Source organism: Clostridium sp. CCUG 7971 (assembly GCF_017590215.1).
Classification (GTDB): Bacteria; Bacillota; Clostridia; order Peptostreptococcales; family Peptostreptococcaceae; genus Faecalimicrobium.
This window is the reverse complement of record NZ_JAFFPK010000051.1, coordinates 1-43,430: the sequence shown is the minus strand read 5'-3', so window position 1 is coordinate 43,430 and position 43,430 is coordinate 1. Positions and strand designations below refer to the sequence as shown.

Sequence of the window (43,430 nt, the reverse complement as noted above, 5' to 3'; positions counted from 1 at the left end):
TTAGCGATAAATATAAAACTAGGAATATAAATATATAAAATAAAAAGCCATAAGCTTATGGCTTTTTTACATTTAAGAAAATTATAAATTTAAACCAGTATTTGATTAAGGATTTAAAATATATGAAATGCTTATATGTATATAGATTAAGTAAAGTTAAATTTTTACTATTACAATAAAATTAATAGATTTTCAATGTTATAGGTAACAAAAATAAGCATAGGAAAACGAAATTATTTGTTATAAATAACATTTATGTCGAAATATGTATTTGATACAATATTATCAAAAGGAGGAGATAAATATGAAAATAGTAATTTCGATAGATTCTTTAAAAGGAAGTTTAACTTCAATAGAAGCAGCAAATGCAATAAAAAAAGGAATATTAAACGTTTATAATAAAGCAGATATAACAATAATGCCTCTGGCAGATGGTGGAGAGGGTACTGTAGATGCTTTAGTAGAAGGTATGAATGGAGAAAAACAAATAATATCCGTAACAGGACCTTTAAATAAAAAAGTAAATGCAGAATATGGAATATTAAAAGATACAAATACAGCAATAATAGAGATGGCTCAAGCTTCTGGACTTACACTAGTTGAACCAGAACTTAGAAATCCTTTAAATACAACAACTTATGGAGTTGGAGAAATAATAAAAGAAGCAATAGATAAAGGTTGTAGAAACTTTATAGTTGGAATAGGTGGAAGTGCTACTAATGACAGTGGAGTTGGAATGCTTCAAGCGTTAGGCTATGAATTCTATGATGAAAATAATAACTTAGTAGGCTTAGGTGGAAAAGTACTAAATGAAATAAAAAGTATAAAAATAGATAATAGATTAAAAGAACTTGATGAATGCACATTTAAAATAGCATGTGATGTTAACAATCCATTATACGGAAAGAACGGAGCAGCTCACATATATGGACCTCAAAAAGGTGCAACAGAAGAAATAGTTGAAGAATTAGATAAAGGTCTTATTAATTTTTCACAAGTTGTTAAAAAAGACTTAGGTAAAGATATAGCACATGTTGAAGGTGTAGGAGCAGCTGGTGGTCTTGGATTTGCATTTTTAGGATTTTTAAATTCAAAATTAGAATCAGGTATAAAGATAATATTAGATGAAATAAAATTAGAAGAAGTAATAAAAGGTGCTGATTTTGTTATAACAGGAGAAGGTAGATTAGATAATCAAACAGCTATGGGAAAGGCTCCTATTGGAGTAGCAAAACTTGCTAAAGCCAATAATGCAAAAGTTATAGCAATAGCAGGATGTACAACAGATGATGCAGTTAAATGTAATGAAGAAGGAATAGACGCATATTTCTCAATAGTAAACTCTTCAATGACAATAGAAGAAGCAATGGAGAAAGAAACTGCAACTAAAAACATGATAGCGACAACAACACAAATATTTAACCTTATAAAATCAGTTAAATAAATACCTCACAAAAATTTGCTTTACTCATATAGCAAACAGTCTAAGGACAGGAGGCATTGCTCAAGTTTAGCGGTTGAAAATAATATTAAAAAAACTTATTAGGTGGTGGGATAAATGGATGTACAAATAACGACACTAGGAGCATTACTAGGACTTGCAGTAGCAATTATATTGATAATTAAAAAAATACACCCTGCATATAGCTTAATATTAGGAGCTGTAGTAGGAGGATTAGTAGGTGGAGCAGGACTTAGCGGCACTGTAGATGTAATGATAAGTGGGGCAAAAGATATAATGCCTGCGATACTTCGTATAGTAACATCAGGAGTTTTAGCTGGAGTACTTATAAAAACAGGAGCAGCAGCTAAGATTGCTGATCAGATAATAAAAACATTAGGTGAAAAAAGAGCTTTATTTGCACTAGCTTTATCAACAATGATATTAACAGCAGTTGGAGTATTCGTAGACGTAGCAGTAATAACTGTTGCACCAATAGCACTTGCAATATCTAAAAAGTTAGGATATGCACCAATGGTTATCCTTTTAGCTATGATAGGCGGAGGAAAAGCAGGTAATATTATATCTCCAAACCCAAATACTATATCAGCAGCAGAAAACTTTGGAGTTGATTTATCATCTCTAATGGCAGCAAATATTATACCAGCAATAGTAGGGCTTATAGTTACTGTAATATTAGCAAGTATGTTAGCTAAGAAATTTAAAGGAACTAAAACAGAAGTAGCAAAAGATGAGCAAGATAATTTAGAATTACCATCTTTCTTCGCAGCAATAATTGGACCATTAGTAGCAATACTTTTACTTGCATTAAGACCAATAGCAGGAATAGCAGTAGATCCACTTATAGCATTACCAGTTGGTGGAGTAATTGGAGCATTAGCTATGGGTAAAGCAAAGAATCTTAATGAATATATAACTTTTGGACTTTCAAAAATGATGCCAGTTGCAATCCTTTTAATAGGAACAGGTACAGTTGCAGGAATAATAAAGGCATCAACATTACAAGTAACAACAATAGGATTACTTGATGCAATGAATATGCCGGCATTTTTATTAGCTCCAATATCAGGTATATTAATGTCAGCAGCAACAGCATCAACTACATCAGGAGCAACTATAGCATCAGCAACATTTGGACCAGCTATAATGGGAGTTGGAGTATCTCCAATAGCAGGAGCAGCTATGGTTCATGCAGGAGCGACAGTACTTGATCACTTACCACATGGTTCATTCTTCCATGCAACAGCAGGAGCAACAAATATGAGTATAGGCGAGCGTTTAAAATTAATACCATATGAATCTTTAGTAGGACTTTCTATGACTATAGTTTCAACTATAATGTGGGGAATAATGATGTAATAAATGTAAATTAGGAAATAAATAATAGAGACTGATGATAAACAATTAGGAGGCAACAATGTTAGATAATATAAAAAGAACTAAAATAGTATGTACATTAGGACCGGCGTCAGATAAAGAAGAAATATTAACAGAGCTTGTAAAGAACGGATTAAATGTATGTAGATTTAATTTTTCTCATGGGTCTCATGAAGAGCATAAAGAAAGAATGGATTTAGTAAAAAAAGTCAGAAATGATTTAAATCAACCAGTAGCTATATTACTAGATACAAAAGGACCAGAAATAAGAACAGGAAACTTTGCAGACCCTGAAGTTTTATTAGAAGAAGGTCAAAAATTTACTATAACTATGAAAGATGTTATGGGAAGTAAAGAAATATGTAGCGTAAGTTACAAAGGTCTTTCAAAAGATGTAGTGTCTGGAGATACTATATTAATAGATGATGGGTTAGTAGGACTTAGAGTACAAGAAGTTAATGGTGACGATATACACTGTATAGTAGAAAACTCTGGAATAGTCAAAAATCATAAAGGAGTTAATGTTCCTGGAGTAAGTATAAAACTACCAGCATTAACAGAAAAAGATGTCAGCGATATAGAATTTGGTATAGAACAAGGAATAGATTATATAGCAGCATCATTTGTTAGAAAAGCATCAGATGTGTTAGAAATAAGAGAAGTATTAGAAAAAAATAATGCTACACATATTCAAATAATATCTAAAATAGAAAACCAAGAGGGAATAAATAATATAGATGAAATATTAAAAGTATCTGATGGAATAATGGTTGCTAGGGGAGATTTAGGAGTTGAAATACCAACAGAAGAAATACCTATAGCTCAAAAGATGATGATAAAAAAATGCAACAAATTAGGTAAGCCAGTAATAACTGCTACTCAAATGTTAGATTCTATGATTAGAAATCCTAGACCAACAAGAGCAGAAGTTACAGATGTTGCAAATGCTATATATGATGGAACAGATGCAATAATGTTATCAGGGGAAACTGCTGCTGGTAAGTATCCGATAGAAGCTGTTAAAACTATGGCTACCATAGCAAAAAGAACGGAAGAAACATTAAATTATAATGAATTATTAAGAAAAAGAAAGATAGAAGAAGTAACAGTAACAAATGCAATAAGTCATGCTACATGTACTACAGCTAGAGATTTAAGTGCAGCTTCAATAGTAACCTTTACTTCAACTGGACATACAGCTAGAATGGTTTCTAAATTTAGACCGCAGTGTCCAATAATAGCTACAACAGAAGATGAAGGAGTTATGAGAAGATTAGCTTTAACTTGGGGCGTATACCCAATCAAAACATCTCATGCAGGAAGCACAGATGAAATAATAAATAACTCAATAACATCAGCTAAAGAAGTTAATTATTTAAAAGATGGTGACTTAGTTGTAATAACAGCAGGTGTACCAGCTGGAGTAAGTGGAACTACAAACTTAATAAAGGTACATGCTATAGAAAAATAATAAAAAATTTAAATGATTAATCTGTTAATTATTTTTGACAGATTAATCTATACATATAGTAAGAATTTGAGAGGAGAATTAAAATGTCAGCTATAGAATTAGTATATGCAAGAGAAGTATTAGACTCAAGAGGAAACCCAACTGTAGAAGTTGAAGTTGCTTTAGAAAGTGGATCAATAGGAAGAGCTATAGTACCATCAGGAGCATCAACAGGAGCTTTCGAAGCTGTTGAATTAAGAGACGGTGACAAAGGAAGATACTTAGGAAAAGGTACTGAGAAAGCTGTTAACAATGTAAATGAAATAATAGCACCAGAATTAGAAGGTATGGACGCATTTGACCAACCTGGTATAGATGGTTTAATGATAGAATTAGATGGAACTTTAAACAAATGTAAATTAGGGGCTAACGCAATATTAGGTGTATCTATGGCTGTAGCTAGAGCTGCTGCTGATGAAATAGGATTACCATTATTCCAATACATAGGTGGAGTAAATGCTAAGCAATTACCAGTTCCAATGATGAACATAATAAACGGTGGAGAGCATGCTGATAATAACGTTGACGTACAAGAGTTCATGATATTACCAGTTGGAGCAAAAACATTCAAAGAAGCTTTAAGAATGGGTGCAGAAGTATTCCATTCATTAAAGAAAGTTTTAGCTGACAACGGATTAGCTTGTGGTGTAGGTGATGAAGGTGGATTCGCTCCAAACTTAAGTTCAAACAGAGCGGCTTTAGAGTTAATAGTAGATGCTATATCTAAAGCTGGATATGAGCCAGGAAAAGACGTTATGTTAGGACTTGACGTTGCTGCTACAGAAATGTACAACAAAGAAACTAAAAAATACGTTTTAGCTGGAGAAGGAAAAGAATTAACTGCAGCTGAAATGGTTGAATTATATGAAGATTGGTCAAATAACTTCCCAATAATAACTATAGAAGACGGATTAGATGAAGAAGATTGGGATGGATGGAAGTTATTAACTGAAAAATTAGGAAACAAATTACAATTAGTTGGAGACGACTTATTCGTTACTAATACTGAAAGATTAGAAAGAGGAATAGAGCAAGGTGTTGCTAACTCTATATTAGTTAAAGTTAACCAAATAGGTACAATAACTGAAACTTTAGATGCTATAGAAATGGCTAAGAGAGCTGGATACACTGCAGTTATATCTCATAGATCAGGAGAAACAGAAGATACTACTATAGCTGACTTAGCTGTAGCTGTAAACGCTGGACAAATAAAGACTGGTGCTCCATCAAGAACTGATAGAGTTGCTAAGTACAACCAATTATTAAGAATAGAAGAAATGGTTGGAGATTCTGCTAGATACTGTGGATTAAAATCTTTCTACAACTTAAAAAAATAATAAATATTTAAATTTTTATAAAAAAGCTTTTGGTATATGCCGAAAGCTTTTTAGTAACTATGTTTGAAGTGAAGTAGTTCATCGATATGTACTTTAGCATAAGCTGATTTTTAGCTTGGATACCTTGAAATGCCTATTTTATTATGATATATTAAAGTGTGAATAAAATTTGACAATACTAAAAGAGAATGGAGGGGTTACAGATGAATCTAGGAACTATATTAATGGGTGTACAAGTTGTACTAGCTGTACTTTTAATAGTTAGTATAATGCCACAAGATAGTAAAGGAGCTGTGCCTTCACAATTTGGTGGAGAAGGAAATCAAACTTACTTCAAGCCAAAAGGAAAAGAAGCTTTTCTTGGTAGATTAACTAAAATAACATCAGTGTTATTTTTCTTAAATGCATTAGCAATGCTTTTATTAAAGAAGTAATATTAAATAACAGGCCATTATTTAATAAATGTATTTAAGGTATTATTTAAAAGTTAAATTTAATTTTTAAAAAATAATGTATTGAAGTAAAATATAAAAATTTTATTTTAATACATTATTTTAGTTTAAATAAAAAAGTATTCTCTTACTTCATTTTAAAAGATGATTTAAATAAAAGTATATTTACTATTAAAATAACAATTATATAAACATTAACAGCTAAAGTACCAAAGATTGAAACAATAAAGTGAATACCTGCCATAATACATGTTAAAACACCCATTAAAGAATTTTCTAATATCGCATCATTTTTCTTAAGAATATTAATTTGATGAGAAAATGGCATATTTTTTTTGATTATATTAAATGTATTTATAGTTATAAATATATTTACTAAAAATATAACTATAATATGTTGTGTTATATATACCTCATAGAAATTTACAAATATTACACACATAATTAAATAAAAAGGTATTATTATATTAACTAAGCAAGCTTTAATAGCACCCTTATGAATATTCATTTTATTTTTTATAGGTATTGTTTTATATATGTATGATGCTTTGTAATTTCTAGAACGCTTTAATACTATTATTATTGTAGGAATTGAAAGTGCATAAAAATATAAAAGTAGATAAACATATGAATTTAAATTTTCTGTATGTCTATTAAAAATCACAAATATACCAAAGATATTAGATCCCATAGCTGTATATACTATAGTTTTAAAATCTCTATCTTTTCTTATTATATTAGAAACAAAATTAAAAAATATTCTTTCTTCTTTATCTCTACATACAAGATTACTAAATTTCATTGTTAAATTAAACTTTTTTACATTTTTACTGGAATCCATATTATTAAGTTTTTGAAGTTTTTTTTCTAATACCGGTGTAAGTTTTATATATATTAAGATTGATACTAAAGGTACAACTAAAGCTAGAAAAGAAAGTATCAATAATGATTCATTTTTATTTCTTGTTACTATTATTTCAAGTGGAGCTGAAAACCAAAAAGGTGGTAAAAAGTAACTTACTACACCTAAGTTGATATTTTTAAATAGATTCATACTTTCAGATATATTCATTACAAGTATATAACCTAAACTAAATAATATTGTAAATCCTATTTGTATGATAGTAATTATATCTCTAAGCTTTTCTCCATCAAATATATTCAATATAAATAAATAAACTAGTCCAGATATAATTATCATAAAAATATCTATAATTAATATTTCTATTAAGAATACTAAAGAAAATATTAATCCATACTTTATTGATGCAATTAAGGAAAATCCGCTTAATGCTAAACTTATATTTATCATATATATCATGATATGTGTTACTTTAGATGCATTCATTGTTTTTAAACTTATACCCCTAGTAGCTAATATTCCCTTATCCTTTACGTCTAATATTACAGCCGAAAAATCTGAGATAAATGTTGTAAGCATAAGAAACATAAATATTGAAAAGTATATAGCCATTGAGATAAAAGTATTTTTACTAATCATTATAATAATCATTATAAAGAAGCCGATAATTGCATATATTATTTGCATTATTTTATATTGATTTGAAGATTCATTAAACTGAGTATTATTTAATAAGTTAGATGTTTTTCTTGAATCTATAGTTAACTTTGTACTTAAAATTAACCTCATAGTATCATAGTCTACACCTAGAATTTCATATAAAAATCTTAATTTATCAAGTATCTTTAGTGAAACAAAATTATTCATAAGCTATACCTCTTTCATTACAGATATAAATTTTTGTGCAAGTTCTTTATGCTCACTAAAGCCTGTAAGTTGATTAAAGATTTGCTCTAAAGATTTTTGATGTACTCTTTCTTTTAAATCATCAAAGTTACCATCTGCGACTATATTTCCATCGTCTAGTAGTATTATTCTATCACTTATTTTTTCTACCACTTCCATTATATGAGATGAGTAAAAAATCGTCTTACCTTCTTCTTTTAAACTTAGCATAATTTCTTTTATTATCATTACACTATTTGCATCTAATCCACTTAGGGGTTCATCTAAAAATAGTATATCTGGATTATGCATTAAACTAGATATTATAATTACCTTTTGCTTCATTCCTTTTGAAAAAGATTCAATTCGTGAGTTATAAGATTCTTTTACTCCTAAGATATCCATTAATTCATAAGCCTTTTTATCAGCAGTATCATATTTTAATCCATAAAGTTGACCTATAAATGTTAAATATTCTCTAGCAGTTAAGCTTTCATAAGTTTCTGCCACTTCAGGGACATAGCCTATCCTTTTTTTATATTTCTCGTCTTCCTGTGATATATCTTCTCCAAATATTTTAACTACACCTGTATAACCCTCAACTAGCCCTAATATTATTTTTACAGTTGTACTTTTTCCTGCTCCATTTGGACCTATATATCCTATTATACTTCCCTTATCTACTTCTAGATCTATTCCTTTTAAAACTTCTTTCCCTTCGAAGCTCATCTTTAGATCTTTTATAAATATTACTTTATTCATAAGTGTCCTCCCTGATAGTAATAAAACAGTCTATAATTTTATGTGAAAAATATCATATTATATAATTTATTTAATAAAGAGTATCATAAAAAAATAAAAAAATTACAAAAGTGGACTGAATGGTATATTTTCTGGACTAAATAGTTTTCAATATATAATTCAGTTAAAAGGATATTTAATTTTTGATAAAAGAATAGATGGTCATAATATCTGATAATTATATATGCAAAGAGAGGAGTACTATTTATGAAAGCTCAAGTTAAAAATCTAAAAAAGCTATGGAAAAAGGTTAATACCAATTCCATAGCTTTTTATCTAATTTTATTTATCAAATACTGTATTTTTAGCTTTCCATTCTTCCATTTTTATTTCAAGCCAGAAACCATATATTCCAAGTGTTATTATAGTTAATAACCACCATTTTATATAATTAACAAATAATGATCCACCCGTTCCAGTGAATTTAAGTCTTCTACCTTCTATAACTGTATGCTTTTTAATCCAACTATGCTTTAAAGTAACTGCCCAAGGTGTAGCAATTCCTAAAGTGAAAAATGTTATTAAAAATGCCATGATATTAATTCCTATAAGTTCTAAAACCCCACCATCAAATTCTGATTTTTGATAATCCATTATGCCATCTCCCTCTATGATTTATGATATTGTAATTATACACTAATATCATAAAAATGAAACTTAATTAAACCTTAAATAAATATTATTTAATTTTAAAGTAAACTGTGGGATTTAGATTGAGCATATTTATAGGAATTGTTTTATTATTTGACTTAATAATGGAGTTGTTTAATGAAATACAACTAATTAAACATTAAACGTATAAAAAAATATAACCTTAGGTATAATATATACTTAAGGTTATATTTTTTATTATCCTTGAGAAACTTGTTGTTTAACTATTGATATTTCAGTTTCTGAAGCAGGTTGTGCTGGAATATAATATCCTTTTTCTTTAGCTTTATTAAAAAGGTTATATTGACGTATTTCATCGTTATCTCTCATTTGTTGTAGAGTTTGACGAAGTTGTTCATTTTCAGTTTGAGCTATTATACCACCATAGCCAGCTAAGCTAGCATTTATACCAGCTAAATAATCATTTACTATCTCTTTTTCTTGCATTTAGTTACCTCCTATCCTAAGAACATTATTAGTTTTTCTTTGCTTTCTTTTGCATCTTGAGCGTCTTTTTCAAACATTTGCTTTAACCCTGGATCAGAGCATTGTGAAGCATAGTCATTTAATTTCTTTTCAATTGTGCAGTGAGCACCGATTAAATGTCGTAGATTTTGTAGCTCTAATTCATTTAAATTATCCATAATAGTCAACTCCTTTACTTTAGATTCAATAGTAGTATTATCGAAGTTGTCTGAGTATATTCAACAAAATAACTAATAATATATTTTCTTATTATAGAAGATAATGTAAGATAGTTTGTTTATTAGCTATTAGAATGGTTTTACTATGAAATATTAAATAATAAATAATATTAAAAAAATATATAGCTTATAAAAAGTATTTAAATCATAAAAAATTATTTTAATTGTTTAATTAATTTAATGACTGAAATTTGACAGTTTTACCAAAGTATTACAATGGTGTATAATGATTAAATGGTAATAATAAAATATAAATATAGAATTAATAAAGTAAATTAATATTAATTATATACAATTAATATCATAGTATAAAATATAATAAATTTTTTGAAAAATAAGATTTATATAATAATGAACATGGAGGTACGTTAATGTTACCAGGACTTAAAGAACGTTTATTGGGACTTATAAATGACCCAGATTATAGCCCTTTAAAGAAAGAAGAACTAGCTGTTATTTTTGATATACATGCATGTGAAACAGCAATGTTTTATAACTTCTTAGATGAACTAGAAGAAGACGGCTATATATGCAAAACTAAAAAGGAAAAAATAATAGCACCTAAAACTATGGGGTACTTTGTAGGGAAATTTGTATCACATAGAAAAGGATTTGGATTTGTTGAATCTGATGAAGAATATACACAAGATTTATTTATACCAGCTTGTGATATAAACGGAGCTATGCATAATGATAGAGTTATGGCGGAAATAGTAACTCCAGCTACTGATGAAAGAAGAGCTGAAGGTAAAATAGTAAAAGTTATTCAAAGAGAAGTAACTCGTATTGTAGGGACATTCCAACCAAATAAAAATTTTGGATTTGTTATACCTGATGATAAGAAGTTTAATAAAGATATATATGTACCTAAAAAATTCTTTAGTGGTGCAAGAGAAAATGATAAGGTTGTATGCGAAATAACTGTATGGCCTAAAGAAGATAGAAAACCAGAAGGTAAAGTTGTTGAGGTATTAGGACAAAAAGGATTAAAAGAAGTAGAAATACATTCTATAATAAAAGCTCATGGATTACCTGAAGAATTCCCTAAAAAGGTATTAGATGAAGCAGAACATGTAGCTATACCAATACCACAAGAAGAAATGGAAAGAAGATTAGATATAAGAGGATTAAAAACATTTACAATAGATGGAGACGACGCTAAAGACTTAGATGATGCTATATCTATAGAAATGCTGGATAACGGAAACTTCAGCTTAGGTGTTCATATAGCAGACGTTACTCATTATGTAAGAGAAAAAAGTAAATTAGATAAAGAAGCTTTAAAAAGAGCAACTTCAGTTTACTTAGTAGATACAGTAATACCAATGCTACCTAAAACACTTTCTAATGGAGTATGTAGTTTAAATCCTAATGAAGATAAACTTGCTTTATCAGTATTTATGGAAATAGACCACAAAGGTAATGTTGTTAAATACGATATAAAAGAAACTATAATAGATTCAGATGCTAGAATGACATATACGGAAGTGTCAGATATTTTAGAAAATGATGATGAAGAGCTAAAAGCAAAATATTCTAATCTAGTAGAAGAATTTAAAAATGCAGAAACTTTAGCGAAAATATTAATGGATAGAAGAACTAAGAGAGGTTCAATAGACTTTGACTTCCCAGAAGCTAAAATAATATTAGATAAAGAAGGTAAAGTTTTAGAGATACAGCAATATGAAAGAAGAATATCAAATAAAATAATAGAAGAATTCATGCTTATAAGTAATGAAACAGTAGCAGAGCATTTCTTCTGGTTAAATGTTCCTTTCGTTTATAGAATACATGAAACTCCATCGGTAGAAAAAATGCAAAACTTAAGCAAGTTTGTTTCTACATTTGGGTATACTATAAAAGGTGATATGGAAGAAGTACACCCTAAAGCTCTTCAAGCAATAGTTGAAGGAATAAAAGGAAAAAGAGAAGAAGAAGCAATAAGTACAATAATGCTTCGTTCACTAAGACAGGCAAAATATGCTCCTGAATGTGTAGGTCACTTTGGATTAGCAGCTAAATATTACTGCCACTTTACTTCTCCAATAAGAAGATATCCAGACCTTCAAATACACAGAATAATAAAAGAGCAATTAAATAATAAATTAAATCAAAAAAGACAAGACCAGCTTAAAAATATAGTAGATTATGCATCAGTTCAATCATCTGAAAGAGAAAGAAGTGCAGACCTTGCAGAAAGAGATGTTAAGGACTACTACAAAGCAGTATATATGTATGATAAGATTGGTGAAGAATTTGACGGTGTAGTATCAAGTGTAACTTCATTTGGTATGTTTATAGAACTTCCTGATACTGTTGAAGGACTTATAAGACTTGCAAATATTACAGATGACTATTATATTTATGACGATACAACATATACTATAATGGGAGAGCGTACTAAGAAGACTTTCAGAATAGGTGATCCTGTTAGAATTAAAGTTGATAATGTAAATATAGATGCTAGAGAAATAGACTTTAAATTACTATATAAAATAGATGAAAATAAAAATGTAGATAGCGAATAGTGATATATATATTGTATTAGTCAATATGACATAGTTATATTGACTAATACATGTAAATATGGTATATTTTTACTAATAATAAGCTTATTGTTTATGAATAATATAAAAGTTAAGAAGGTGAATTTATATGAGTGGTAAAAAAGTATTAGCTAGTAACAGAAAAGCAAGACATGAGTACTTTATAGAAGAATCTTATGAATGTGGAATAGAATTAAAAGGTACAGAAGTAAAATCTATAAGACAAGGTAAGTTAAACTTAAGTGATGGATTTGCATCTGTTGATAATAGTGAAGTATTTTTAAAACAAGTTCATATAAGCCCATACGAACAAGGAAACATATTTAATGTTGATCCTTTAAGAACTAGAAAATTATTACTTCATAAACATGAAATAAGAAAGCTTATAGGTGCTACTACTATAAAAGGTTATTCATTAGTTCCTTTAAGTGTTTATCTTAAAAATGGTAAAGTTAAAGTAGAATTAGCACTAGCAAAAGGTAAAAAACTATATGATAAGCGTCAAGACTTAGCGAAAAAAGATGCTCAAAGAAATATAGAAAGAGAAATGCGTGGAAAATACTAATACTTTAGGTAAAGATTTCTTTAATAACAAGTTAATAACATTGATTTTTGATTTAAAAAGTATTATATTATAGATACACTAAAATTAAATATAGATGGTGAAATACAAAAGTTTGCGAATTAAAAAGTCTTTAAGACTCTAAACTTACCACGGGGGCGTAAAGGTTTCGACGTGGGTTTGGAACTTGGGGCTGCGTGTCGTGTTACTCTGGGTCACGTAAAAACTGGGGAAAAAAATAAACGCAAACGATAATTACGCTTTAGCAGCATAATGCTGCTCGACCCGCCGAGCCCTCCTGCCGGTTAGGCCTGGTCGTCATTTATGCAGGGAACTACTTTTAGGGTGTCTCGACTAAGAGTGGACTAATTGGGACTGGTCAATCACATAGCCTGCCACTGGGCGATGTGTGAGACGAGAATCTAAATCAGTTGGCTACACACGTAGATGCAACAGGGAAAGAGCTTGCGGACAGGGGTTCGACTCCCCTCGTCTCCACCATTGAAATTCATGAAAAAGCTATTGATAAATTATCAATAGCTTTTTCATTTTATATAAAGTTTATTTTACGATATAAATTAAAAATAATAACGTAATACTTATAAATAAGTTTTTGTTTATTTTTATTATTAATATAGTATAATTAAAAAGAAATTACAGGCTAGAGGGAAGAGAGTGTGGTTTCTATATAATTAATTGATATTAATCGATTAAACCACTCTTATTGTATTAGTAAGAGTGCTTTCTTGCGCCTAAGAAAAAAGTTATGAAGCTTTAAAAGTACCAACTAATAATATACGATAGAAATGAGGTTTAAAGTGAAAAAATTTAAGTCTTTTAAGACAATAATTCTAACAATTTTAATATTAACATTAACATCTCTTAGCAGTATAGCTAATGCACAAGAGAACATAGGTCAAATTCAAGGAATAGTTGCCCAATCAGCAATAGTTATGGATATGGATACGGGTGAAGTTATTGCATCAAAAAATGCTGATAATCAGATGCCTGTAGCAAGTACTATAAAATTACTAACATCATTAATTTACGCAGAAAATACTTCAAAGTCAGAGAACATTTCATTTACTGAAGATGTACTTAAAACTACTCAAACTGCATTAAATAATTTCAAGAAAGTTAATCCAGGAGATAAAATTTCAAGTGATGATCTTATGAAAGCTGTTATGATTTTTTCTGCTAATGATGCTGCATATCTGATGGCAGACTCTGTAGCTGGAAATACTAAAGATTTCGTAAAGATGATGAACGATAGAGTAAAGTCTATGGGATTAAAAGATACATATGTAGTAAATCCATGTGGGTTAGAACGTGATGCTCTAAATCCAGAAAATAAAGAAATAAATTTATCAAGTGCGTATGATATAGCAATAATTGCAAGAGAAGCTTATAAGAATGAATGGATTAGAGATACAATATCAGAAAAAAATAAAAAGGTAACTATTGACTTAGCAGGATCACCTGTTATTCTTGAAACAAGAAATAAAATGCTTGGCGAATATGGCAATATAGGTGGAAAGACAGGAAATGAAACTAAAGCAGGTCGTTGCTTTGTTGGTTTCTTTGAAAGAGGCGGTAGAAATCTAGTTACGGTTGCTCTTAATTCTGAGTATGGAGTACATGATGTAGATGTATTTAATGATAGTAAGGTAATAGCAGACGATGGATATAATGCTAAAAAGCAAGTATTTAAAAAGACTGGAGAAAAAATTGATACAGTAAAATTAGAGTACAAGTTATTTGGGTTCTTTAGACCTAAAAAGACTGTAGAGGCTCCAATTGTAGCATCAAAAGATATAATGTATTATAAAAATCCTATCAATGATAAAAATGCAAAAATAGAATATAATGATAAAGATAAAAATAAAAATGCATGGAAATTAGCAGATAAAGAAGTAGAACTAACATTTTCATTACCAAATTATAAAGCAAAAGTATTAGGAAAAGTGGATATATCATTATTTGATTTAATTAAAATGAATATAGTATCATATGGTATTGCTGTTACTGTTTTAGGATTTATTTTAGCAGTGTTTGTAATATTATATAGGAAAATATCTACGAATAGAATACGTAAAAGAAAAGGATATATGTTTTATAAAAAATAAATAGAAGTTAAGAAATAGTGGATATGATTCTTGTGAATCGTCTCCACCATTGAAATCCACGAAAACACATTGATAAAATTGTCAATGTGTTTTTTATTTATAAACCTTACATAGATGTAATACCTATGTAAGGTTTGAAGATAGTTATACTATAGTATTTAAAGTAAAATTCTTATATGAGAAAAATCATATAAGAAAAGAGGATTAAACAAATGGAATTAATAGAAATATTTAAAGCTATGATTTTAGGTATTATAGAAGGAATAACAGAATGGCTACCGATAAGTAGTACAGGTCACATGATACTATTAGACGAATTTTTACAGCTAGGAATATCAGATTCGTTCAAAGAAATGTTTTTTGTTATAATACAATTAGGTGCAATAATGGCAGTAGTAGTTTTATATTGGAAAAAGATATTTCCTTTCTCATTTAAAGAAAATCAAGTTATAAAAAAATACATAATAACAATGTGGATAAAAATAGTTATAGCCTGCATGCCAGCAGCAATTATTGGTATATTATTTGATGATAAGATAAACTTATTATTTTACAATTTTCAATCAGTAGCTATAGCTCTTATAGCATTTGGAATTTTGTTTATTGTAGCAGAGAACTATAATAAAGGAAAAAGTTCTATAGCAAATAATATAAATCAATTAACTTATAAAATGGCAATAGTTATAGGCCTATTTCAATTAGTAGCAGCTATTTTTCCAGGTACATCACGTTCTGGTACAACTATACTTGGTGCTTTATTAATAGGGGTATCTCGGGATGTAGCGGCTGAATTTACATTTTTTTTAGCTATACCAGTAATGTTTGGTGCTAGTTTACTTAAACTGATTAAGTTTGGTATTGTATTTACAAGTTTTGAACTTACTGTATTATTAGTAGGTATGGTAGTTGCATTTATAGTATCTTTATTAACTATTAAATTTCTTGTAGGATACATTAAAAAACATGATTTTAAAATCTTTGGTTGGTATAGGATAGGACTTGGCTGTATACTTCTAATATACTATTTTATGATGATGTAAAAATTAATTAAATATAGGAAAGCTATAGCAATAATGACAATGCTACAGCTTTATTTACTATAAAACATGGTATACTAATTACAAATATAAGTTATCAAAAAATGGTAAAATAAGAACTGATATGGAGTGAATATATGAATAATAGAATTTATATTATAGAAGATGATACTTCCATAAGTACATTGTTAAAAGATTACATAGACAGATACGGATTTGAAGGGGTTATAGCGACAAATTTTAATAATATAATAGAAGAGTTTGAAATATGTAGACCGAGTTTAATATTATTAGATATAAATTTACCCAAATTTGATGGGTTTTATTGGTGTACGAAGATAAGACAAAAATCAAATGTACCTATAATATTTATATCAGCAAGGGAAAGTGGAATGGATCAAATCAGAGCATTAGAAAGTGGTGGAGATGATTATATAACTAAGCCGTTTCAATATGAGGTAGTGATAGCAAAAATAAAAAGTCATATGAGAAGGTCTTACGGAGAATACGCTCTAAAGCTAAATGAAAGAATAGTTGAATTAGATGGACTTAAATTTTACCCTGAAAGATTGGAAGTAGAATTTGAGGATAAAAATGTAATCATAACTAAAAAAGAAGGGATATTACTTGAATGTCTTATGAAAAAATATCCAAAAGTAGTTAGTAGAGATTATTTATTAGAAAAAATATGGGATGATATTGAATTTGTAGAGGAAAATACATTAAATGTTAATGTAAGTAGAATTAGAAAAAGACTTAATGATTTAGGAATAGAAGATGCCGTGAATACAGTAAGAGGGGTTGGCTACAAATTAAATAAGAATTGGTAGGATTATAATATGAAATTATTTATGAATGAATACAAAGGATATATATTCACTTATTATGCAGGGCTTATAATAACTCTTACGTATTGTAAACTTATGAATTTTATAAAAGCATCAGAGATAATCTATATATTATTATTTAATACTTTTATTGTAAGTAGCTTTATAATCTATAAGTACATAACAACTAAAAGAGCTTATGAAGTTTTTGAAAAAGGCATAGAAAACTTAGATGAATCTATATTAGATTTAGGAAAATCACCTATAGGAAAAAATGTAGCTAATGTGTTAAATCAACAATATAATCAATACAGATTAAAGATACAAGAACAAAATAAAATGCATAACGATCATTTAACTTTTATTAATCATTGGATTCATCAGATGAAAACTCCAGTATCTGTAATCAATCTTTTGCTACAAGAATATGAAGGTGAAGAGATATCATCAAATATACAGGAAGAGTTAGACAAAATAGATAAAGGACTTAATATGGCAATGTATTTTGCTAGATTAGATCAGTTTCAAAAAGATTTCTCAGTGGAAAAAGTTAATTTATATAATGATGTGGTAGAACTGGTAAATAAAGAAAGACGATTATTTATTAAAAATAGAATAATTCCTAAAGTAGAATTGGACAAGGATTTAGTGGTCTATAGTGATAAAAAGTGGCTAAGATTTATAATAGAACAAATAATAATAAATGGTGTAAAGTACTCAAAAGATTATGGCAAATATTTGACTATAAAAAATAGAGAAGATGATAAATACATAATAATAGAGATAATTGATGAAGGAATTGGTATATCTAAAAAAGATATAAAAAGAGTATTTGATCCATTTTTACAGGTGAAAATGGACGTGATTTTGGAGAATCAACGGGTATGGGATTATACATAGTAAAGACAGTATGTGACAACTTAGGTCATGAGGTAGAAATAAAATCGAAAATTGAAAAAGGCACACAAGTATCAATATTATTTAAAAAATAAAGAAAGTCAATAGTTATAAGCTATTGGCTTTTTAAATATACAAAAATACAAATGAATAAAAGCAAATAAATAGAAAAAAATAATGCGAAAAAATGAAGATAAATACAGAAGCAGATATAAATATAAGTAAACCTTACATAGATGTAATGTAGATGTAAGGTTTGTAGATAGTAAGATTTTAACATCTAAATTAAACTTGAAGTATAAATAAATTTAATAAATTTAGAGAAGGAGAACCACATGGATATTTTAAAAGTAAGTAATTTAAGCAAAGTATACGGAAGTAAGGTAGTATCAAATGCATTAAAAGATATAAGTTTTAACATAGAAGACGGAGAATTTGTAGGAATAATGGGGCCAAGTGGTAGTGGAAAAACTACCCTATTAAATTTAATCTCAACTATAGATAAACAAACTTCAGGGAAGATTACTTTAGGTGACAAAGAGCCACATAAGTTAAAAGGAGATGCCCTTGCGTTATTTAGAAGAAGAGAGCTTGGATTTGTATTTCAAGATTACAACTTGCTAGACACTTTAACAATAGGTGAAAATATAGTTCTGCCATTAACTTTAGAAAATGTACCTGTAAAAGAGCAAGATGAAAAATTAAAAAAGGTATCAAAAATACTAGGAATAGAAGATTTGTTAAATAAAAGAACCTTTGAAGTATCAGGTGGTCAAGCTCAAAGGACTGCTATTGCAAGGGCTTTAATAAATGATCCTTCTATAGTTTTGGCTGACGAGCCAACAGGAAATTTAGATTCAAAGTCAGCACAAAATGTTATGGAGTTATTAGAAAAGATAAATAGGGAAGAAAATGTAACGACTATGATGGTAACTCATGACCCAGTGGCAGCAAGCTATTGCAATAGAATTTTGTTTATAAAAGATGGTGTAATATATAATGAAATTTATAAGGGTGATAATAGAATGCAGTTTTATCAAGAAATAATGGATGTACTTTCTTTGTTAGGGGGTAGCAAGTAATGAATTTTACAGAGTTTGCAATTAAGAATGTAAAACGAAATATTAAATCATATATAGGACATTTTTTTAGTATACTTATATCTTCTACATTACTTCTTTCTGTTAATATGTTCATAAATCATCCAGACGTAGATACTTCATTATTTCCAGGTTATTTGATATTGATGATGAAGCAATCAACAGTTATAATTTATTTGTTTTTATTTCTATTTGTAGGTTATTCAGCAAGCGTGTTTTTAAAAAGTAGAAATAAAGAGTTTGGTATTTTATATACGATAGGAATATCAAAAAAGCAAGTTAGAAAAATGATTTTCATAGAAAATTTAATAATGAATACTTTAGCATCAATTTTAGGAGTTTTTATAGGATTAATTTTCTCTAAAGTAATATTGATTGTTATATCTTCATTAATAGGTATAGAGCCATTAAAGTTTTATGTTCCAATAAAATCTATGGGTGCAATTATTTTATACTTTATATTATTGTCATTATTGATTTCGTATTTTATATGTTTTGTGGTTAGGGAAGATAAAGTTATAAAGTTACTTAAAGGAACACAAAAACCTAAAAAAGAGCCAAAAACATCACCTATATTATCAATACTTTGTGTTTTGTTATTTGTAGTTGCCTATTATAGAGCGGTTACCGTAACAGAATCACAGTTGATAAGTACAATAGTACCAGTAACTTTTATGGTTATTATAGGGACATATTTATTATTTTCACAGCTTAGTGTATTTATTATAAAAAAGCTTAAAGGAAATAAGTCATTTTATAAAAAAAATATTAATATGTTATGTATAGCAAATTTACATTATAAAATAAAGGATAATACAAGGATGCTTTTTTTAGTAACAATAACTTCAGCTGTTGCATTTACTGCTATTGGATCCATACATTCATATTGGACAGACTTGATTAGTCAATCAGAAATGGATTTTCCTCAAGCAATATTTTATGCTACTGAGAGAAAGAAATTAAATAACAGCAGTAATAATAATGAAGAAAACAGAGTAAAGAAGTTAGGGTCTTTGTTAGAAGAAGAAAATATATCATATGATAAAGTTGAGGGGAAATTTAAAACTGTGGTTCTTAAAGATAAAAATAGAGATATAAAGATAATCAAAGAGTCGGAGTATGCTCAGTTGGCTGGGGCGAAAGGATTTGAAATAATAAATTTTAAATCTAATGAAGCGATTTCATTGTCAAAAGAAAGCCGTAAGAATAAAGATGATTTTATAAATATAGATAATAAAAGTATAAAAGTAAGACAAGTTAAACAATCTGCTGTGCCAACATATTATGGCATGTATATGTATGTAGTTAAAGATGATTTTTATGATAGTATAAATACAGAGTATATAGAAGATGAATTTGTAGCGATAAATACAAGTGATTATATGAGTACTTTAAATGCCAGCAAAATTTTTGAAGATGTTTATAAATATGATAAAGAATATAAATTTTTATCTAAATCAATTATTGTAGAAAACGGAAAAGTAGCCTATGCGGTTCTTCTATTCTTATCAGTATTTATAGGATTGATATTTTTTATTACTTCTAGCAGCTTTTTATATAATAAGATTTATAGGGATTGCCAAGAGGATAAGGTAAAATACAGAAAACTTAATAAGATAGGATTAACTTATAATGAGATAAAGAAAATATCAAGAGTGGAGATAGGTGCTTTATTTTTTATTCCATATATGGTTGCGGTTATACATTCTATATTTGCACTTTTAGCTTTTAAAAGTGCTCGTGGTGTAGATATTGCATCATCTTCGTTTTTAGTTATGGGAAGCTTTTTTATAGTTGTATGTGTGTATTTTTTAATTATAAGGAAAAATTATCTAGATGAGATAAAAGAGTGTTTAATAGATTAAATTAAAATTTGATGTAATTGAAAAAAACATATAGATAGTTAATATTAAGATAACAAAAATAGTTTAAAAAAATATCAAATGTGTTATGATAATCTTATTAAGAAGAAACAAAAAAGGACTACAATCTATTTGGTTGTAGAGTGTAGTTTCCATAAAATAATAGTTTATTTACGGACTTGATTTTTAAGTCAAGTTCGAAGACACTCTTACTTTTGGTTGGGCGAGAGTGTCTTTTTAATTTATCGAATATGTAACTAGTAACTATACTTGATGGTATACCTACTAGAAAGCTAATCATTATGTTAAAAAGAAAATTGTCTATACTTCTACCTCCTTCCTATTGGAAGTAGGTTAAAGCCCTCGTATGGAAACAACACTCTAATAGATTGTAGTCTATTTGAGATCATAACATAATATTAAAGATAAATATATATTGAAGCTATAAAAATAATCAAATAGATAATCGTGGATATGATTCTTGTGAATCGTATCCACCATTGAAATCCACGAAAATCATATTGGCTATGTAGTCAATATGGTTTTTTAGTGTATAAATATAATTTAAAAGAATTATATTTATATTGACAATTACACTTTTGTCTAATAATATTAAATTAAGAAAAAGACAAATGTCTAATGAAAGGAGATAGTATGATAAAAATTCCTAAGACAGAGTATCAAGTTATGAAATTTATTTGGTCTCAAAAATCATCAAAAGTTTCATCTAAAGAAATAGGGGATTATATGCTAGAGAAGTTTAACTGGATTAAGCCAACCACTGCTAAAGTTCTTTCGAGATTAGTTGAAAAAGATTTTTTACAACATGAAAAAGAAGGAAGGAACATTACCTACACTGTACTAGTAAAGGAAAATGAATATGTAAAGTTTGAAACAGAAGAGTTTTTTGATTTTGTTCATAACAAGTCATTAACAAGCATAGTATCAACTTTGGGAGATGGCGATTCTATAAGTGATGAAGATATAAAAGAACTTGAAGAATGGATAAAAAATAGGTAATAAATATGAGTAATATAATGTCAGAAATAATAAAATCAAGTCTATATATTACTATATGTATATCATTGATTTTTATATTAAAAGATAAAGTTTTAAATAAATATAGTGCAACATTTAAATATATTTTATGTATTGGTATAGTTATAAGAGGTATATTTATTTTTAAAATAAACATTGCAATGCCAAAGTTTTTAGATAGATTAGTCAATATAAAAGATAATATATTAAACTTTGATAACACTGCTTTACAAAGTAACTTACATATAGATATTTTAGAATTAGCATTTTTTATATGGATTATAGGAGTAGTAGTAAAATTTATACATTATGGTAATTATAACTTTAAACTTTATAAAAGAATAAAAAGCTTAAAGATAGAAGTTATTGATAGTGATATGCACAATATACTAGAAAACCATGTAAATAATTTAAAAATAAAAAAACAAATAAAGATATACAAACTAAATGGAATTTATTCACCTATGATTGTAGGAGTAATAAATCCTATAATTATAATACCAAACAAAGATTATAGTAAAAATAATTTAAATTATATATTTAGACATGAGTTAATTCACTATAAAAGAAAAGATAATATATTAAAGGTTTTTCTGATTTTGTTTAATACTATTCACTGGTTTAATCCACTTGCATATATATTTGCAAAGTACTTTCATGATCAGTGCGAACTATCTTGTGATGAATTAGTTATAAAAAGGTTATCACTTAATGAGATAAAAGAGTATTCAATGCTTCTATTAGATATGATGAAGTACAAAAATAAGCTTGAATCATCTATGTGTGTATCTTATTTAAGTTATAATAAATCTAATATAATAAAAAACAGGATAGAAGGAGTACTAAGTCATGACAAACTCAAAAAAGGAAGTCTGTTTATTATAGTATTGTTTATAATGTCTTTTGTATCAGTAATATCAATTGATAATAATGTATATGTATATGAGAAAATTATTGAAAAACATAATGATGGGAGTATGGTGGTGGATTTTACAGATCCATTAGATCAAGAATATGTAAGAAAAATGGTTAATAAGTATGGTCACTATGAAGTAACAATAGGAAAATCAAAATATTCATTTTCAAAATCTAGTGGCATAAAGTAAAATAGCTATAAAAAAATAGTGACTTAAATAGACTGGTACTCTATTTAAGTCACTGAAAAAATTAAAATAATAATTTGTATTTCTATTTTAATATAAGGAGATAGAGAATGGAACTAAAAATTGAAAATCTATATAAATCATATAAAAATAAAGAGGCATTAAAAAATATAAATATAATAATGAATGCTGGTACATATGGATTACTTGGTGAAAACGGTGCTGGAAAAAGTACTCTTATGAGAATACTTACAACTATTGATTTTCCCACAAATGGAAGCATAACTTTTGATGGATATGATATAGTAGCACTTGATGAAAAGTACAGAGATATAATTGGATATATGCCACAAGATTATAATGTATTTTCTAGCTTTACAGCAAAAGATTTTTTAGAATATATGGGTACTTTAAAAGGGTTATCAAAAGAAGAATTAAATAAAAAAATACCAGAAGTATTAGAGTTTGTAAATTTATCTCATGTAGCTAATAAAAAGGTAAAAAGTTTTTCTGGAGGTATGAAAAGAAGGGTAGGCATAGCACAAGCAATATTAAATGACCCTAAAATACTAATATTAGATGAGCCAACAGCAGGACTTGACCCAAAAGAGAGGATAAGGTTTTCTAATATTATAAGTGAAATGTCAGAGGATAAGATAGTCATACTTTCAACTCATATATTATCAGACATAGAAGCTATAGCAAATGACTTAATAATAATTAGGCAAGGTGAAGTAGTAGAAGCAGATAATATTGATAACTTAGTTGAAAAAGTAAAAGGCAAGGTATGGGAAGTTTTAGTTGATAAAGATATGTTTAATAAGCTAAGTGCAGAAAGAAAGATAATACATAGAAAACAAGAAGGAAAAAGTATACTAGCAAGATATGTAGGTGAAAAATACCAAGGTATTGAAAATAAAGCTGTAGAACCTACTTTAGAAGATTATTATGTAGCAAATTGTCTCTAAATTAATAATAAAATGATATAGGTATTGAGAAATAGAAAATAAAAAGGAATGGATATAAATAATTATGTTAAAAAAATAACAATGATGAGTAAAAAGGAGAAGAAAATGAAAATAAGAAAAAGTTTAGTAATAATAGCTTTAGTAACAATGAGTGCAATTTGTAGTGTGGGATGTAGCTCAAGAAATGGAGATGTGAATAACGTAAGTGGAGAAGTAATAGATAGGCTTCCAGAAGACCAAAAAGATACAGAAATAGATAAAGCTCTTGCAAAGATAAGAAAAGAAAGAAAAGAAAGCGTAACTGTTAAAAATGGAGTTACAATAATGACATCAAATAATGGTATGGGACTTCCTGGTCAAAGTAAAAACATGCCTAATTTAGGTGATGAAAGTATGGATGATATAGAAGCACGTATAAATATAGTACTTAATTACCTTGAATATGAATTAAAATTACCTAAAAGAGGAGATATAGGATACGATACAAGTAGATGTATAGATCCAAGAATAAATGCAATATATGATGATGAAGATAAGGGAGTAGCAAGTGGATACGAAAATGAAAATATATATATAGAAGAATATGAAACAGCCAAAGAAAATGTGTATAGTTATTTAATAATGGTAAGAGATTCAAAGAATAGTGAATGGAAGATAATACATGACGGAAACAGCTATAAAAAATAGTAGGAGAGATAGCTATGAAAAATTTAGTGAAATTTGAGTTTAGAAAGATTTGGACAAAACTTACCTTAATATCCGTTATATCTTTAATTGTAGTTAGTACAATAGTAACCACAATTGGATATTATTCAATTGATAGCGCTGTTAATAGCAAAGGGGAAGAAGTAAAAGGAATTAAAGCATTTAGAGTAATAAAAAATGAAAGTGAAAATATGAAAGGCCTAATGGATCAAGATTATCTGGATAAGTTAGTAGAAGATTTTAATTCTAGCAAAGAAAAATTAAATTTTGAAGATAGGCTAGGACTTTGGCTTACAAGGTTTGATGTATCAAATCATATTATAAATTATGCTAATTACGGAAAAGAAAGTTTTAATATTTATATGGGCTTAGATTTTAATTTTTTAAAGTCAGAAAAAGACTTCTATAATCAATATAAAAAAACTGTAAAAGATAATATATTATTCGATAATCAGCAGTTATGGTTTAAATATAGTGATAAAAATATAGAAAAAATTAATGAAAAAGTAGACAATATAAAAACTCCTTTTAATGTTGACTATTATGAAGGTATAAATAATTTGATGTGGCAATTTTCAGAACAATTTTTATTTGTGCCTTTAGTGATAGGTTTTTCATTAAGTTCATTTTTTTCAAAAGATAGTAATAATGGAATAGACGAACTTACACTTTCTTCAAAATATGGAAGAAAGAAAAATATGAATGCAAGGATTATATCAGGAAATATATTTACAGTAGTAGTTTATGCCATATTTATAGCAACTCTACTTATAGAACATCAGTTAATGGGATCACTACAAGGTTGGAATCAATCAATACAAAATATTTTCCATACTTGTATATATAATATAAGCTTAGGTACGGGAGTACTAATTATGATAGGACAAGGATTATTAACAACATTACTTGTAGCAAATTTAGTTATGTTTGTATCTATAAAAATAAAATATTCAAAGCTAGCTACACTTTTAGCTTTAGGTGGTGTAGGTATACTTGAAAGGTTGACATATACAGATAACTCCCTACAGTTACAGCTTAATCCAATGTATTTTAGCACAAGTTTATATGCTGGATCCCCAAGTGTATTTAATATTTTCTATTTTATAGGAGATACAATGATTCCGTATATAGTGGCATTTCCAATATTAGTAATACTATATATTGTGATTATAAGAATTTTAACAAAAAGAGAGTACAAAAGATACAGACTAAACTAATAAAAATTAGATATAAAATATAAAACTAGGCGGTTTGAAAAAATGAAAGATATTATAAGAGTTGAAAGTAAAAGAATATTAGGTTTAAGGAACCTTTTTATAATCTCTGTTATAATCCTTATATATTCTATATTTAGTAGTATATTATCTTTGAAAAATTATGATGTATATGATTCAAGTAGAAATATTATTATATCAAGCAAAGAGAACTTAAAAGAATCAAAAAAAGATGAACATAAAATCCTACTAGATGAAAAAGCTATCAAGGATGTTGTAGAGAGAAAAGACAAAAGTAAATACTTATATAATTCAGTTTTAGTTACGCTAATAGGTTCAAATTATGATAAGAACATAGAAGAACTAACTGATGAAGATATAAGTAATTTTTATAACAATAGAATAGCAACTATAAAAGCTAAGTTAGCTAAACGTAGTAAAGTAAAAGATATAGAGAAACTAGATATAGACTTAAAAAATGTTAGTAAACCTATTCAATTAGGATATGCAGAAGGATGGAAAAATCTTAATAACGATATGACAGATTTTGTAACGGTAATAACGTTTTTTATACCTTTTTTATTACTTTCTATATTTGGAGAAGATTCAAAGTCAAATATGAAACAATTATATATGGCAACTAAATATGGAAAGAGTTACTTAGTTAAAAGCAGAGTAATTACAGCCATAGGAGTAGGAACAGTAATTTATTTTATTGCAGTAGGAATATTTTCGCTGTGTAAATTGTTTGTATTTGGATTTGAAGGAGATAATTTACCTATTCAAAATAATATAAATAATTTCATTTCCATATATAACATTACTTTCTTTGAACAGTATATAATAAATGTTATTGTTGGATATTTTACAATGCTAGTTTTAGTGGGAATGACCCTGTTAACAACTATATTAGCAGGCCAGATAATATCCTCAGCAGCAGTCGTTACATTTTTTTTAACTATAATGACTATGTTACCTAATCACAAATTTGAATTTAATCATTACTTTAAAAATTTTCTACCATATCATATGACTGATTTCAATAGGTATTATGTTTTTCCAGAAATATATACAATGTTTGGAAATATAGTACCTACATATATAATGGTTATAATAGTGGCGATATTAATATTTATAATATTAATTGGAAGTACGGTGGTTATATCAAATAAAAAAACTAGCAAAGGGTGGAGAATATAAAAACATAATATAAATCAATCGTGGGTATTATTCCTGAGAATCGTCTCCACCATTGAAATCCACGAAAAGGTATTGGCTAAATAGTCAATATCTTTTTTAGTATGTAAATGTTAAGATATGATATTATAAAATAAAACACAAAACAGGGAGATTATGTGTATGTTTAAAGAACATATTTTAGTAGTAGAAGATGATGTAGATATAAATAATCTAATAAAAAAGAAATTAGAAAAAGAAGGATACAAAATAACTCAAGCATTTTCAGGTACTGAAGCATTATTACAGCTATCAATATCAGAATTTGACTTAATATTATTAGATTTAATGTTGCCAGGAATAAATGGAGAGGAAATAATAAATAAAATAAGAACTGAAAAAGAAATAGCAATAATAGTAATATCAGCAAAAACATCTCTAAAAGATAAAGTAAAGGTATTAAATATAGGTGCAGATGATTATATAACCAAGCCTTTTGAAACAGAAGAAGTATTAGCCAGAGTAAATTCAAGCCTAAGAAGATATAGAAAGTATGAGATAAGCACAAATCAAAGTGAAAAATACAAATTTAAAAATATAGAACTTGAAGAAGATACAAGAAAAGTAACAGTAAAAGGAATAGAGATACACTTAACGGGTCATGAATTTGATATTTTAAGTATCTTAATAAAAAATCCTAATAGAGTATATTCGAGGGAGACTCTATATGAACAGGTGTGGAAAAATGGATACTATGGAGAAGATAATTCAGTAAATGTTCATATAAGCAATATTAGAAAAAAGATAAAGTTAGTATCAGAGAATGAAGAGTACATAAAAACTGTGTGGGGAATTGGATTTAAATTAAATACTAATTAAGAATAATCTTTATACTTTCTTTAAACTTTCTTGAATATTTATTAAAAAAAATTTATATCATATATATTGTAGGTTAGTTAATGATTTCTAACTTAATTAAATAATAAAGGAGAAAGGTATGAAGGAAGTTATAAAAACTTATGGTTTATCAAAGCAATATAAGAATTTTGATGCCTTGAAGGATATTAATATTAATGTTAAACAAGGGGATATATATGGATTAGTAGGTGATAATGGAGCAGGTAAGACTACTTTACTTAGGATATTAACAGGTCAGTCATTATCTAGTGAAGGTAGTTTTGAATTATTTTCAACTTCAAATGATAAAGACTTAAAGGAAGTAAAAAAACACATAGGTGTTATCATAGAATCACCAAGTTTTTATCCGAATCTTACTATTGAAAAAAACTTAGAATATTATCGTATTCAAAGAGGTATACCAGGAAAAGACAAAGTAGGAAAAGCACTTAGAGAAGTTAATATATATGAAGCTAGAAAGAAAAAGTTTAGTCAATTATCTTTAGGTATGAAACAAAGACTTGGGTTAGCATTATGTATTATGGGAGACCCAGAGTTATTAATACTTGATGAACCTATTAATGGATTAGACCCATCAGGTATTATTGAAATTAGAAATCTTTTATTAAGACTAAATAAGGAAAAAAATATCACTATATTAATATCAAGCCATATACTTTTAGAGTTAGCTAATATTGCGACTTGCTATGGATTTTTAAATAAAGGAAGGTTAGTAAAAGAAATATCTGCAAGGGAACTTAATGAAAATTGTAAAAGCTATTTAGAAATTAAGGTAACTAATGCTAATAAACTAGCGGCATTGTTAGAAGAGAGACTGAGATATAGTGATTATAAGGTTTTACCACAAGATGTAATACAGTTGTTTGATGAAGATAGAAATCCAGAAAAAGTAAGCAAACTTATAATTAAAAACGGAATAGGACTAAGCTCACTAGAGGAAAAAACTATCGATCTTGAAAACTATTATATGTCATTGATGGGGGGGACTTATAATGTTTAATTACATAAAAAGTGAGTTTTATCGTAATATAAATACGAAAGGAAACTATATATTTTTATTTGGAAGTATAGGGTTTGTGGTATTTATAAATGTAGCCTTAGGATTATTTGCAAATAGTCAGGTTAATTTTCCATATGGATCTACTAAATATTCTCTTAGTAGTTTCTATACTTATATTGGATTATTAATGCTTATATCTGTTTATTTAGTATCATTAATCTTTGGTCAAGAATTTAAAAATTCTACACTAAAAAATTCTATTTCATTTGGTATTTCTAGAGGTGAAATATATTTTGGAAAGTGGTTAGTAGAAGTAGTAATATGTATAATAAACTTAGTATTAATTAGTAGCGCATATGTTATAGCAGCCTATGTAATGTTAGAGGATAGTGGGATAATATATTTACAAGATTTTATGCGAGCAATAGTAGCAAGTTTACCTTTATTATTAGTTTGTGTTAGCGCATCTAATTGTTTTTATTTTATATTTGATAATGAAGCTATGGCTGTGACAGTTTGGTCAATTATTATAGTTTTTGTGCCATTATTAATATCAATGGCAGGAAGAAAAATAATAATATTAGAGAAAATATCAGGCTGGTTACCATGGAATATAGCTGGAAATGCTATATTTGATAGTAGTATAGGCAGAATAATTATGCCATGGAATAGTAGTGATGGTTTTATTAGATGCTTTATAGTAGGAGTTATTGGAGTGGGAGTTTTCTATATCTTGGGACTTATAATGTTTAAGAAAAAAGAAATAAAATAAGAGAAAGTAGGTGTGTAGATGATGAAATTGATTTTATTAATGTTATTAATAACAAGTGTATATTTTTCTACACGCTTTTTCTTACTTTCTAGAAATATTAATAAAGTAATTAAAGATTTTAAATATATTTCTGAAAATATGGATACAAATCGAAAGTTTAAATTAGGATATCCAGATAGAAATTTAGAAAAATTACTAGTTGAGATAAATAACTATTTAGAAGAAACACAAAACTATAAATTAAAATATATAAAAAGAGAAGAAGATATTAGAAAAGAAATTGAAAATATATCTCATGATTTAAGGACTCCATTAACCTCTATTAGAGGATATTTAGAGTTAATAGATGATGAGGATATTACGGAAAATGAAAAGAAAGATTATATTCAGATTGTAGAAAAAAGGGCTAAAGTTCTTCAAAATCTAATTCAAGATTTTTATGATTTAAGCAGGCTTGAAAATAATGATTATAACTTTAATATAGAAATTATAGATATTAATAAAGAATTAAAAGAACAGATACTTATGTTTTATAATGATTTTGAGAATAAGAATATAGATGTGGACATAAAATTAGAAGAAAAACCGATGTTTGTAAACTTAGACAAAAATGCTATTGAAAGAGTATTTCATAATCTAATTCAAAATGCTACTAAATATAGTAAGAGTAAGTTCTGTATTTCAATGAATAGGACAGATAATGGAATTATTATAGAGTTAAAAAATGATGTAGATGATATAAATAAAGAGGAGTTAGATTTATTGTTTAATAGATTCTATATTAAGGATAATTCAAGGAGTAGAGATAGTTCGGGACTAGGTTTAACTATAACTAAGTTTTTAGTTGAGTCTATGAATGGAAAAATTGAGGCTAAATTAGATAAAGGATATATTATATTTAAAATTAAGTTTTAGTTTAGATGATTTTAAGATAAACTAGATAAGTGTTCCAATAAATATTTAAAACGTGGGTATTATTCCTGTGAATAGTCTCCACCATTGAAATCCACAAAAAAGTATTGATTGAAAAATCAATACTTTTTTTATATAAAAATCAAAGTAGGTAGATTTAAAACACATTTTATAAGGTTATATACTTATTTAGTTTTATGTAATATTATGGTGAAATAAATTATAATTGTTATATTATGTATGAAGATGGGAGAATGAGGAATGGATTTTTTTTCAATTTCAGTGATTTGTGATATTTGTGGAGAAAAGGCAGGATTGAATAGATTTAAAACACAAGATGGATTGATATGTAAAAAAATGTTTTAAAAAATGTGGTTTTAATTTAAATGTACCAATTATGCAATTTAGTACTGAAAGAATAAAATCAATTTTGTATAATGATAAAAAAAACGAAGAAGAATTAGAAAAATTTCATGTTACAAAGAGCATAGGAAGTTTCTTAGAGTTTGATGAAAATCAACGTAAAATTAAAATTATCAATTCCACTCAAGGGCAAAAAATAAAATTTCAAATCTACAATTATGAAGATATTTCAAATTGTGAACTATTAGAAGATGATGTAAATGTTACAAAGGGTGGTCTTGGCAGTGCTATTGTTGGAGGTATGATTGCAGGTGATGTAGGCGCAGTTGTAGGATCTGTAACTGGATCTAAAAAAACTAAAAAAGCTTTTGTTAACACGTTAAGAGTTAGGATTACAGTAAATGATTTAACGGCTCCTACTGCTTATGTTCAACTAATTTCTAGGCAGACCAAAACAAATACTGCTTTTTGTCAAAATGCATATCGTTTTGCATATGATATTCTTTCAGTTCTTTCCATAATAATTAATGGAAATACACAAGATACTGCACAGCAACAATGTGGTTCATCTCAGATACTAGATGTTTCTGAAGAAATTAGAAAGTTTAAACAGTTATTAGATGAGGGAATAATTTCACAAGAAGAGTTTGACACAAAGAAAAAACAACTTTTAGAAAGTTAACTCAAGATGATTTTAAAAATTATAATGGTTGATTAAAAAAATAGAAGCCAATTATAAAATAGAAATGGTACCTATATGTAGTAATTAGTCACTATATATAATAGAATGAATAAAAGTATCTAGTTTTATACTAGATACTTTTTATTATTAAAAAATACTGTACTTATAATATAGAATATTATCTAAAATAAATTATGAAATAATATTTTAATGCCTAAGTGATTTATAAGTTCGACTTAATTATAACTGCACACAGAGTTTTTAAAAGTTATATTGATAATACTAGGTTATATACAATTATAAAAAGTTTTAAAAACTACTTATAGACTCCCTTCGTATCCACCATTGAAATCCACGAAAACACATTGACAATTTTGTTAGTGTGTTTTTGTGTGTACGGAACAGGCAACAACTTGACGGTGAAAGTCCGTTGCTTTTACCATTGAAGTATCGTGTAAAATTATTTCACAATCTTTATCAGATTTAACAATTAAGTTAATCCAATCTATTATATCTTTTCTATAATCCCGTTCCATTGCAATGTAATCACCTTGACTTTTTCAGTGAGTTCTTAAGTAAGGAATTATCCGTGAACAACAATAGCCCATTTTATTTTTATTTAAAACCTTATATCCAGGTAGCTTAAGATTGTAAAATGAAGTGATATATACATCTTCATTTACAAGCCACTCAATGAATAAATTTCATGATTTAGTTAAGAATGGAGATAAATGCAAAGATTTTATATAGAAATAATTTTAAAATTAAATTATTAACGTAACGTATTGATTTATTATAAAATATTCAATATACTTAAATTAATAGGTTATATATACAGAAAGTACCATGAAGGTAGAAATTTCTACATGAAGTAGAATGATATTTTTGTGGTATTTTTTGTTATGCAAAAATATATTGAGGGGGTATATCATGATAAGGGGTATTAGAAAGAAACTTAGTTTATTTTTAATAGTAAGCTTAATGGCAGCGAGCATGATTGGATGCAGTTCATCAACTAGTGAGGGGAATAAAGAAGACAAAAAAAATGATATGCTAGTAATAGCAACGGCTAATGACATTGGAGACTTAAATGCACATGGATATAGTCCTATGTATGGTCAAAACTTTTTGTATGAAGGCTTAACTACTTTTGAAGAAGGGGAAGTAAAGCCTGCATTAGCAGAAAAATGGGATGTTTCAGAAAATGGTAAAGAATACACTTTCTATTTACGAAAAAATGTAAAATTTACTGATGGTTCACAACTTAATGCTAAAGTAGTTAAGAAGAACTTTGATGCGTTTTTAAAGAATAAAGATGCGCATTCTTTCTTGGAGTCAGTTAATTTAATGGAATCTGTAGAGGTAGTAGATGACCATACAGTAAAAATAAAGTATAAAGAGTCATATTATCCAGTTCTACAAGAACTTGCTTTATCTAGACCGGTTCGTATAATGGCTGAGGCATCATTTCCAGATGATGGAGATACATCTGAAAAAATAAAAGAGCCAATAGGTACAGGTATGTGGAAGCTAAAAGAGCATAAAGCAGGAGAGTATGCTATTCTTGAGAGAAATGAAGATTATTGGGGAGAAAAACCAAAGTTTAAGGAAGTTAAAATGGTAGTTACTCCAGATGGTGATACTGCAGTAAATGCTTTAAAAGCTGGAGAAGTTAATATGATATTTGATGTTGAAAGTAGGCTATCACCAGATGCATTTAATGAATTGAAATCAAGTGGATTTAAAACTCAGGTTTCACAGCCTTTAAGTACAGTTTCTTTAATCGTAAATGCTACTAATGGAGCTACAAAAGATTTAAAAGTGAGAAAAGCATTACAACACGGAGTAGATAAAGAAGTTATTTCAAAGCATGTATTTTATGGGTTGCAAGAACCGGCAGATACATTATTTGATAAAAATGTTCCTTATTGTGATATCAATTTAGCAAAATATGAATATGACCTAGAAAAAGCAGGAAGAATGCTTGATGAAGCGGGTTGGAAATTAGAAGAAGGTAAAGAGTATAGATCTAAAGATGGAAAAGAACTAGAATTAGGTTTTTATTATGATGGGGATAATGTCATATACAAATCTTTAGGAGAAGTACTACAAAGTGAATATAAAAAGATGGGTGTAAAGATAAACTTAGAATCTCAAGAAAGACAAGCCTTAATTGATAAGACTAAGAGTGGTGATTTTGACATAACTATAACTGAAACATGGGGAGATCCATATGATCCACATACATTAGTAGCTTCTATGAAAAATGAGGGATATGCAGATTATCAAGCTCAAAAGGGACTTCCTATGAAGAACGAATTAGATGAAAAAATAGGTAAGGTTATAGTCGAAAATGATGAAAAGACTAGACAAGAACTATATACTGATATATTAACAACATTACATGATCAAGCAGTATACTTACCAATTTCTAAGACTACAAGATTAGTTGCATGTGATAAAGACTTAGAAGGAATAAAGTTTAATACACTTTACTACATACCAATTGAAGATGTTACTAGAGAGTCTAAATAAGATAAATACATAGTTAGATTAAAGTATAAATAAACTTAAGCTCTAGTTATAGTAAATTAATACTAGAGTTTAAGTTTATTGTAATTATAAGACAGGAGGACTTATAATGAAGAAATATGTTTTAAAGAGACTGATTACATTAGTACCCATATTGATTGGAATCTCAGTAGTAGCATTTCTTTTAGTTAGGATTATGCCAGGAGATGCAGCAACAGCATATTTAACTACAGCAAATATTCCTGTAACTGAAAAAAACATACAAATAGCAATGGCAAACCTAGGATTAGATAAACCTATAATAGTTCAATACTTTGATTGGATAAAAAACGTAATACAATTTAATTTAGGAACATCATATATATCTAAAACTTTAGTATCTCAAGAGTTATTATCAGGTCTAAAATATACTATGATGTTAGCAGCTACATCACTATTATGGATATTTGTTATTAGTATTCCACTGGGTATGTACTCAGCAACTCACCCAGGTAAAAGAGTGGATAATCTAAGTCGTATATTTGCATTTATTGGTTCGTCTATGCCTACATTTTGGCTAGGATTTTTATTGGTACAATTCTTTTCAATAAAATTAGGCATATTACCAGTGGCTGGAGCTGAGAAATTATCAAATATTATATTACCATCAATAACATTAGCTTTTGGATATGTTCCAACTTACTCGAGAATATTACGAAATAGCTTACTAGAAAATATGAAGTCACCATCAGTCACTTATGCTAGGGCAAGAGGAATAAGTGAAAAAAAGATATTATTTAATAATGTTTTAAGAAATTCTTTGATACCGATAATAACTTCTCTAGGAATGAATTTTGGAGGAATGTTATCAGGAAGTGTAATAGTTGAGAATGTTTTCTCATGGCCAGGTCTTGGACGTGTAATAGTCGGGTCAATTTCACAAAGAGATTATCCTATGATTCAAGGATACATAATACTTATGGCAGTAATATTTATTTTGAGTAATCTTTTAGCTGATTTAGCATGTGCAAGCATTGATTCAAGAATAAGATTGGAAGGATAGATTTATGAATATAAAAGAAATTACACAGAATCTATTAAAACACAAGTTAACACTATTATGTTTTATTTTTATAATTATAGTAATAATAACAGGAATTTTTGCACCAATTATAGCACCACATGATCCTTTGGAAATGGAGCTTACAAAAAAGTTTATGCCTATATCCATAGAATATCCTATGGGTACTGATAATATGGGTAGATGTATATTTTCTAGAATAGTTCATGGTATTAGACCAACCATTGGATTTTCTTTAATTGCATGTGCAGTATCATCAACTTTTGGAATATTTATAGGAATGTTATCAGGATTTAAAGGTGGGAAAATAGATATGATAATTATGAGATTATGTGATGTATTATACTCTTTTCCAAGTTTAGTTTTAACCTTAGTAATAGTAAGTTTTTTAGGACCGGGTATAAAAAATATTATCATAGCTATGATTTCTGTACAATGGATTTGGTATGCAAGAGTATCAAGAAATTTGACAATAAGGGAGAGAGAGCTAAGTTATGTAGCTTGTAGTAAATTAGTTGGATCATCAAACATAAAAATTTTAATTAAATCTATTTTGCCAAATATTTTTCCGCAAGTATTGGCTATAATAACAATTGATTTTGGTCACACAATATTAGCAGTATCAGGATTTTCTTTTTTAGGGCTTGGAGTTAAGGCACCTCTGCCAGAGTGGGGGATGATGATAAATGATGGACGTTCATTTATGCATAGCAATCCAATGCTAATGTTTTGGCCAGGTATTATGATTTTACTTGTAGTTTTAAGTACAAATATAATAGGAGATAAATTAAGAGATACTTTAGAAGAGGTAGTTAGTTAGTAAATATTAATTTTATAGGGGGATTTTAAACATGGGAGATAATTCCGTTTTAAAAATTGATAATTTAAAAATTGAATTAATTTATAAAAATCAAAAGCTAATAGCAGTAAAGGATGTAAGCTTTGACTTAGACCCAGGAAAGACCATAGGAATTATAGGAGAAAGTGGTAGTGGTAAGTCTATTACATGTTCTGCAATACTAGGGCTTTTAGAAGATAAAAAATGGATTATAAATGGAGATATTTACTTTGGAGAAACACCAATTCCTTATAGAAGCAATAAAGATATGAATAAATTTAGGGGAAAGCATATTGCACTAATAACACAAAATCCAATGAGCGCCTTTGATCCTCTTAGAACTATAAGATATCATTTTATAGAAACACTTACTACTCATAAAAATATGTCTAAAAAAGATATTGAAAAAAAAGCCATATATATTCTCAATAAGATGAAAATTCAAAATCCTAAAAATGTATTAGATAGTTATTCTTTTGAGCTAAGTGGTGGTATGCTACAGCGTATAATGATAGCAATAGCAATTGCACTTGAGCCAGAGGTATTAATTGCTGATGAGCCAACTACAGCTCTTGATTTAACAGTTCAATACGAAATAATAAAAATACTTTCTAAAATGCAAAAGGATTTAGGTACTTCAATAATTCTAGTATCTCACGATTTAGGAGTAGTATCAGAATTAGCAGATGAAGTACTAGTAATGTATGGCGGAAGTATAGTAGAAAAAGCACCTATAAATGAAATTATGATAAGTCCAAAACATCCATACACAAAAGGATTAATATCATCTAGACCTAATTTTTCTAAAGAAAGATTAGCTATATTAGAGGGAACACCACCGAACTTATTTGAAAGAGGAGATGGATGTGAATTTTATAATAGATGTAATAGAAAAAATGAAAAATGTAAAAATAATGTGATTTCTAGTATTAAAATAAATCAAAATCACGAGGTAAGATGTATTCATTTTGAGGAGGAGGCATATAGTTTTGGAACTGCTTAATATAAAGGAAGTAAAAAAAGTATATAAACTAAAAAGTAAAGAGAAATTATATGCAGTTGATGGAGTTAGTTTAAATATTAAAAAAGGCAAGTGTATAGGATTAGTAGGAGAAAGTGGCTGTGGAAAGAGTACTTTAGGTAAAATGATATTAGGAGTAGAAGGTATTACAGATGGAAGTATAGCTTTTAAAGGTAAAGAAGTACGAGATATTAAAAGAAGAGATGTACTTAGAAAAGAATTACAAATGGTTTTTCAAGATAGTCTAGCAGCAGTAAATAGAAGAAGTACAGTACTAGAAATTATAGGAGAACCACTAAGTAATTTTTATAAATTATCAAAAGAAGATAAAGTAAAAAGAGTAGAAGATCTTCTAGAAAAAGTTGGAATGAATAGAAGTGATAAAAATAAATTTCCACACCAATTTAGTGGAGGTCAGTTACAACGTATATGTATAGCAAGGGCATTGGCATCTAGTCCTAGTCTATTAGTTCTTGATGAACCTTTAAGCAGTCTAGATATTTCAATACAAGCACAAATTCTAAATTTATTATCAGATCTTAAGAAAGATTTAGATTTAACTTATATTTTGATATCTCATGATTTAGAAGCAGTGTATTATCTATCAGATTCAATAGTCGTTATGTATAAGGGAAAGATTATGGAGCATATAGAAGATATAAAAGATTTTTATGAAATGAAGCATCCTTATACTAGAAGGCTGTTAGCATCATCATATCAATATAGAAGTAAAATTGATGATGTGATAGAAGAAGTTAATAACTGTGAGAGTATAGATGGATGTCCTTATTTTAATAGATGCATAAATGCTAGAGATATTTGCAAAGAAAATTCTCCAAAACTTGTTGAAGTATCTGAGGGGCACAAAATTGCGTGTCATTATGCATAATAATTAATTGAAAAACTTTGTGATGAAATTTATATTGTTGGAGATGGAAGCTTAAAGATTATTAGTGAAAAAGAGATACAAAGGTATAAAAGAAGATAGATGTAAGAGAGTGCTTTTTATATGACTTAATAAATCATTTATAAGCACTCTCTTTTAATTATCTCATTATTGTGTATGTCATATAGGATACATATATAGCAAGTAAAACGAAACCTTGATTTTTAGCAATATATAAGTGGTTTTTTATTTTATCATATATGTAATTAGTACTTAGACCAATACAGACAGATCTAATATCTCCTACAATAAAATTTATAATTAGTTCCATATAGATAGCACCTTCTTCCTGATTAATGTAGGAACGATGACTATATGAAACTACCACTCATAGACTGTAGTTTCTTTTGTTGTATTAACTTATTATTACTTTTATCTATAACATTTCTTTGTTCTATCCTAAAGATAATTAAGAATTGATATAATAATTAATGTAAAATAATAAAAGGGGGAGAGTATTATGGAAAAAATTATTCTAATAGAAGATGATGCAAAAATAAGAATAGAACTCAAAAATTTCTTACTAAATTATAACTATGAAGTAGTAATAATGGAAGAATTTGAAAATATAATAGAAAATACATTAAATGAAAATCCTCATTTAATATTATTAGATATAAACCTACCAATATATGATGGTTACTACATATGTAGAGAAATAAGGAAAAAATCAGATGTACCAATAATAGTAGTGACAAGCAGAGATACAGAAATGGACGAGCTAATGAGTATGAATCTAGGAGCAGATGATTTTATAACAAAACCATATAATACTCAAATACTTCTAGCTCATATAAATTCAATTCTAAAAAGAACCTATAAAAAAACATCAGTAAAAACCCTTACTTATAAAAAATTAGAATTAGATTTGTCAAAGAATAGTATTTATTTTAATGATAAGGAATTAGAGTTAACGAAAAATGAATTTAGGATACTTAATTGTTTAATGAAAAATCAAGGTAAGATAGTATCTAGAGGAGACCTAATGGACTATTTATGGGACTTAGATTTATTTATAGATGATAATACACTAACGGTAAATATAAATAGACTTAGAAAAAAACTAGAAACTGTAGGATGTAGCGATTATATACAAACAAGAAGAGGTGTAGGCTATATAATGCCGTAAATTATGAACATAAAAAAATATATAAAAGATAAACAGTTATACATAGTATTAAGACTAGTATTTATATTTTTTGTAGTGTATATATTAAATTTGCTTCAAGTAGAAGTTATAACTATAAAATTTATAATAATGTTATGGATTGTATTGAATGCTATTGAAATTATACATGACTATAATAAAAAAGCTATCTATTACAATGAAGTTGAAAATATTTTAAGACATTTAGATAAAAAGTACTTACTACCAGTAATAATAAATAGGCCAGAATTTATAGAAGGCCAGATTTTATATGATGTACTTAGTATTACAGACAAATGTATGAATGAAGAAGTAAATAAGTACTTATTTATGCAAGAGGAGTATAAAGAGTACATAGATATGTGGGTACATGAAATAAAAACACCAATAGCTTCAAGCAAACTGGTAATAGAAAATAATAAAAACGAACATACATTAAGTATCTTAGAGGAAATAGAGAAAGTTGAAGACTACATAAATCAAGTACTATATTATTCTAAAAGTAATGAGCTAGAAAGAGATTATATAGTGAAAAAAATAAACTTAAGAAGATGTGCAAATAACGTAATAAAGAAAAATAAAAAAAGTATTAGGGAAAAGCAAATTTCAATAGATATAGAAGATTTTGAAAGGGAAGTTTATTGTGATAATAAATGGTTAGAATTTATTTTAAATCAAATAATAGTTAACTCTGTAAAATACATAGCTAATAAAAATGTAAATAAGAAATTAGAAAAAGAAAAGGGAAAAATAAAAGTTTATATTAAAGAACACAATCACAGCACAGAGTTATACATTGAGGATAATGGAATAGGAATTGATGAAAAAGATGTAAAGAAAGTATTTGAAAAAGGATTTACAGGGATTAATGGAAGAAAATTAAAAAAATCAACAGGCATGGGACTGTATATATCTAAAAAACTGGCAGATAAAATGTCCTTAGGTATATCAATATACTCAAAAGTAAATGAATATACAATAGTTAAGATTACCTTCCCAGAAAATAACACAATGAGAGTGATAAATAATTAATATATATAACTGAAACTTACATTGATGTAAGCTTTATGTAAGGTTTAGTTATTAAAGAAAACCTCTAATATCTATAAACTATAAATATAACAAAAATGAAATCAAGTAAAAGTGGCTTGTGGGACTGTATAAGATAGATACACTAGAGAAAAATTTATTAGATAGTAGATGGGATATTTTAGGGAGGTAAAATATGAGTACAATATTACAAGTAAAAAACATAGAAAAGTACTACGGAAATAAGAGGAACTTAACAAAAGCTATAAATAATATATCTTTTGAAGTTGATAAAGGTGAATTTGTAGGAATAATGGGTCCAAGTGGAAGTGGAAAAACTACTTTATTAAACTGTATAGCTACAATAGATAAGGTAACAACAGGATCAATAAATATAGAAGGTAAAGACATAACCACTTTATCTAGAAAAAATATAGAAAAGTTTAGAAGAGAAAATTTAGGATTCATATTTCAAGATTTCAACTTACTAGATACATTAAATGTTTATGAAAATATATCATTAGCATTATCAGTTATAGGAGTAAAGGGAAAAGAGATAGATATAAAAGTAAAACAAGTAGCTAATAAGCTTAATATATCAGATATATTAAATAAGTTTCCTTATGAAATATCAGGTGGTCAAAAGCAAAGGGTAGCTTCTGCAAGAGCAATAATAACTAATCCATCATTGATACTAGCTGATGAGCCAACAGGTGCACTCGATTCTAAGTCTTCAAGGATACTCCTTGAAAGCATGGAAGATTTGAATGAAAGCTTAAATTCTACAATAATTATGGTTACTCATGATGCTTTTACAGCAAGTTATTGTAAAAGGATATTATTTATAAAGGATGGTAAGATATTTAACGAACTTATAAGGGGAAATGATAGTAGAAAAGACTTTTTCAAAAGAATAATAGAAGTAGTAACGCTGCTTGGAGGTGACAATGAAAATGTTATTTAAGTTATCTTCAAGAAATGTAAAAAGGAGTATAAAAGATTATACTATATACTTTTTAACTCTAGTATTAGGTGTATGCATATTCTATGTATTTAACTCATTAGAATCTCAGACTATAATGATGGACTTACCAGAAAGTAAAAAAGTATTTGTAGAGTTAATATCAAGAGTAATATCAGTAGTTTCTGGATTTGTATCATGTATTTTGGGATTTCTAGTAATATATGCTAACAGCTTTATAATAAAGAAAAGAAATAAAGAATTTGGTATATATATGACCTTAGGTATTAGCAAAAGTAAAATATCAATAATGCTATTTGTAGAAACTATTATAATAGGGATTTTATCACTTTTAGTAGGTATATTTATAGGAGTATTTTTATCACAAGGTTTAGCTGGCATAACTGCTAAACTGTTTGAAGCGAGTATGACAAAATATCAATTTGTATTTTCAAAAGAATCTTGTTTAAAAACAGTATTTTATTTTGGAATAATGTTTTTTGTAGTAATGTTTTTAAATTTTGTAGTAGTATCAAGATACAATTTAATAGACTTAATATATAGGTCAAAAGCTAATCAAAAGCTTAAAGGTACAAATCTTTTACTATCAGTATTTTTATTTGTAATGTCTATAGTTTGTTTAGCTTTTGCATACAAATTTATCCTTGATAATCAGATATTCAATTTGAATGGTAAAGAATTTAATAGAGCCATAATTTTAGGAATTATAGGGACAGTTTTATTTTTCAGAGCTTTAGCTGGATTTTTAATAAAAGTTACACAAAGTAGTAAAAATTATTACTTAAAAAATCTTAATACATTTACTTTAAGACAACTAAACAGCAAAATAAATCTTCATTATGTATCTATGAGTATAATATGTTTAATGTTATTTATAGCAATAGGAATGTCTTCAACTGGCATTGGGATGAAGAGTACTCTTGAAAATACAGTAAGATTTCAAACTCCATTTGATATGTCAATGTATATAGAGGCTTTAGAAGAAAAAGATAACATAGAAATTGATGAATTTTTAAAATCTAAAGGTATACATTTAGGTAATTATGCTAGTGAGGTTATAAAGTATAATTTATATGATAATAATATTCCATTTAAAAAAATGTTTGAAAAGACTAATAGCCAATTTTTGAAAAAGCAGATAGACTCTATGAGAGAATTTAATGTGCCTGTCATTAAAATATCTGATTATAATAGAGTTATGAAAACTCAAGGAGAAGAAGAAATAAATTTAAAAGAAGATGAAGTTGTATTACTTACAGATATGGAATCTATGAGAGAACCTATTGTAGATTTTATAGAGAAAAACTATATTATAGATATAAATAATAATAAGCTAAACATTAAAAATGATTATGAATTTAAATCAATAGAAACACTTCCGATGAGTATGAATTTTTTAACTTTAATAGTAGATGATAAACAAGTTGAAAATATGAATATTTATAAAAAGTTCCTAAGCTTTAATTACAAAGGAAATAAATTGGAAACAGAGAGTAAGGTACTAAATGATCTTGAAAAAGTAGCAACTAATAATTTTGAAAAATTAGACATCAAAATATCAGCTATGACAAAAATACTATGTTTTGAAAGTAACATGGCAACAGCAAATATATTCTTGTTTGTAGGTATATATATAGGAATAGTATTTTTAATATCAAGTGCTGCAGTACTTGCTCTTAGTCAATTGTCTGGAGCTACTGAAAGTATAGAAAGATATAAGGCGATTAGAAATCTTGGAGTAAGTACAGAAATGATAAATAAGTCAATATTTGTACAAGTATTACTGTACTTCTTTTTACCAATAGGGCTTGCATTAGTTCATAGTATATGTGGAATAAAGGTAGCAAATAATTTTATTAAAGTCTTTGGAGACCATGATATGATAAGTAACAATATAGTTTCTATTGGAGCGATATTAGTTGTCTATGGAATTTATTTTATAGCAACTTATAATGGATATAAAAGAATAGTCAATAATGACTAATAATAAGAAAAATATTTAATCTTGGGTATGATTTTTGAGAAT

The 43,430-nt window shown here is 27.5% G+C and carries 40 protein-coding genes, 1 other RNA gene and 1 pseudogene; 36 read left to right on the top strand and 6 right to left on the bottom strand.

What is annotated here, in order from left to right; all coding sequences use genetic code 11:
- Nucleotides 1-304 precede the first annotated feature (304 nt).
- The 5 genes and pseudogenes from JWF52_RS07395 to secG all read left to right on the top strand — a co-directional run bounded on the left by JWF52_RS07395 (nucleotide 305) and on the right by secG (nucleotide 6,120).
- The gene (locus JWF52_RS07395; protein ID WP_208332930.1) at nucleotides 305-1,444 is read left to right on the top strand and encodes a glycerate kinase; all 1,140 of its coding nucleotides are present in this window, start codon (nucleotides 305-307) and stop codon (nucleotides 1,442-1,444) included.
- A 114-nt stretch (nucleotides 1,445-1,558) separates the two neighbouring features.
- Nucleotides 1,559-2,821, top strand: coding sequence for a GntP family permease (locus JWF52_RS07390; protein ID WP_208332929.1), 1,263 nt, complete (start codon nucleotides 1,559-1,561; stop codon nucleotides 2,819-2,821).
- A 70-nt stretch (nucleotides 2,822-2,891) separates the two neighbouring features.
- Nucleotides 2,892-4,301 (top strand): annotated as a pseudogene (pyk, locus tag JWF52_RS07385) (pyruvate kinase); the annotation flags it as partial.
- A gap of 92 nt (nucleotides 4,302-4,393) precedes the next feature.
- Nucleotides 4,394-5,686, top strand: a complete 1,293-nt coding sequence (eno, locus tag JWF52_RS07380; RefSeq protein ID WP_208332927.1) for a phosphopyruvate hydratase — start codon at nucleotides 4,394-4,396, stop codon at nucleotides 5,684-5,686.
- 203 nt (nucleotides 5,687-5,889) lie between these two features.
- Complete coding sequence (gene secG, locus JWF52_RS07375) at nucleotides 5,890-6,120, top strand: preprotein translocase subunit SecG (protein ID WP_286184047.1); 231 nt, start codon at nucleotides 5,890-5,892, stop codon at nucleotides 6,118-6,120.
- Between the two features lie 145 nt (nucleotides 6,121-6,265).
- Here secG and JWF52_RS07370 read toward each other — a convergent pair whose 3' ends face one another.
- The 5 genes from JWF52_RS07370 to JWF52_RS07350 all read right to left on the bottom strand — a co-directional run bounded on the left by JWF52_RS07370 (nucleotide 6,266) and on the right by JWF52_RS07350 (nucleotide 9,981).
- A complete protein-coding gene (locus JWF52_RS07370; protein ID WP_208332926.1) occupies nucleotides 6,266-7,867 on the bottom strand; it encodes a hypothetical protein in 1,602 nt (533 codons plus the stop codon).
- 3 nt (nucleotides 7,868-7,870) lie between these two features.
- On the bottom strand, nucleotides 7,871-8,647 hold the full coding sequence (locus tag JWF52_RS07365) for an ABC transporter ATP-binding protein (protein ID WP_208332925.1): 777 nt from the start codon (nucleotides 8,645-8,647) through the stop codon (nucleotides 7,871-7,873).
- A gap of 321 nt (nucleotides 8,648-8,968) precedes the next feature.
- Nucleotides 8,969-9,280, bottom strand: a complete 312-nt coding sequence (locus JWF52_RS07360) for a DUF898 family protein (protein ID WP_208332924.1) — start codon at nucleotides 9,278-9,280, stop codon at nucleotides 8,969-8,971.
- 255 nt (nucleotides 9,281-9,535) lie between these two features.
- The gene (locus JWF52_RS07355; RefSeq protein ID WP_208332923.1) at nucleotides 9,536-9,784 is read right to left on the bottom strand and encodes a spore coat protein; all 249 of its coding nucleotides are present in this window, start codon (nucleotides 9,782-9,784) and stop codon (nucleotides 9,536-9,538) included.
- A gap of 11 nt (nucleotides 9,785-9,795) precedes the next feature.
- Nucleotides 9,796-9,981, bottom strand: coding sequence for a hypothetical protein (locus tag JWF52_RS07350; RefSeq protein ID WP_208332922.1), 186 nt, complete (start codon nucleotides 9,979-9,981; stop codon nucleotides 9,796-9,798).
- A gap of 431 nt (nucleotides 9,982-10,412) precedes the next feature.
- Here JWF52_RS07350 and rnr point away from each other — a divergent pair, with 431 nt between their 5' ends.
- The 27 genes from rnr (at nucleotide 10,413) to JWF52_RS07220 (ending at nucleotide 38,189) form a co-directional block, all read left to right on the top strand.
- On the top strand, nucleotides 10,413-12,569 hold the full coding sequence (rnr, locus tag JWF52_RS07345) for a ribonuclease R (protein WP_208332921.1): 2,157 nt from the start codon (nucleotides 10,413-10,415) through the stop codon (nucleotides 12,567-12,569).
- A gap of 127 nt (nucleotides 12,570-12,696) precedes the next feature.
- The gene (smpB, locus tag JWF52_RS07340) at nucleotides 12,697-13,152 is read left to right on the top strand and encodes an SsrA-binding protein SmpB (protein ID WP_208332920.1); all 456 of its coding nucleotides are present in this window, start codon (nucleotides 12,697-12,699) and stop codon (nucleotides 13,150-13,152) included.
- A gap of 151 nt (nucleotides 13,153-13,303) precedes the next feature.
- Nucleotides 13,304-13,650: a transfer-messenger RNA gene (ssrA, locus tag JWF52_RS07335) on the top strand.
- A 317-nt stretch (nucleotides 13,651-13,967) separates the two neighbouring features.
- Nucleotides 13,968-15,275 carry a D-alanyl-D-alanine carboxypeptidase family protein gene (locus JWF52_RS07330; protein ID WP_353654894.1) on the top strand — a complete coding sequence of 436 codons (1,308 nt, stop codon included), beginning with the start codon at nucleotides 13,968-13,970 and terminating at the stop codon, nucleotides 15,273-15,275.
- A gap of 212 nt (nucleotides 15,276-15,487) precedes the next feature.
- Entirely contained in the window at nucleotides 15,488-16,315 is an 828-nt protein-coding gene (locus JWF52_RS07325) for an undecaprenyl-diphosphate phosphatase (RefSeq protein ID WP_208332918.1), read from the top strand.
- Between the two features lie 134 nt (nucleotides 16,316-16,449).
- Nucleotides 16,450-17,142, top strand: a complete 693-nt coding sequence (locus JWF52_RS07320; protein WP_208332917.1) for a response regulator transcription factor — start codon at nucleotides 16,450-16,452, stop codon at nucleotides 17,140-17,142.
- A gap of 9 nt (nucleotides 17,143-17,151) precedes the next feature.
- The gene (locus tag JWF52_RS07315) at nucleotides 17,152-18,039 is read left to right on the top strand and encodes a sensor histidine kinase (protein WP_353654893.1); all 888 of its coding nucleotides are present in this window, start codon (nucleotides 17,152-17,154) and stop codon (nucleotides 18,037-18,039) included.
- Nucleotides 18,024-18,131 carry an ATP-binding protein gene (locus JWF52_RS19655; RefSeq protein ID WP_353654892.1) on the top strand — a complete coding sequence of 36 codons (108 nt, stop codon included), beginning with the start codon at nucleotides 18,024-18,026 and terminating at the stop codon, nucleotides 18,129-18,131. The genes JWF52_RS07315 and JWF52_RS19655 overlap by 16 nt, the downstream gene beginning before the upstream one ends.
- A 240-nt stretch (nucleotides 18,132-18,371) precedes the next feature.
- The gene (locus tag JWF52_RS07310) at nucleotides 18,372-19,118 is read left to right on the top strand and encodes an ABC transporter ATP-binding protein (RefSeq protein ID WP_208332916.1); all 747 of its coding nucleotides are present in this window, start codon (nucleotides 18,372-18,374) and stop codon (nucleotides 19,116-19,118) included.
- Complete coding sequence (locus JWF52_RS07305; RefSeq protein WP_208332915.1) at nucleotides 19,118-21,001, top strand: FtsX-like permease family protein; 1,884 nt, start codon at nucleotides 19,118-19,120, stop codon at nucleotides 20,999-21,001. The genes JWF52_RS07310 and JWF52_RS07305 overlap by 1 nt, the downstream gene beginning before the upstream one ends.
- Before the next feature lie 651 nt (nucleotides 21,002-21,652).
- Nucleotides 21,653-22,018, top strand: a complete 366-nt coding sequence (locus JWF52_RS07300; RefSeq protein WP_208332914.1) for a BlaI/MecI/CopY family transcriptional regulator — start codon at nucleotides 21,653-21,655, stop codon at nucleotides 22,016-22,018.
- A gap of 5 nt (nucleotides 22,019-22,023) precedes the next feature.
- The gene (locus JWF52_RS07295; RefSeq protein ID WP_208332913.1) at nucleotides 22,024-23,142 is read left to right on the top strand and encodes a M56 family metallopeptidase; all 1,119 of its coding nucleotides are present in this window, start codon (nucleotides 22,024-22,026) and stop codon (nucleotides 23,140-23,142) included.
- Between the two features lie 107 nt (nucleotides 23,143-23,249).
- Nucleotides 23,250-24,107, top strand: a complete 858-nt coding sequence (locus JWF52_RS07290) for an ABC transporter ATP-binding protein (protein WP_208332912.1) — start codon at nucleotides 23,250-23,252, stop codon at nucleotides 24,105-24,107.
- A 105-nt stretch (nucleotides 24,108-24,212) separates the two neighbouring features.
- Nucleotides 24,213-24,794, top strand: coding sequence for a hypothetical protein (locus tag JWF52_RS07285; RefSeq protein ID WP_208332911.1), 582 nt, complete (start codon nucleotides 24,213-24,215; stop codon nucleotides 24,792-24,794).
- Between the two features lie 14 nt (nucleotides 24,795-24,808).
- Nucleotides 24,809-26,029 (top strand): hypothetical protein, encoded by a 1,221-nt coding sequence (locus tag JWF52_RS07280; RefSeq protein ID WP_208332910.1) that lies wholly within the window; start codon nucleotides 24,809-24,811, stop codon nucleotides 26,027-26,029.
- A 42-nt stretch (nucleotides 26,030-26,071) separates the two neighbouring features.
- Nucleotides 26,072-27,226, top strand: coding sequence for a hypothetical protein (locus tag JWF52_RS07275; protein WP_208332909.1), 1,155 nt, complete (start codon nucleotides 26,072-26,074; stop codon nucleotides 27,224-27,226).
- Nucleotides 27,227-27,385: 159 nt separating this feature from the next.
- On the top strand, nucleotides 27,386-28,081 hold the full coding sequence (locus tag JWF52_RS07270) for a response regulator transcription factor (RefSeq protein ID WP_208332908.1): 696 nt from the start codon (nucleotides 27,386-27,388) through the stop codon (nucleotides 28,079-28,081).
- Between the two features lie 118 nt (nucleotides 28,082-28,199).
- Nucleotides 28,200-29,120, top strand: coding sequence for an ABC transporter ATP-binding protein (locus JWF52_RS07265; protein WP_208332907.1), 921 nt, complete (start codon nucleotides 28,200-28,202; stop codon nucleotides 29,118-29,120).
- Nucleotides 29,113-29,892 (top strand): ABC transporter permease, encoded by a 780-nt coding sequence (locus JWF52_RS07260; protein ID WP_208332906.1) that lies wholly within the window; start codon nucleotides 29,113-29,115, stop codon nucleotides 29,890-29,892. Before JWF52_RS07265 ends, JWF52_RS07260 begins: the two co-directional genes overlap by 8 nt.
- An 18-nt stretch (nucleotides 29,893-29,910) precedes the next feature.
- Nucleotides 29,911-30,807, top strand: a complete 897-nt coding sequence (locus JWF52_RS07255; protein ID WP_208332905.1) for a sensor histidine kinase — start codon at nucleotides 29,911-29,913, stop codon at nucleotides 30,805-30,807.
- 258 nt (nucleotides 30,808-31,065) lie between these two features.
- Nucleotides 31,066-31,170 (top strand): DUF4428 domain-containing protein, encoded by a 105-nt coding sequence (locus JWF52_RS07250; protein WP_208332904.1) that lies wholly within the window; start codon nucleotides 31,066-31,068, stop codon nucleotides 31,168-31,170.
- Nucleotides 31,171-31,201: 31 nt separating this feature from the next.
- Nucleotides 31,202-31,849 (top strand): SHOCT domain-containing protein, encoded by a 648-nt coding sequence (locus tag JWF52_RS19260; protein ID WP_286184046.1) that lies wholly within the window; start codon nucleotides 31,202-31,204, stop codon nucleotides 31,847-31,849.
- A 930-nt stretch (nucleotides 31,850-32,779) separates the two neighbouring features.
- On the top strand, nucleotides 32,780-34,384 hold the full coding sequence (nikA, locus tag JWF52_RS07240) for a nickel ABC transporter substrate-binding protein (protein WP_208332903.1): 1,605 nt from the start codon (nucleotides 32,780-32,782) through the stop codon (nucleotides 34,382-34,384).
- Between the two features lie 106 nt (nucleotides 34,385-34,490).
- Entirely contained in the window at nucleotides 34,491-35,423 is a 933-nt protein-coding gene (gene nikB, locus JWF52_RS07235) for a nickel ABC transporter permease (RefSeq protein WP_208332902.1), read from the top strand.
- 4 nt (nucleotides 35,424-35,427) lie between these two features.
- Nucleotides 35,428-36,261, top strand: coding sequence for a nickel transporter permease (nikC, locus tag JWF52_RS07230; RefSeq protein ID WP_208332901.1), 834 nt, complete (start codon nucleotides 35,428-35,430; stop codon nucleotides 36,259-36,261).
- 31 nt (nucleotides 36,262-36,292) lie between these two features.
- The gene (locus tag JWF52_RS07225) at nucleotides 36,293-37,282 is read left to right on the top strand and encodes an ABC transporter ATP-binding protein (protein WP_208332900.1); all 990 of its coding nucleotides are present in this window, start codon (nucleotides 36,293-36,295) and stop codon (nucleotides 37,280-37,282) included.
- The gene (locus JWF52_RS07220; RefSeq protein WP_208332899.1) at nucleotides 37,269-38,189 is read left to right on the top strand and encodes an ABC transporter ATP-binding protein; all 921 of its coding nucleotides are present in this window, start codon (nucleotides 37,269-37,271) and stop codon (nucleotides 38,187-38,189) included. Before JWF52_RS07225 ends, JWF52_RS07220 begins: the two co-directional genes overlap by 14 nt.
- Nucleotides 38,190-38,346: 157 nt before the next feature.
- Here JWF52_RS07220 and JWF52_RS07215 read toward each other — a convergent pair whose 3' ends face one another.
- Nucleotides 38,347-38,517, bottom strand: coding sequence for a hypothetical protein (locus JWF52_RS07215; protein WP_208332898.1), 171 nt, complete (start codon nucleotides 38,515-38,517; stop codon nucleotides 38,347-38,349).
- A gap of 189 nt (nucleotides 38,518-38,706) precedes the next feature.
- Between JWF52_RS07215 and JWF52_RS07210 the strand changes: the two genes are divergently transcribed.
- The 4 genes from JWF52_RS07210 to JWF52_RS07195 all read left to right on the top strand — a co-directional run bounded on the left by JWF52_RS07210 (nucleotide 38,707) and on the right by JWF52_RS07195 (nucleotide 43,388).
- Entirely contained in the window at nucleotides 38,707-39,375 is a 669-nt protein-coding gene (locus JWF52_RS07210) for a response regulator transcription factor (protein ID WP_208332897.1), read from the top strand.
- Nucleotides 39,376-39,378: 3 nt separating this feature from the next.
- Nucleotides 39,379-40,425, top strand: a complete 1,047-nt coding sequence (locus JWF52_RS07205) for a sensor histidine kinase (RefSeq protein ID WP_208332896.1) — start codon at nucleotides 39,379-39,381, stop codon at nucleotides 40,423-40,425.
- 193 nt (nucleotides 40,426-40,618) lie between these two features.
- On the top strand, nucleotides 40,619-41,386 hold the full coding sequence (locus JWF52_RS07200) for an ABC transporter ATP-binding protein (protein ID WP_208332895.1): 768 nt from the start codon (nucleotides 40,619-40,621) through the stop codon (nucleotides 41,384-41,386).
- Nucleotides 41,370-43,388: an FtsX-like permease family protein gene (locus tag JWF52_RS07195; RefSeq protein ID WP_208332894.1), complete on the top strand. Its 2,019-nt coding sequence runs from the start codon at nucleotides 41,370-41,372 to the stop codon at nucleotides 43,386-43,388. The genes JWF52_RS07200 and JWF52_RS07195 overlap by 17 nt, the downstream gene beginning before the upstream one ends.
- Nucleotides 43,389-43,430 lie beyond the last annotated feature (42 nt).

Excerpts from the sequence above, each read along its gene's own strand:
- JWF52_RS07395 (WP_208332930.1), top strand. The coding sequence starts at position 305 with ATGAAAATAGTAATTTCGATAGATTCTTTAAAAGGAAGTTTAACTTCA.
- JWF52_RS07390 (WP_208332929.1), top strand. The coding sequence starts at position 1,559 with ATGGATGTACAAATAACGACACTAGGAGCATTACTAGGACTTGCAGTA.
- eno (WP_208332927.1), top strand. The coding sequence starts at position 4,394 with ATGTCAGCTATAGAATTAGTATATGCAAGAGAAGTATTAGACTCAAGA.
- secG (WP_286184047.1), top strand. The coding sequence starts at position 5,890 with ATGAATCTAGGAACTATATTAATGGGTGTACAAGTTGTACTAGCTGTA.
- JWF52_RS07370 (WP_208332926.1), bottom strand. The coding sequence starts at position 7,867 with ATGAATAATTTTGTTTCACTAAAGATACTTGATAAATTAAGATTTTTA.
- JWF52_RS07365 (WP_208332925.1), bottom strand. The coding sequence starts at position 8,647 with ATGAATAAAGTAATATTTATAAAAGATCTAAAGATGAGCTTCGAAGGG.
- JWF52_RS07360 (WP_208332924.1), bottom strand. The coding sequence starts at position 9,280 with ATGGATTATCAAAAATCAGAATTTGATGGTGGGGTTTTAGAACTTATA.
- JWF52_RS07355 (WP_208332923.1), bottom strand. The coding sequence starts at position 9,784 with ATGCAAGAAAAAGAGATAGTAAATGATTATTTAGCTGGTATAAATGCT.
- JWF52_RS07350 (WP_208332922.1), bottom strand. The coding sequence starts at position 9,981 with ATGGATAATTTAAATGAATTAGAGCTACAAAATCTACGACATTTAATC.
- rnr (WP_208332921.1), top strand. The coding sequence starts at position 10,413 with ATGTTACCAGGACTTAAAGAACGTTTATTGGGACTTATAAATGACCCA.
- smpB (WP_208332920.1), top strand. The coding sequence starts at position 12,697 with ATGAGTGGTAAAAAAGTATTAGCTAGTAACAGAAAAGCAAGACATGAG.
- JWF52_RS07325 (WP_208332918.1), top strand. The coding sequence starts at position 15,488 with ATGGAATTAATAGAAATATTTAAAGCTATGATTTTAGGTATTATAGAA.
- JWF52_RS07320 (WP_208332917.1), top strand. The coding sequence starts at position 16,450 with ATGAATAATAGAATTTATATTATAGAAGATGATACTTCCATAAGTACA.
- JWF52_RS07315 (WP_353654893.1), top strand. The coding sequence starts at position 17,152 with ATGAAATTATTTATGAATGAATACAAAGGATATATATTCACTTATTAT.
- JWF52_RS19655 (WP_353654892.1), top strand. The coding sequence starts at position 18,024 with ATGGGATTATACATAGTAAAGACAGTATGTGACAACTTAGGTCATGAG.
- JWF52_RS07310 (WP_208332916.1), top strand. The coding sequence starts at position 18,372 with ATGGATATTTTAAAAGTAAGTAATTTAAGCAAAGTATACGGAAGTAAG.
- JWF52_RS07305 (WP_208332915.1), top strand. The coding sequence starts at position 19,118 with ATGAATTTTACAGAGTTTGCAATTAAGAATGTAAAACGAAATATTAAA.
- JWF52_RS07300 (WP_208332914.1), top strand. The coding sequence starts at position 21,653 with ATGATAAAAATTCCTAAGACAGAGTATCAAGTTATGAAATTTATTTGG.
- JWF52_RS07295 (WP_208332913.1), top strand. The coding sequence starts at position 22,024 with ATGAGTAATATAATGTCAGAAATAATAAAATCAAGTCTATATATTACT.
- JWF52_RS07290 (WP_208332912.1), top strand. The coding sequence starts at position 23,250 with ATGGAACTAAAAATTGAAAATCTATATAAATCATATAAAAATAAAGAG.
- JWF52_RS07285 (WP_208332911.1), top strand. The coding sequence starts at position 24,213 with ATGAAAATAAGAAAAAGTTTAGTAATAATAGCTTTAGTAACAATGAGT.
- JWF52_RS07280 (WP_208332910.1), top strand. The coding sequence starts at position 24,809 with ATGAAAAATTTAGTGAAATTTGAGTTTAGAAAGATTTGGACAAAACTT.
- JWF52_RS07275 (WP_208332909.1), top strand. The coding sequence starts at position 26,072 with ATGAAAGATATTATAAGAGTTGAAAGTAAAAGAATATTAGGTTTAAGG.
- JWF52_RS07270 (WP_208332908.1), top strand. The coding sequence starts at position 27,386 with ATGTTTAAAGAACATATTTTAGTAGTAGAAGATGATGTAGATATAAAT.
- JWF52_RS07265 (WP_208332907.1), top strand. The coding sequence starts at position 28,200 with ATGAAGGAAGTTATAAAAACTTATGGTTTATCAAAGCAATATAAGAAT.
- JWF52_RS07260 (WP_208332906.1), top strand. The coding sequence starts at position 29,113 with ATGTTTAATTACATAAAAAGTGAGTTTTATCGTAATATAAATACGAAA.
- JWF52_RS07255 (WP_208332905.1), top strand. The coding sequence starts at position 29,911 with ATGATGAAATTGATTTTATTAATGTTATTAATAACAAGTGTATATTTT.
- JWF52_RS07250 (WP_208332904.1), top strand. The coding sequence starts at position 31,066 with ATGGATTTTTTTTCAATTTCAGTGATTTGTGATATTTGTGGAGAAAAG.
- JWF52_RS19260 (WP_286184046.1), top strand. The coding sequence starts at position 31,202 with ATGCAATTTAGTACTGAAAGAATAAAATCAATTTTGTATAATGATAAA.
- nikA (WP_208332903.1), top strand. The coding sequence starts at position 32,780 with ATGATAAGGGGTATTAGAAAGAAACTTAGTTTATTTTTAATAGTAAGC.
- nikB (WP_208332902.1), top strand. The coding sequence starts at position 34,491 with ATGAAGAAATATGTTTTAAAGAGACTGATTACATTAGTACCCATATTG.
- nikC (WP_208332901.1), top strand. The coding sequence starts at position 35,428 with ATGAATATAAAAGAAATTACACAGAATCTATTAAAACACAAGTTAACA.
- JWF52_RS07225 (WP_208332900.1), top strand. The coding sequence starts at position 36,293 with ATGGGAGATAATTCCGTTTTAAAAATTGATAATTTAAAAATTGAATTA.
- JWF52_RS07215 (WP_208332898.1), bottom strand. The coding sequence starts at position 38,517 with ATGGAACTAATTATAAATTTTATTGTAGGAGATATTAGATCTGTCTGT.
- JWF52_RS07210 (WP_208332897.1), top strand. The coding sequence starts at position 38,707 with ATGGAAAAAATTATTCTAATAGAAGATGATGCAAAAATAAGAATAGAA.
- JWF52_RS07205 (WP_208332896.1), top strand. The coding sequence starts at position 39,379 with ATGAACATAAAAAAATATATAAAAGATAAACAGTTATACATAGTATTA.
- JWF52_RS07200 (WP_208332895.1), top strand. The coding sequence starts at position 40,619 with ATGAGTACAATATTACAAGTAAAAAACATAGAAAAGTACTACGGAAAT.
- JWF52_RS07195 (WP_208332894.1), top strand. The coding sequence starts at position 41,370 with ATGAAAATGTTATTTAAGTTATCTTCAAGAAATGTAAAAAGGAGTATA.